This is a genomic window from Sphingobium sp. CFD-1 (assembly GCF_024611115.1).
GTDB classification, from domain to species: domain Bacteria; phylum Pseudomonadota; class Alphaproteobacteria; order Sphingomonadales; family Sphingomonadaceae; genus Sphingobium; species Sphingobium baderi_A.
This window is the reverse complement of record NZ_CP084398.1, coordinates 3,806,344-3,846,935: the sequence shown is the minus strand read 5'-3', so window position 1 is coordinate 3,846,935 and position 40,592 is coordinate 3,806,344. Positions and strand designations below refer to the sequence as shown.

Sequence of the window (40,592 nt, the reverse complement as noted above, 5' to 3'; positions counted from 1 at the left end):
CTAAAGGGATACGGATATTCATGACCAGCAAGCTCAACAAAGTGTCGGCCGAGTGATCTCGGTTCAAGGCTGCCTAGAACCGCTGTCGTCCAATTCTCAATCTGCCCGACGTACCGGTGCTTCAGCGAATGCGTGCCGGCAGACTGCACGCCGAATAAAAGATCTGGCAGTCCGTCGTCTCCTTGCTGCAAAGTGCCATGGCCCGCTGCCGGTTTTCAAGCTCGTCCGGGCCGCGGTAAGAAATGGCGCCCTTGTCGCCCCAGGCCAGAGCCACACATTGGTCGTGATAGCTTCCCTTTATCTTGCAACGCGCATTCGCTGTCGATTGCAGACAGCGGGCCATGGCGATCCGTTCGGCCTCCTTCTTGCTGCGGGCATTTTCAACCGCGCCGAAAGCACCACTTCCGGTGGCGATCGCGCCCCAGCGCGTCTCCCATTCCGGCGCGGAGGTGTCCGTACCTTCGCCCGGTTCACCGCCCATCGGAGCGCAGCCTTCCCAGCCAGCCCCACCTCCGCCGACGGGGAAGTATCCGGGAGGACATCTGCCCTCGGCCATTGATGGTGCCGGTGTGAAGAGGGCAATACCAAGGCAGAAAGATGCAATGATCGCACCAAAGAGATAGCGTTGCTTCATTACAGGTAGCCTCGAATGCGTTCAGAGAATCGACGAGATGGCGTCAATTGAAGATCCGTACCTCACTGTAAGCAAGGGAACCGGCGTACCGGTACGTGCAATCGTTGCCCTACCGCTGCCATCTGTTATCCGCCACCAGTTGCCAGCAGTCGTTCGTCGGCCAGAACAGCAATTGCCCGTCTGAATCCGGATGGGTTCCAGGCGGGAGCGGATTGCCGTCCGTGCCGATGATATTGCCCAGATCGTCACCGCCATCCGACTGGCCATCATAGTGGACGCGCGCCCAATCGACCGAGAATTGATCGCTCTGGCTCTGGTTGAACTCAATATCGATATATTCGTCCTCATCCCCCGCCTTCAGGGGTTTTGTGGGTTTGTAATAGAAGTCGACCTGAGTGATCGGAAAGTCTTCATAGGCGCTTGACGACACCTGACGCGTGGCCAGCGCCTTGTCTGGGCTCTCGCGCACGCTGACCTCGATCATGCGCGCACTGTATTTGCGCCGGACCACGGGCGAAATGGCGATCGCTGTGAACAGCGTTTTGAAATCGCGATTTTCACAGGCTCGCTTCGCCATGTCGAGCGCGTTCCGATCATGTTCGCTGAGTGGCGCTGGTGCAGGCGTGGAAAGCGATGGCTGGGTCGGAGTCGCCGATGGTCGCGGCCTCTTGGGGGCGTCGGCACCATTCGCCCCGTCGCAGGCAGTCAGCGCGACCAAAACCATAGTGCAAAGTGCAACCGCATTCGTAACAGACCTGGACCGCAAGATCGTGACTCCCATGAACTGGGGGATTTTACCCCGCGGATGCGCCAGGTGTGAGCGCCCCGGACGTACCGGTACGCCGGCGCATCTGCCTTGGAGGGAACGCTTGAGTAGATTGCGGCTTCCGCAACTCTGGAATGGGGACCATGACCGCAGACGACCACCTGAGCCGCTTGGAAAGATTAGCGCGATTGCGTGATACCGGTGCGCTCAGCGCGGAGGAGTTCGAACGCGAAAAGGCGGTGCTGTTCCAGCAGAGCGATGCCGGGGTGACACACGCCGAAGAGGCCGAAGAATCCCCCCCGGCTAACCCGAGCACTGAGACCGGAACCCGCGCCAGGCGGCGCTGGCCGCTCCTGGTGCTGGTCGGGCTGGCCCTTGCGGGTGGTGGTGGATGGGCCTTGGCCAATTGGACCGGGATCACAGCCTCTCCCCGCGCCACCGGAGCGAACCTCACCCACGACGAGAAACCGAACCCGTCGGCGTCAGCGCCGGCCGGGAAACCGTCTCCTTCCACCCTGCGTGCGCTGCCTGCCGAGAAACAGGTCGATCTTGCATTTGAAGCCGTGTTCGGGAGCGGCGCCCGCGAGATCAGCGTGCCCGAACAGGCCGTATATACCTACGGCAAAGGCAAGGTCGTCTGGGGAGATTTCGGACCGATCCTGATCGCCGAGGGAACCGGCGATGAACCCTATCCCGTCGCTCTGGGCACCCTGGGGATATTCTACTTGCGCGAAATAGCAGGGGCGAAGTTCGAGGAAGTTCGCCGCTGGCCTGACGCTGTGGTCGGGAGCATCATGGCCAGCCCGCCGCAATGGAAAGTCAGGCAGGATATCACCGACGGGACGGTGATCGAGTCTACCGCTGGCGGCGTCTGGCAGGGTTATGCCTGCGATTCCAAGACGCTGACGGAACTGACTCCCAGCGGCCCACGATCTCTCGTCACTTTCGCTTCCCACTACGACAGCTCCGGCGCCGTCGAGGAGGGCTATCAAACCTTCGACGGCACTATCGTCAATGTCGTGCGCAATCGCTCCTTCGATGTCCGTTTTTCCGGCACTCGAACCATCACCGAGCACTTTGTCCGCAAGGGTGCGGGCTATGTCCGCGTTCCGGGGGCCAACGAAGAAATGAATGAGGGCACAATCCCGACATGCTGATTGTGATGCTCATGGTCCAGGCGCTGGCTATTCCTGACGACACCTCCGGCCACCGGGCCATGCAAGCCGCGATATGCTCTGGCGACAGCCCTCGGGTGCAGGCACTGGCGCTTGATCTGGCCAAAGCCGGCGATCCCGAAGGGTTCAGCGGGCTCGGCTGGCTTGAAGAGACGGCAACGCCTTCGGCGCCAACGCGCGCCTATGCCTACTACCTGACTGCCGCCCAACATGGTTCCCTACGGGCGCAATGGAAGGTTGGCGTAATGCTGGACACAGGCCTCGGCGTGCCTGTGGACTCCAAAGCCGCCGCCCGCTGGCTGCGCAAGGCCGCCCGGCGAAAGTTGGGCGCCGCATGGGCAAGCCTGGCCTGCTGCGTCAATTCGGTCGTGGTGTGCCCAAAGACAAGGTCGGTGCGCGGCATGCCTATTTCAACGCGATCCGCCATGGCGAACCGCATGGCTTTGCCGGGATCGGATCGCTCTATTCCAGTCGATCCGATCGCCGGAAGGACTATCTGCGCGCGATCGCTTGGTATCGCGTTGCGGCGAGCCATGGAGATGGGATCGCGCAGGAAAAACTGGCCGCCCTTCCAGCGCTTCCTTTTGATGAGGAACGCACAGTCGCTGCACGCGCTGCGAAAATCCGGCGCAATCATCCGATGACTGCTGTTTGGGATTATGGCCCTTGCTAACCGAAACCGTTGTAGCCCCGTTCGATACCGCTCGGATCAAAGACCACTTGGGGCAATAGCCGGATGTTCGAAGCGAAGCTGCTCGGCGTGAACGTCAGCGTGGTGCACCTGATACCTGCCGTCGTGATCCTGTCGGTCATCACCACATATCTCGTCATCCGCACGACGCACCTGAAGGCCGTCGCAGTTTCCGGCATTTCAATCCTGAGCACGCAACTTCTGGCCGGAGCGCTGCTGCTAATGATCCGTTCCGAAACCGCTCAGCCGGTTCATGACGCACAAAGCTGGATCGCGCACCAGCTGGCCTGGTTCAACATCACCATGTTCTGGCTGCTGTGTCCGGTCTTTTCCGCGCCAGTATGCGTTCTTCAGGCATTGTGGCTGAAAAGGCAGCGATAGGCGTACCGGTACATCTGAGTTGTTGCTGTTCGATTGGCCGAACCGTACGGAAAAAATGGCCTTTTTTTGTGCAGGGTATTCGCATGACGCCCAGTTTGACACTTCCTTTTCCAGCATCGCGAGCATCAACGGATCGTACCGTCTCAGCGTCATACAGACTGTCAATCGGAATTTTTCTGGTTGCGCTCGCTTTTTTCTTTTGGCCGCAGGATGCACGGGCAGAGCACTTGTGTGCGGGACGATATAACGAATACACGGTCAGTGAAGTCTATGATCAAACGGGCAATATCGTAGAATATTGGTGCGAATGGGACAATGGCGGCAGCGATGGATCGCCTCAGATGCAGTATTTTTCCCCCGAGCAGTGGAAAGCGCTCGGCGATCATCTTGCCGAAGACGAGGCCAAGAGTTCGCAAGAACGGGTGTTGATGGGCCAGCGGATGCAGCAGCTCGAGGCAGGCATGTGGTTCCTGCCGGGTGAGGAGCCGTTTGCCGGGTGGGCGACCGGCCCGACCGGCTCTACCGGAGGCCAGACGAATATCGGGGGCGCAGGCTGTTCGGCAAGTTATTGGACTACGAATGGTGCAGTGATCATGACGACATTGAACGGGCGCGACGGTCCGGCGATTATCGTCTATCAGGGATATGGAATTCCCGCTCCCAGAAAACCGACGAGGATGAGAATTGTCCTCACCCAATCGGCTGAAACACAGACCGTCACAGCCCTGGTTTCCCTGGTGGGCAATCCGAAGCGGAAGATGGGTAGTATCACCTTTGCCGTTCCAAGCGGAAATGCGCTGGTCAATTCGATCGAGGATGCCCAGGATTACACTCTGGCCGATGATAAGGGAAAAGTGTATTTCTCAGGAAAATGGCATGACGGATTGAGGGCACGTGATGCTCTTGCCCGCTGCCTCGCGAAACGATAGCGAAGCGGGCTATTTCATCTATTCCTGAGAAAAACCGGAAATCCAGATCGTTGGCTTCATCCTGGGTCCTGTCCGTCATCCCCACATATCTCGTCGTCCGCATAACGCACCGGAAGGCCATCGCAGCTTCAATCCTGATCACACACTCCTTGCCGCGCTACTGCTACTCCTGATCCGTTCCGAAACCGCCCAGCCGGTTCATGACGCACAAGGCTGGATCGCGCCCCAATTAGCCTGGTTCTACATCAGCGTTTTCTGGTTGCTGTGTCCGGCTTTTTCGGCACCAGCGTCAGTTCTTCGGACTTTGTGGCTGAAACGAACGAAGTAGGAGTACTGGTACACTTCAACCGTATCGCGATGCGCCAACACGTGGCACCCAGCGTTGTGGCTTATCTTGCACGGAACTCTTCCATGATGTCCAATCGCGCTGTTGCCCCTGGATCGATGCCACAAAATTGGCGGCAAGGCGGCGGGCTGGCCATCCTTCTGGCGGCTGTAGCGAGCGCGGGTGCCGCCAGTCCGGCATGGGCCTGCTCCGACCTGCCCAACATATGCGCGCAGAATCAGGCGGTTTTTGATCAGAACGTGGACATGGCCCGCGACGCGGCGGCAAATTACGCCGAAGGGCGCGATGCGGAACGCAATGGAGGGCGCCCCTCGGGGCCACCGCCGCGCGATCCCATGGATATCAGGATGGACCTCGCAGCGGGTAACATATTTGCGCTGCACGCTATGGCCACTGACGAAATCGAGAAAATGAAGCGGGATCCTGAAATGGGTCCGATCATTCGCGGAAAGTGGGATTTCTTTCAGGATACCAACGACGCTGCTCCGGGCGAGTATTGCGCCGCCCTGTATATGAATATGGCGGGCCTGGTTCGTCTTTCCGGGCCGGGCGGCAATTATCGCGGCGCGTTGCTGACCTTCTGGGGGCCGAATATCCCGCAACCAAAGAAGGTGCGCTGGGTCAGTGTGACACTCAAGCAGGTCGTCAACAACGATCCAAACAATTCAAGCACGCAGACCGTGCGCGCCTACAATTATACCGAAACGCGCGTGAAAGGCGTAGGAGCCATCGCCCTTGCTGTTCAGTCTGCGGATGTGCTGCTCGACAACATGAGCGAGCTTCTGGACTTCAAGCTCGAAATCGATGGCAAGGAAGTGCAGGCCATAGGCGTTCACGGCGGTCTGTCCGCACGGGATAGCCTGAGGCAATGCATCGCCCGGCGGAAATCCTGACATTCCGGGCAGCTCGGCCAACCAACTGGCAAGCGTCGCAATGGCCGCACTTCCGAAGTGCTCATCGCAGGCGGCATACGAAAGCGAGAGAGCTGAAGCCTTACTCCATCGCTGCCTGTAACCGCCGCGCAAACGGGGCCGGCGAACCGAATAACAGCCTCGGTCCTGAGACGAATTGTGTGAGCGATGGCGGAGTAATGCCATGAAAACAGGCCAGCTTCTTCTAATTTATGGTGTGACGCTGGTCACAATCACCGTCCTCGCGCTTTTTCCGCTGTTGTCGGCGATAACCGCCGCGGTGCTTGCAGGTATAAATGGCTGCGCGCTCGATGAAGGCAGTCCGCATCCATGTCTCATTCTCGGTTCGGACTGGGGCAACACATTGTACAATATGTCGGTCGCATTCTGGATGATGTTGTTCACCTTGCCCGCAGGTGTACTGCTGTTCATTGTTTGGCTTGTGGTCCTCATTACCCATTTGTGGCGGCGCCGTAAGTAGGACCAGCAGAGCGCAATTGTTGGCGCCGCGCTTCAAACCATATGCGTGAGCGTTATCCTCCGTTGGCAGATGGCGAGAAGTCCCGGCCACAGCGTGGATCATCCTTGCTCACGAATTCGAGCCTCTGAAGGAAACGATATCCGACTATCGACGGCGGGAAGGCAATTTCCATACGACTGTTTTCTTCCAGGCCGAGTTCCACGCTCCAACTGTCATCCTCGCGGACACCCGCGGGCGCATAGGATGGGCCAACGCCGCGGCTCTTGTAATAGATGATCCGCGATTCATGCAGCAGACTCATCGGATGCTCATCAGGATTCTGCGGATCCCTCCGGCTCAACGGCTTCCTTGGGCCAGATATCTTGATCGTGATCCCGTCATGCGTGAGATAGGAGGTTCCAACTCCCTGCGGTCTCCATGGCCGGAGCAGGGTTTCGCCCGGTTCGACACGAAATCCGATGCCACCCTGGCAGTGATAGCCAGGACCCACGAACGGCTGGGGCGGATACGAGGCAATCGACTGCCCGTACCCGTAGCGTTCGAAGCCCGCGCGCCGGGCTGCGTCCACGTCCACATGCCCAGATTGATCGGAGGTGAATGACAAAGGCCGGACACAGCCTGCCGCACCGGCGCCAGCCAGCCTTAGGCGGGACAGAACCGCCCGATCGGAGTCGGTCCCGTTGAACGCGGATGAACCGACAATCACGCCGCCGCTCCTCGTGCCCCTCCGGTAAACCACATAGCGGACGCGTTCCGTGGCGAGCGCGGTCTCGCCCAAGCCGGAAGGCAAAACGCCGGCATAGGGATAGGCGACCAGCCCCCCTTCGAGAGGTAGGGGAATCCCTTGCCGCCCTCGCAGGACAGGATCCCGCGCCGGGATGGCGGTGATGGCAACGAGATAGTCGTCGTTCATGACGCGCAGAACAGGCCCGACCACATGAACCCCCTCGCCATCGCGTGCGATGATAGCCAAGCCCGCCACGCACAGACGCATTGGCCCACGCGCACCATACTCCGTAACTGGATCAGCGAGAATCCGGGGCGCCGCCTGGGGCGGGGGAGTCACGGCGGTGAGGTAGAGCAGGCTGAATGTCGCTGCGATCACAGTGCCGTCATCCTGTCGACATGTTCGGAGCGGATCATCCTGCGTCGTCCGTTCGCCTTCCGCCATGACGATGGCGCACCGGTACACCAGCAAGGATCAAATCCGTCCGGCAAACCGGCTAACCGTCGCCACCTATGGAAGGCTATCGCATCGCCGGCCTGTCGGCTCTCGCACTGTTCGCTGCGATATCTCCTGCGCTTGCTTCATCAAATCGCGTTGTAACGGACGAGATAAACGGCCTCACCATCGACACCTTGAGCGGCCTCGTGGTGGCCGGTTCCTGGGGTGAGCGGCGCGCCTATCTCCCGCTCGACCGGGACCAAATCATGCCTCGCTTCATCGGCACCTGGTCATCCACGCCGGAAGGATGCGCGGCGGACACAGAGACGCCGGATGCGATCTCGAGAACGCAGAACGGGGTCGTCGTCATCCGGAGTGATGGCATCGTCTCCAAGTCCGGCATCCTTCACATCAAGCGCGCCTATGTTCATTCCCCCGCGAGCATCACGTCCGAAAGGATCGCGAAGGGAAAGGCCATCGTCCTGAAAGCCAGGGCCAATCGGCAGGCAAGGGAGATGCTGATCCTCTTCGACGTGCCGGAGGGGCAAGGCAAGAGCATGGCCATGCAGATGCTGCTGTCGGATGACGGAACAACGCTGCGGATCGGCAAGGGCTTGCCGCGCAGGCCTTGGCTACGCTGCGACGTCGATTGATCGGTAGCCACCTCGCATCAATGCGGTCGTCGCCAGAACAAATGGAACCGGTACATCGCGGCGCTTCGCCCCTGGCGGCACCACTGCCACATTGCCGCTGAAGGAAAATCGCTGGCCGAGGGGTAATCTATGAAACGCCGCTCTCCCGGCACACAAGGATCGGCCAAAAGCCGCACCGCCGAAACGCTGTCCGCCGGGTCCTTAGCGCGATTGCCGGCACCCTATCGGCTACTCGGGATCGGTCTGTCCGCGCTCCTGCTGTGCGGCGGCGCTCCGCAATCGTCCGGCGCGCGGTTGAACGCCCAGGACGGCGTCGGCCAAATCGTGCAGCCCGCGACGGGCACGGACCGGGCGGTCTATGCCCCCCTCGACCGCCCGGTCATCCTGCCGCGCTTCCTGGGCAACTGGGCTACCCGCCCCGGCAAATGCATCGGCCAGTCCTACAGGAACCGCATGGGACTAAGATCGGATCTCGCCATAATCGCAGGGCAGGCGCTTGTCGTCCGCGAGGCCTATGTCGACGCCGGTCCACCGCGGGATCGGGCGGGCGACGACCCGCTCCGGGCTGCGGACTACGCCAATGCCCAAGACATGCTCATCCGCGTAATCCGCTCAGGCGAGGAGGACACGCGCGCGATCCATCTCCTGTTTTCAGGCCGAAGCGGCCGTCTGATCGTCGAGGAAGTCGGCAAGCCGCGGAGCGCCTATGTCCGCTGTTCGATGTGAGCCTTGCGCGCTTTTGCCGATGCGAAATCCGTTCGGCAGACGCGATGGCCCAGATCCGCGATGACCCGATACCGCCTCGGGCCTGTGTGGCTATCGCTCCTGCCGGGGCTGATCTTCCTGACCATGGCCCAGACCTCCTTCGGGAAGTCGGGCAAGAGGGACACGTCCGCCAACCCGGTCGGCGCCGCCCGAGAGGCCTGCCGAACCGGCGGATTCGCCCGGTTCTTCCGCCTCTATGTCCAGTCTCCGGTAGTCCGGCAACAATTCACGGCCGACCAGGTCTGGAGCATCCCGGCTGCCGGCAAGACAGATTTCGTTTCAAGATCCGAGTTCCTGGACCGTTTCCCCCTGGCGCTCCATGGATGGAACTATGCGATTACCGGGGCCGAGCCGGCGGGTGAGGCCAGACGCTATACCCTCATCCGCACAGGCCATCCCTCCCGCACAGTCTGGCACGTGGAATGGAGCGAGGCCAGATTCGACGCGACGTCCGACGACGGCAAATGGATCGGCGTACCCGTCGAACTGACGGGGGTGCCAGGGCGCTTCACTTTTGTCGCTACCGATGATGGCTGCTGGCACCTGACGGACGAGGTACGCGCGCCCAAGGACACACCTTTCCAGCCAGGCGTCCAGAACCTGCATTGCAACGTCCGCGCCGACGATTACCGGCGGGAGTTGCGGCGTATCGAAAGCAGACTGGACGATCATCCAGACGATATGGACATTGGCCGGGATCTGGCGGCCTGCGCCAAGCTGCAAGATATGATCGAAACGACTATCAGGGCGGATGCCGAGTTGACCGGTCTGCACCGAGCCATCAAGCGACGGCTGACGGCCCTCGGCACCCGGCAATCACCCGCTGCGCGTCAGGCTCTGGCGCTTGACGAGCAGAGGTTCCGCCGTAGCCTGATGCGCGATCAATATGTCCTGATGGACGGCTCGGCAGATAGCCGTGATCTGCGTGATGGCCTCGCTACCTGGCTTGGCTCGCGCGTGGAAATTCTCGCTCGCACCGAGCCACGCCGAAACAATTTTGCGGGTGTGTGGCGCAAAGTCGGCGGGCAGATCGATATCCGCCGCCTGGAAGACGGAAGCTTCGAAGTCGATGCCAATGTGGTCGATCCCGACTTTCTGGCATGGAGCTGCGAATTCAATGAGACGATGCCGAGACGTGGGAACATATTGTCCCTCACCTATCCGCGCGGCGATGCCCTTCGCTTGACCCTGCGGGACGGGATCCTGATCGTGGAACAGGATGATGCGGGCAGCGACTATTGCGGTGCTGGAGGCAGCCTCAAGGGCACCTATTTCCCTACACGCCCCGGACCGGAATTGCCGCCACAAAACCCGGTCTTCTGAAAGTTCCGAGGGCAGCGGTGCCCTATCAATGCGCAGGCCTGTTCGACAGCTAACCTCGGATGGCCGTCTGCAATTGCGCGAGGAAAGCTTCGAATTGCTCCCGGTCGTCAAAGAATCGCTGCGTGGCCTTTGTCGTTCCGGCGCCATGCCGGATATGCAGAATGCGCGAACGCTTGTCGGTCTGCAGCGACAGGCCAGTAATGTCGGCAAACGGAATGTGCGACGCTTCGCGGGAGAAGAGCGAGGCTGGGATCGCAATATGGTCCGACGCAAGGACAATGTATCGATCCGGCATGAGCGAGGCCCGTATCGCCATGATCGCCTGGCCGACCAGCCAGAACGAGCCAAGCCCCAGCAGAATGAAGAACAACTTCGAGCCGCCCGGGCCAAGGTTGATGAGGCTGCTGATAACCACTTCCCGGTCTTCATGGATGGTGGCGTAAATCCCCACCGCCGCGCAGGCGAGGAAGGCGCAGAGCGCGAGCAAGGCCAGATGGAACTTGGGCTTGTACGAATAGGAATGGATAACGGTCATGGCGCCAGGCCCTGCGCTCGAGGAAGATGAGATCATGACCTGTCCCTCATCAGGCCTGCGACCGGCAAGGGGCTGCGTTGTACCGGTACGGCGCGGCTGTTGACCCGGGCGACAGCCGCCATGAACTCTTGGACGTATGATGCGCGCCAGGTCTTATCCACCGCCCGTCTTCCAGCGGTTGAGAACCACACTGTTATCCGTCGGCCCGGCAATCGTGCTGATCGGCTGCCTGTCAGCCTGCCATCTGGACCCATCAAAGTCGCTGCGCCCAATCGATGTGAAAGCCAATCCGGCGGCGCATGGCGGCAAGACCATTGAACTGCGCTTTTCCGACCTGCCCGGCGCGATCCGACTGTCCGGCGCCGAGCTCCATTTCGAGATCGGAAACCGCGAATGCGTTCCCATGGACTATGGGCGTGCGCTGGGCGGCGTGCGCCTGCCACCGCGATACGCTTTTCCAGCGCCTGTCTGGCTCTCGCCCGATGGCGCGCTGATCGTGGCCGTGCCCGAGGATGTTCTGATCGACGAGGACTATTTCGGCCTCGGCAAATGCCACTGGGCACTTCAAAGCGTGTCGCTGGAATTCGGCTCCGAGCATGCCCGCTTCGTGGCCTCTGTCCCGGCTGCAAAGATGCGCGTCGGCAAAGACCTCGCCTTTCGCTATCTGGTCAGCGATTACGCGGCCGGCGCCGCCCACCTTCCGGCCATTTTCGGGGAGCGTCCGGGCTTCTATCCCGATGACAAGCCGCAGTTCTCCCTTACGGTCTCGGTCAGGAATGGCCCGGCTGAAAGGCGCTGACCGGCAGGGTGACGATGCGATCAGTGCGCCGTGACGATAGCCGCCACTGCTGCTGATACTTCATCGCCCGGGAGAATCCGGATGCCGGGATATGCGCGCAGCCATGCGCCTGAGGCCAGACAATATCGGTTGCGCGACCGGAACCGCGAATGCCTCGTCGCCTCCTCGAGCCATGCCCGCACCAAAGTAGGTTGACTGGCGACGAATGCAGCAAATCCGGCCTCTTCATGGTCCATGAGTTCCTGCGAGAAAAAGCGGTCGTCGAGGACATCCAGCGCACTGGCTCTGTTGGCTGAACCATCCTGCCTGTCCCGCTCATCCAGATTGGCATCGCACCAGTCCCGGCAGTCCTCCATCAGTTGCGCCAGGTCTGGCATGCCGATCAGCGCAGCGCCGCGGATCGCATGATCCAAGTCGGCTTGCAGCCGTGCCCCGGCATTCCCGACAAACTGGCTATGCCCGCCGTTACAGACTTGCCAGTAATAGAAATCCAGCGCGTAAAGGTCGAGGAAAGCTCCCGGCAGATCCTTAGTCTGCACACCGCCCCGGATCAGGTCGTTGACATAGCCGACGAACGCGCCCGTGATACCATAGACCTCGCCATGAACCTCGCCTTCGCGGAGGATGATCGGAAAGTCAGTCATGGCAGATGGCGTTCCTACGCGACCAGCTCAATCCGCATACGCCCTCCGCTAATTGAACGAGGAAGGGACGCTGCACGCCGCATAGTGGACCTGACAGTTTTTCACCAATTGCGAGCAGCTGCGCAGGGCCAGCGTGCTCGCCTTGCTGATACTGGCGGCGTATGCCACGCCGACTTGCCGGTCGTCGCCCGCAGCATAGGCGGCGCACTGGTTGCGATAGGTCAGGCGTACACGGCATTCACCGGCACCGCCGCTTTCTTCGCACTGGCGCAGTGCGCCCGAGGTGGCCGCGTCCTCGCTCATCCGTCCACGCGTCGCGCCAAAACCGTTTCCGCCGAGCGCGATTGCCCCCCAGCGTATTTCATCGACTTGGGAAGCGGCTGCACCCGACGTGACCTGGAGCGCCAGCAAGAACAAGGGAAGCCATTTCATGCTCGCATGCTGCTCGGAATTTCGGCCGGCGCCAACTGGCCCGGATGTACCGGTGCGCCTTGTTGATTGGCGCTTCAGTGCCGGACGCGACGCGCGCGCAAGATTGCCCGGATTGCAGGCAGTGCCAGCACGGCCGCCAGGTAGATCAGCATGATCCTGATGGCGCTCGACCTGCTTCGGCAGGTGAGAACGCTCATGCTCGCCGCGCCCGCTCCATCCTCGATGGTGGGAAGTTCGTGAGGGTCTATCGTCCCTGGCAGACAGTCCCCCACGAGAAAAGGCGCGCCACCCGCTCTCGTCGGTGTAACTCTGGCCGCCGGATCGGCCCAGTTGGCGGGCGTCCAGCCTCTAAGGTCGGGACGCGACCACAGAAATCCGGCGACAAGCACAAGTCCGCAGACCATCGTGGCGGCCCACTTCCTCATATGTCTATCTTGCCTGCTCTCACGCCGATGTACCGGTTCCGCATGTGCTGGTGACAAGGGCCTGCACAGGCGCGATCAGAAGTCATGTTGCCCATGCCGCTCCCTTCCGGGCTGACCGCGATCCGAAGACGCTCCATAGGTCCGCGCCGTCATTCTCGCGATAATTTCCTGACGGGTCGAGACGCCCATAAGGCGCATGATCTGCGATATATGGTTGCGGACGGTAAAGTGGGACAGGTTGAGCTTGCGGCCGATTTCCTTGTTCGAGAGGCCCGTCGCCAACAGCTCGAGAATGTCGTGCTGCCGGGCGGTCAATGCAGGAAGTTCGGCGAGCGGCTCCTGCCCGTTCCCCGGCCCTGCACCGGGGAACGGCGCCGCCTGTGGTCCTGGAATGATCCGCACGTTCAGGTGGCAGCCTTGCGGAAGATCCGCGCGCACTTGCCCAAGAGCCGAGCGAATGGCGTCGAGAAAAGTCGGGTCGCCCCCCTCGATGACAAGATTTATGACCGATCCCGGCGACTCCCCCACCAGCGGCCAGGAATGGGCTTTGAGCCTGCAATTTTGCGGATTGCTCCTCCAGCGTCGAAAGCGCTGACCATGGACATTTCGCAGCGCCCCACCGGCAGTCGACTTCTTCATACTCATAGGAAGGAGCTTAAATCTATCGCGGCTCTTCTCGTATTCATGAACTGGCAGATGGCGAACGAACGACTTCGAATGGCCAACCAATTCTGCCAATGGCTATTTTGGACGGGCGAATGGCGAGATGGCCAGACTCCGATCAAGGTGGAGCACGGTATGCCAGTCGAAAATGACGGACCAAGATATTACAGTTTGCGGATCGTCGCCGAACGAATGCAATCCCGTTCCACTGACGATCGCCAGTTCTTCTTCGGCCCTGTTACGCTCAACAATTCTCACACCTACTTTGGCCTATACTGGAAATTCGTATGACCGGGATGTCCGTACTCTTGGTCGATGACGAGCCGCTTGCGCGCCGTCGATTGACCCGGCTGCTCGCCAAGATGGATTGGATCGATCACGTTGCGGAGGCGGGCGATGTCGCGCAGGCATGCGAACGCGCCAACCAACATCGCCCGGACATTCTTCTACTCGATATCCAGATGCCGGGTGGAACTGGTTTCGAAGTGCTGGAACGCCTCACCGATGCGCCGCTTGCCGTCGTGTTCGTGACGGCGTTCGGACACCACGCTTTGCGCGCTTTTGAGGCGAACGCGGTCGATTATGTCACCAAGCCGATCGAACCTGGGCGGTTTGAGGTCGCAATGTTACGCGCGCGAGATGCCGCCAGTTCAAGTAGACGGAGCGACCGGATCGCCGAGCTTCAGGAAACGGTCGCGTCGCTCAAGAAGGCTTTGAATGTCGGCGATCAACGATCGAGCGACTTCTGGGTCAGGTCGCAGGGCGAGTATCTTCGAATCGCCGCGGATAGCATTTTGCGCTTTCAGGCCGAGCGGGACTATGTGCGCATTTACGTCGAAGGCGCGGATTATCTCTATCAGGAAACTCTCGCCTCGCTCGAAAACCGACTCGATGCCGCCGATTTCATTCGGATTCATCGCAGCTCAATTGTGCGGCGGGGTGCGATAACCCGAATTAAGCCGGCGCCCTTTGCCGCTCTGATAGCTGTCTTGTCCGACGGTACTGAAGTCCGGATTGGGCGAACCTATACGTCCGCGATTAGGGCACGACTGATTACCTGACCGGTTGAGAACCCCTTGTCGCACTATTGCCGGACCGGATCGGGCGTCCTTGTACCGGTGCGTCGTAATGCGTTGCTGCTTGTTGGAGGGCGCCGCAAGGTCTCGCGCTACAGGGTGCGTGAGGAGCCGGGATTCTGTCACCGCAGTTCGAGATCAGACACCTGCGCTATGTCGTGGCGGCAGCTGACCACGGTAGCTTTCGTCAGGCTGCTGGTGCGCTAGGGATCCAGGAGTCGGCTGTCAGCCGCCGGATTCGCGATCTTGAAGATCGGCTGGGCACGCCGTTGTTCATCCGGTCTCCCGGCGGCGTAAAACTCACCATCGCTGGTGAGAAATTCGTCCAGCGCGGCCGCAAGGCTCTTTCGGAAATCCGGATGGCGAGAACTGAAGCGTTCGCAATCGGACGTGGCTCAACCGGGCACTTGCAGATCGGGATCTTCTCGTCGCTAGCCTCGGGCTTCCTTTCGAACCTGATAGCGACTTTTGGCGGCGCGCACCCCGACATCAAACTCACTTTCGCCGACGGCAATCCAGCAGAGCACCTGGCTGCGATCCGCCAACATCAGCTCGATGTCGCCTTCCTTACCGGGACGTGCGCACAACCCGGCTGTGTCTGCCAGCAGCTCTGGTCGGAGCGCGTCTTCGCAGTTCTACCGTCGGATCATCCGCAAGCGGCCAAGCCGGTCGTTCGGTTCAGTGATCTACGTCACGAGACCTACATTGTCAGCGAGGTCGCGCCTGGGGAGGAAATACACGATTATCTGGTCCAGCGGCTCGCGGCCCTGGGCGGACATCCCGAGATTCACCAGCATGGTGTCGGACGCGACAACCTCATGCGGCTCGTCGCACTGGGCCGTGGTCTGACCGTCACGAGCGAAGCGACCACCGCCGCACAGTTTCCGGGCGTCGTCTTCTGTCCGATCGAAGGGGAAATCCTTCCCTTCAGCGCAGTCTGGTCCCCGAAAAATGGGAATCCCGCCCTGGCCGCTTTACTGGATCTTGCACAGTCCATGGCAGACTTGGCGGAGCAACCGGCCTTCAGTTTCCAGTTTCTCTCTCAAGGGAGCAGCGATGCGTGCGATTCTCTCGTTCAGAAGGCATAGGACCGGAAGCACCAAGCCGGAAAGTTCGCGCAAACTCTTGCGCAAAGGAGCGGTGGTTTGTCAGTCGCTGATTTCGCGTTGAACCTCACGCCTCGCCCTTGCAAAGCCTCGATCCGTCGCCATGAACCGAGTTAGCATAGGCACGATCAGACGTACCGGGTCGGTCGCGGATTGGCCGGTTTCATGTCCCAGGATGGTTGCATAGGCGACAAGGTCGCGGTGCAGGCTGGCGGGCAGTTCGAGTGCGATCTTGACCGGTTTGTCATCTCCAAGCGGTCCGAGTTTCAGCTTCGCCATATCAGCCTCCATAGGGTTCGAGGACGAGGTCGCGCGTCACCATCACCCGCACCGGAAATCCGGGCCTGATGGTCAAAGTGGGCGCGATGCCGAGCTGGCGGCTGACGATCTGCTGGCCGGTCTGGCTTATGCTGTTCGAGGCCCCTGAGCGCAGCGCCTGCACAAGGCTACTTTCGTTCTGGCTGGTTCCTGCCTCGGCACCGATCGAAAGCAGCGTCGACAGCGCCGCAGCCTTGAGCATCTCGCCCCAGTGGAAATCGACGCCATCTTCGAGGCCCGCATAGCCTTCGACACTAGCGCCGGGTTGCCGTTCAAGGACGATGGAGCGGCCATCAGGCATGATGAGGCGGTTCCAGACCAGCAAGACCCGGCGCTGACCGAAGCCGACGCCGCTGTCGTACTGGCCAATGATCCTGGTTCCCTGGGGCACCAGCAGAATGCGGCCTGTGGGGCTGTCGTAGACGTTTTGCGTGACCTGCGCCGTGATCTGGCCGGGTACGTCGGAGCGGATGCCCGTTATCAGCGCAGCGGGAATGACTGCGCCCGCCTGAAGGACGTTAGCGGAAGCCGGTGCCACAACCCGGTCAGGCGCGACCGTGCGCTTGTCGGGAGTTTGCCCCAGGAAAGCCAGTTGCCGGTCCTGTACCGTTGGCGTGGCCGGTTGCGGTCCGAGGCCAAGCCCTGCCAAGTCTGTCGCGGCCGCTGCTGGAACCGAAGACGACACATTGCCAGACACGGCCTGGGACGCAGAGAACAGGCGAGCCGTGCGCGCCGCCTCCAGTTCCTGATGGCGGCGCTGGACTTCCGGATCGGGACCAGCAGGCGCGGCAGCCTGCGGCGCCATACCCGGTACGGGAACGGACTGGCCGCCATTCTGGGCATTGAGTATCGGGCGCCCGAGATCACCGGGCAACGGCGGCCCAAGCCGCGGGACGGCGCCGTAGTCCTTGGGCAGTCCCGCGAGACCATCGGGAGCGCTGCGACCATCCGTCGTGTACAGTTCTTCGGTCGCCTTGCCGCCATGCTGAACCTGGAGTGCGTAGATCAGCGCGCCACCGATGCCGAGGCCCGTCACGATGCCAACCCCAGCCAGCACTTTGCGCGACAGGCGGGTCACGCGGGGCGGTTCGGGCCGCAGGCGCATGCGGGCAACCGGCTCGCCGACGAGCGGCAGCGCGCCATCGCCCTCGTCCGCATCCCGCCGGACATCGCTCGGCGGCGTCCCACCTTCTTCCCTTCCCGGGCCTTGCTCGTCGCTCACGATGCCGGCCTCCCGTCGGTCCGGGAGATCCGGACCCGCTGCTGGCGCTTGCCGGACCCGAAACGCAGTTCCGCGGCGGCGAACAACCGGTCGACGATCATGTAGTTGGCTCGGACCCGATAGTTCACCAGCTCGGACGTGCTGCCTTCAGGGCCGACCACGAAGATTGGCGGCATCTCGCCCTGGGCAACGCCGCGCGGGAACTCGATGAAGACTTGGCGACCGTCATCAAATGCCCGCAGTGGCTTCCACGGCGCACGATCGCCCGCAATCTCGTAGCGGAAATTGACGCGGGTGAGATCGATGCCCGTAGCCACGGGCTCGGCGGCCCTTGCCTCGGCATTCTGGCGACGCAGCGCGATTAGCTGGTCCTGCGGATATTGCCACGAGACCGACGCCATGTAGGTCTTCTCGGTGGATCGCAGCTCGATGTGGTAGGTACGCAAGTTGGTGTTGATGACGAGGTTCGTCATCAGCGCTGCCCGCGTCGGCTTGACGAGGATGTGGACCTGCCGCGATGCGCCGACACCGCTTTCGGTGTCGCCGATGATCCAGCGGACCGTATCGCCAGCCGCAACGGGGCCGGCGCCGACGAGCTGTTCGCCCGGTTGCAGGCTGATGTCGGCGATCTGTCCCGGCGCGGTATAGACCTGATAGAGCGCTCCATCGACGAACGGGTAAACCTGAATGGCATTGATGAAGCCGTTCCTCACCGGCTGCATGCGCGCGGCGGCATTGGCGGCGTTCACACGGGATGCTGGATCAGTCAGGTCGGGCGTTGACGGTCCGTCCTTGCCGACCGGTTTCAGCTGGCCCGGTAGCGGTAGTACCTGCGGCACTTCAACGACGCGGACGGGTGCCGGTTGTTCAACCGCTTGCACGGCCGCGGGCGCATCGTCGAAATTGATGACTGGCGGCTTCTGCACCGTGGCGCAGCCGCCCAGCATGGACGTGGCCAACAGGAACGGCAGCGCAGACCTGCGCACGGCGGGGACGGCTGCGAACAGGAAAGCCGGGAACCCCACGCTCGGGCTCATGGCTTCGCGCAAGGGGTATGTCATTGTCCAAGCTCCTTCGACCAGTTGATGGCGTTGATGTAGATGCCGAGCGGATTGGCTCGGAGTTTCTCGGGATCGCGGGGCGGTTGCACGGCAATGGTGAGAATGGCGGTCCAGCGTTCGGTCGCCGCGAGCGCGCCGTCCTGATAGGTGCGCTGAACCCAGGCGACGCGGAACGAGCTGGGCGAAGCCCGGATCACGCTGGAAACGTCGATCGCGACCTGCGTCTTGCCGACTTTGGCGAAGGGATCGTTGGCACGGGCATAGTCCCCCAGCGCCAGAGCCCCGGCCTGCGTCGTGAAGTCATAGGCGCGCAGCCAGTTCTGGCGCACGATGATGGGATCTGCCGGGATGCTGCGGACCTGCTCGATGAAGCGCGCGAGGTAGAAGGCAATCTGCGGATCGGTCGGCTGATAATCGGGGGTCGCGGGTGCGACGGCCTGGGCCTGTCCCAGATGGTCTACCTGCACCACCCAGGGCACGATCGAGCCGCTGGCGGTCTGCCAGACCAGCGCTGCGGACAGGCCTGCCGACAAGGTAAGTGAGCCAAAGGCCATGAGCCGCCAGTTGCGGGCCTGAACCCGGGCCGAACCGATGCGGTCGTCCCAGATCTGCGCTGCGCGCTGGTAGGGCGTCTCGGGCGCGGGCGATTTGCCGTAATGGGTCGATGGTCTCTTGAAGATGCTCATGGCTCAGTCGCTCTCTGAAAGGTTGATGGAAGCGCCGCCGCCGTGGCTGTCGCCCGATTTAACGGCGTGCGCGGCAACCTGAACGCCTTGGGAAAGCTGCTGATTGCGCTTCATCCGCTTGGCCCAATCAGGTTGGTTCACGGCAGCTCCGCTCGGTGCAGCGGCGGCGGCCGGTTCAGCATCGGATGTGGCGCCTGCGATTTCGGCAGCGGCATTGGCGCCGGACTGGTAGCTCGATTTCAGGCTGTCGGCGGCCTTCGATGCTGCGCGCTTGAAGGGAGAAGCCGCAGCCTTCGCGCCGGTACTGGCGACATTGCCGAGGCCGGAAGCCACACCTGCAACGCCAGATTGCGCGGCGGCGCCGAGGCTGTACGCGGTCGATGCACCGCCTGCGAGGGTAGCGCCTCCACGGGCGGCGGCAGCAGCACCGCCGGCAAGTGCGGCTCCGCCCGATGCGACAGCGCCGGCGGCGGCGGCCCCGGCGACGGCGATGCCGCCGGCGGCAAGGCCAGTTCCGATGGCGGCGCCTCAGCCTGATCGCCCGCCATGATCCCGGCCGCCACATAGTCAGCGAGCGTAAAGACCGCGACGGCGGGTTTGCGGATGGCGAAGGCGGGCGCTGCGACGACAGGTGGGAGCAGCCCCTCGAACCGCTCCCCCGTTTCGGGAAGCTCGGCGGATACGCGCGGCGCGTTGGCATGAACTTCGACGCCGACATGGTGCGCGACCAGGCGAACGATGCGTTCGCCGTCGGCGGGAGACAGATGCTCGCCGGTATCGGAGAGTCCTTCGGACAGGCGGTCGACCCAGAGCCGTCCGTCGGGATTGAGCATGACTTCGACGACTGAGGGGTCTTCGAGCAGGCGGGCGATGGCGGGACCGAGTGCTGTGCGCAGCATGCGCGCGCCGCGTGCCGATCTTAGCGAATTGTGATGTGAAGCCGCCATTGGGTCCCCGTTTCAGCGGGGAGAACAGGCGCTCCCCGGCTTGGGGATGATTAAGAGAGCCAGAAATTTGCCCGGTTCAACAGCTTTCGGTCGTAGTAGAAGCATGGCGTACAAATACAGGGAAACGGCGGAGTTCTAGGAATCCGGGAAGGTAGCCAAAGACCCGCATGGCTTCCCGACCGCCCAAATGGGGCAGTGACATGCGCTTTGCAGGCTCAATTCCGAGAGACCTGTCGATAATGCTAAAATGACCGCTATAACCAGCACAAATGGGCTTTCTGACTGCCCTCGCGGTCATTTCGTTGATTTTTCACATTCTGAATGATATTGACCGTTATCGCGGTCGAGAAATAGCCTTATGACCGCCATAACCGGCATTGAGGTTCATATGACCCAGCATCCCCGCACCTATTCGCGCGTGACGCGCGAAGCCCTGACCATGATGGGTGGGCTCATTCGTCTCGCGCGCAAACAACGCAAGATGTCGGAGGCTGACTTGTCGGCCCGGGTCGGTATCGCGCGCAGCACGCTGCAACTCATCGAGAAGGGAAATCCCAAGGTAGAAATTGGGCTGGTTTTCGAGGCTGCAACGCTGGTTGGTGTACCGCTCTTCGTTGACGAGCCTTCGCGGCTCGCTCCCGAGATTTCAAGGGTCAACGACAAGCTGGCGCTCCTGCCACAGTCAGTGCGGCGTCCGCGTTCGGAGGTGAAAGATGACTTCTGATCGCCCTCAACCCGCAGCCTCCGCTCGGGGTCCTGTCCCGCCAGCCACGGAAGCTTTCGTCTGGATATGGCTGCCAGGTGTGCTTGAGCCCGTGATTGCCGGGCGGATCGAGTTGGACGGTGGCGTTTATGCCTTCAACTATGGTCGCTCCTATCTCGAACGTACCGACGCCATTCCGATCTATGCACCGGAGCTGCCACTGCAGCGCGGCAGGATCGCGCCCAACGCGCCGCTCGACATGGCGGGGTGTCTGCGGGATGGCGCGCCGGATGCATGGGGCCGCCGGGTCATCATCAATCGTCTGACGGGCCTTCGCGGCGAGGCGGCAAACAGTATCGATTTCGACGAACTGACCTTCATGCTCAATTCGGGCTCCGACCGTATCGGTGCGCTCGATTTCCAGACGTCTGCCGACCGGTATCAGCCGCGTGAGCAGGACAATGCGACGCTCGAGGAACTGCTGGAAGCGGCCGAACGGGTCGAGCGGGGCGAACCTATTCCCCCGGCTCTCGACAAGGCGCTGTTCCACGGGAGTTCGATCGGCGGCGCACGTCCCAAAGCCTTGATCCAGGATGGCGAGGACAAGTTCATCGCCAAATTTTCGGCGACCAATGACACCATGGCCGTGGTGAAGGCCGAGTTTGTTGCCATGCGCCTGGCGGCAGAAGTAGGCCTCTACGTCGCGCCCGTTCAACTGACCAAGGCGAGCGGCAAGGATGTGCTCCTGGTGCGCCGCTTCGACCGCGAATGGAATGGCACCGGCTGGACTCGCCGGGCGATGGTCTCGGCCCTGACGATGTTTGGCCTCTCAGAAATGCAGGCCCGTTATGCGAGCTATGTCGATCTCGCCGAGATGGTGCGCGCTCGCTTCACCGATCCGCAGGCGACCTTGCGCGAACTGTTCGGACGGATGGTCTTCAACGTGCTGACCGGCAATACCGACGACCATGCTCGCAACCATGCCGCCTTCTGGGATGGCGCCAATCTCACGCTCACGCCAGCCTACGACATATGCCCGCAGCCGCGTAACGGCCGGGAAGCCAATCAGGCGTTGCTGGTGAATGGCGAAGACAAGCGCAGCCTGTTGGAAAGCTGCCGCACTTCGGCGTCGAATTTCCTGCTGAGCGACCGCGATGCCCGCGATCTGATCAACGGCCAGATCGAGACAATCAGCCGGCGGTGGGACGATATCTGCGACGAAGCCGGGCTGAGCGAGATCGACCGTAGCTACCTGTGGCGCCGTCAATTCCTCAACGACTATGCCTTCGAAGGCTACGCCGATGGAGCACCGCAGCTTTGATGCGAGCAGGTGACAGCGATAATCAGATGACCGGGGTTCGAAAAGCCGAGATCGACGGTTCTGCAACCCTATTGCTGGGTTTTCTCGAGAGAAACAGGCTCGAGCGGATCTTCGAATATCCCTTCGGGTATTCTTACCCGCAGAATTGCTGCGAGAGCGTGTCCCTCATCCTGACATATCTGCTCGAAGAGAAATATGGACTCGGCAATGTCAGCATCATCAAAGGTTCCAAGGCTTGCGGCTACGAGCATCATTTCTGGGTCATGGTAGGCGACTGGACCTATGATCTGACGGCTCACCAATTTGCCGGCCACACGCCCAAGATCGGCGTTCTCGCTGATCCGTTGTTCCACGCCTTTCCCGACTGGAACATCGAAAACGGGCGGGATTTCGTGGATCGGTCGGAGGTCGTTGCCGCATTCCGCAATGGGTTCATTCCGTTCTGAGCGGCTGAACACTGCCGGCTTCACCCATGCTGTCCTCCGGGATTTCCTGCCGCAGCCGGGGTCCTTTCGCGAGCCGTCGCCCGAGTGCCGTGACGAAGGCGTCGTAGCGCTCGCCTGCCTGGGCGCGTGCAGCTTGCGCCGCCGGTTCTGGCAAGGCAGGCGTGGTCGCCAGCCAGAAGCGGATGAAAACCGCCAAGGTCTCGATCCCGATACCCACATCGCGTTCCGTCCGCGCCAAGCGTCGATCGAGCTGATCGAGCCGTTTGGCAAAGGCGGCCTCGCGGCGATCGGCTGCATCCGGCGAAAGGAACGAAGCGATGGCCGCTTCAGCCACCAACGACTGTGACTGATTGCGGCGAGCGGCATAGTCGGACAGCATCGTCATGACGTCGGGATCGAGATAGACGGAAATCTGGGTCTTCTTCTTGCGGAGGGCCATGGTGATCAGATCTCCATCCCGTCGTCGAAGTCGAGCGATGCCTGCCGTGCCACGCCCTGCATGATCCCTGTCAGTCGTTGATTTCGTGCGGCCAGATCGTCCTCCTCATCAGTGCGATCGCCATCGAGATCAAACTCGTTCTGGACGGGCTGCCGGTTCTCGATAAGTTGGGTCAGGCTCAGCTCGGGCTGCTGCCGACGCTCGGAATCGGTCGTATCGTCATCGTCACCACTCGCGGCCGGCGCTGCCGGAGCGGACGCAGTCCGTGACGGCAGGGCCAAGCCCGTCCAGTCGTCTGCCTGCACCCTCTCCGGAGCGGCCAAAGCGGGCGGCGGCAAGATCCGTTCCTTGAAGCGCGCATCCTCGTAATAGCGGGCCTTTTTGGCTCTGATCGGCGGAATGCCGGCGACCATCACGATCTCATCGGCGGGTGGCAGTTGCATGATCTCGCCCGGCGTCAGCAACGGTCGCGCCGTCTCTGAGCGTGAGACCATCAGGTGAGGCCGCGCCGTGCGATGGATTCGGCCAGTTCCTCGAGCGACACGCCGGCCTTCACGCGCCGGACATTCGACTGGCTGAGGACCAGCTTGTTGAAGGGGATGTCGCGCGAGGACGACAGGGTGATCTTCTGGGCAGCAGTTGCCATGGTGTTTACTCCGCGACGGGCTGCCGAGAGCCTCTCTCTCGACGCCTCAACCCGTCACTAAGCGAAGCGCCGCCCTCTTCCTCTGAAGGGGCAGCGCAACGCAAGGAGACCGGCACTTGTCCGCGGAAATCAGTGGACCCGGTCGAGCAGTTTCTTGGCCTTGCCCTCCATGTCGAGGCGGGCATCCTGGTGGGACTTGTCGCGAGCCAGCGCGGTGATGCCCTGTACAAAATCGAAGATCGATTCGGGCGGGCGGCCTTCCTCGGCGAGGACGGTTTCGATGATCTTGCCCGTCTCGGCCTTGGAAAATCCGCGCTTACGCAGGAAGTCACTGCGATCCTCGTCGCTGCGGGCAACGATGCGCTCGCGGGCGGCCTTGATGCCGTTCACGAAGGGCAAGGGTGAGGAGTTGGCAAAGCCTTCGAGGGCCGGAGCTGCCTCATGGGCGAACCGGTTGGCGGCATATTTGCTGTGGCGGATGGTGATTTCCTCGAAATCCTCGACGCCCCAGAGGTTCCGGTTTTGGCAGACCGCGCGCAGGTAGAAACTCGCCATGCCCAGCGTCTTGGCGCCGACCTCGGAGTTCCAGCAGTAGAAGCCCCGGAAGTAGAGGTCCGGCGATCCATCGGGCAGCCGCCCGGCCTCGATCGGGTTGAGGTCGTCGACCAGGAACAGGAACACGTCACGGTCCGAGGCATAGAGGGTGGTCGTGTCGCGGGTAATGTCGACACGCGGATTGTAGATGCCGGTGGACCAGTCGAGCACGCCGGGGACCTTCCATCGGGTATCGCCCGTACCGTTGCCGGCGATCTTCTGGACAGCCTCGACGAGTTCATGGTCGTAGATTCGGCCATAATCAGGCCCCGTCACCGCGCGCAGTTCCACTCGGCCGTTGTCGGTCTCCAGCGTCTTGATCTGCTCGGCCCGATGCGACGTCAGCCCGTATTGCAGGTTGATTGCCGCGAGTGGTGCCGGAAGTTGGCGCAGGTAGGCAGCTGGTGCACCAACCTGACTCGCCAGTTGGCCGAAGCTCCAATGCGTCGGGGCGACGGGCGCGTCGGCGCCGGGGAGGACCAGCGACAGACGTTCGGGATCGTTGCGGTTCGCCTCGACATGGATGAGGGCCGTTTCCACAACACGGGTCCGGCTGCGCTCGGACCGGCCGCGCACCGAGCGGGCCAGATCACCCAGCGAGAGATAGCGTTCATCGTCAGGGCGCGAGAACCACTCCGACGATACGCGCCCCACGCGCTCTCCGCGCGAGACATCAACCTTGTAGCCGCCGTTTGCGTCGCGGCGGGCGTCGAGAACCTGCATGTTCATGGGAAAACCTCCATGACGGGCGCCGAGAGCCTCTCTCTCAGCCCTGCTCCGTCACGGAATTTCTGGCTCCTCTCTCACTCTGAACGGGGTGTTGCGGGGTGTCCCCGCAGAAGGGGTCGGCAGAGACCTTGGCTCGGCCGCAGGGGAAGACATTCCCCATCTCGAACCTTGCGGCAACGCCAGCGCCCAGCGTAGTGTCAGAGAATGAATGCAGTAGAGATCGAACAAGCCATTTCCGAATTAGCCGCGCAGCCATTTGACAGCGCGGAATTTCCGTTCGCCTTCCTTGAAGCCTTCGGAAACAAGGCCACCACGATCAAGAAGCTGCGTCAGGGTGCCTCCAATGCGTCCGACGTGCCTGGCGGCGTGCTTCAGCGCAGCAACATCCATATCGCGACCTGCGCTGCGGGCAGTGTCGACGACACCCTCAAGGCGCTGCGCGAGAGTCCGAAAACGGCGACGGCCAAGGCCAAGTTCATCCTCGCGACCGATGGCGACCAGTTCCTGGCCGAGGATCTCGCCAGCGGCGAGATCGTCTCGTGCGCCTACGCGGATTTCCCCGACCACTTCGGCGTGTTTCTTCCCCTTGCCGGCATCACCACCGTCAAGCAGATCCGTGAGAGCACGTTCGATATCCGGGCCACAAGCCGGCTCAACAAGCTCTATGTCGAGCTGCTGAAGGACAACCCGGAGTGGGCGAGCGCCGAGCGGCGGCCGGATATGAACCACTTCATGGCCCGGCTGATCTTCTGCTTTTTCGCCGAGGATACCGACATCTTTCACGGCGAGGGCCTGTTCACCAGAACGGTCGAACAGATCAGCGCGCGGGACTCGTCCGACACGCATCATGTTATCGGCGAAATATTCCGGGCGATGGATACCAAGTTGGCCGATCGCGCGAACGCCAACATCCCGCGCTATGCCAATGGCTTTCCCTATGTGAACGGCCAGCTGTTTTCCGGCAGCACCGAGACGCCGCGTTTCAGCCGGATCGCGCGGTCGTATCTGGTGCACATCGGCAATCTCAACTGGAAGAAGATCAACCCCGACATCTTCGGCAGCATGATCCAGGCGGTGGCCGACGACGAGGAGCGCGGCGCGCTCGGCATGCATTACACCAGCGTGCCGAACATCCTTAAGGTGCTGAACCCGCTGTTCCTCGACGATCTGCGCGAGAAGCTGGCGGAGGCTGGCGACAATTCCCGCAAGCTGCTGAACCTGCGGCAGCGTATGGCCAAAATCAGGGTGTTCGACCCGGCCTGCGGATCGGGCAATTTCCTCGTCATCGCCTACAAGCAGATGCGGGAGATCGAAGCCGATATCAACGAGCGGCGGGGCGAGCCTGATCGGCGCAGTGACATCCCACTCACGAATTTTCGCGGCATTGAACTGCGCGACTTTCCGGCCGAGATCGCCCGTCTGGCGCTGATCATCGCTGAATACCAGTGCGATGTCCTTTATCGTGGGCAGCAAGAGGCTCTCGCCGAATTCCTGCCGCTCGACAGCCAGAATTGGATCACATGCGGCAATGCCCTGCGGCTCGACTGGTTGAGCATATGCCCGCCGACCGGGACTGGCGTGAAGGTGCAGGCCGATGATCTTTTCCGCACTCCGCTCGATCAATCAGAGATCGATTTTGAAAATGAGGGCGGAGAGACATATATCTGCGGAAACCCGCCATACTTGGGAAGTAAGTGGCAATCTGACGAGCAGAAAGCCGATCTCAAGGCCATATTTGATGGTAAGCTTCGGAACTGGAAATCTCTCGATTACGTGGCCGGCTGGTTCATGAAGGCAGCCGACTATGGGACCAGAACCAAAGCAGTTGCGGCCTTAGTGTCTACCAACAGCATTTGCCAAGGGCAGCAGGTCCCTATTCTTTGGCCAACAATATTCAAAATGGGGCATCAGATTGCATTCGCTCATACCAGCTTCAAGTGGGCGAACTTGGCCAGTGCCAATGCTGGGGTGACCGTCGTGATCGTCGGCATCACCAACACGCCAACACGGATTCGCCAAATATTCTCCCCGACCGATGATGGCAGCGTTTCAGTTCGCCAAGCGGAAAACATCAACGCCTATCTGATTGACGGACCAAATTTGGAAATTCAGCCGCGATCAAAGCCCCTTTCGGACCGTTCTGTCATGCAGTTCGGGAATCACCCCTATTATGCTTCAGCCCTAATCATGTCATCAGATGACGCGAAGGAATTGATAAAGGTAGAGCCTGCGTCCGAACAATTTTTCAGACCGTTCTTTGGTTCAACTGAGTTTATATCGAACACACCTCGGACTTGCCTTTGGATTAGCGATGGCGATCTTCTTGAAGCGGTGAAGATCGCTCCCATCGCAGAACGGATAGATAAAGTGCGAGCCGCGCGATTGGCTGCGGTGAAAGATGCCTCAGCCAAGAAACTCGCTCTCACACCTCATCGGTTCCGCGAGCAAGTCAGTCCCAAGTCGCATAGCCTGATCGTTCCTCGGGTCAGTTCAGAAAACAGGCCGTACCTCCCCGTTGGCCTGCTCGAGGAGCGCTGCGTTATTCAGGAAAAGGCGTTTGCGCTGTACGATGCGCCACTCTGGAATATGGCGCTTATCGCATCGCGCCTTCACTGGGTCTGGATCGGCACCGTCTGCGTGCGCATGCGTACCGACTTCTCCTATTCCAACACCCTCGGCTGGAACACCTTTCCCGTGCCCAAGCTGACCGAGCAGAACAAGGCCGATCTCACCCGCTGCGCCGAGGACATTCTCCTCGCTCGCGAGGCGCATTTCCCGGCGACCATTGCAGACCTCTACGATCCCGAAAAGATGCCGGAGAACCTTCGCCACGCGCACGAGCGCAACGACGAGGTGCTGGAGCGCATCTACATCGGTCGCCGCTTCCGCAACGACACCGAGCGGCTGGAAAAGCTATTCGAGCTGTACACCCGGATGACCAGCGCCAAGGCAGCGTGACGATCAATGGTCGATCGGGTGCTCTTCCAGATGTGGGGGCCGTTTCGCGACGGCTTGATCGCCAGTCACCAGTTCTACGTGTCGGAGGCCAAAACTCGCCTGCTGTCTCAGTTCGGCACCATGAAAGAGGATGCAGACCGGTACGCGGAGGACTGGTTGACCCGTCGGGCACCGTACTTCAATCCTGACCGGGATGATCCTGCGGATGCCTATCAGCAGGCATGGGACGAGAGCGTCTCGTTCTACCTTCAGCTCGAAGACCTGCAGAAGGCGACGCGATTAAGCGTGATCGCTGGCATGTACCATGAATGGGAAAAGCAGCTGCGCGATTGGATCACGCGCGAACTGGGCCGGCTTATCCATGGCAGTCACACGCGGGCCGTGCTTTGGAAGGCGACCATCGACCAGCTTTTCGATTTCCTGGAATGCTGGGGCTGGCCTGTCCGGTCGCGCCCCTATTTTCAGCGCCTGCATCACTGCCACCTCGTCGTGAACGTCTACAAGCATGGTGAGGGCATATCCTTCGATAAGCTACGCAGGGATGCTCCGCAGTTCCTGAAGCGCGACGATTTTCCCGAGCCGCTGCTTCGTTTTCCGCCAGATTACACAGACCTCACCGTAACCGACGATGACCTTGACCGATTCTCCGATGCCATCGTCGCGTTCTGGCAGGACCTCCCGGAAAACACGTTTGCATCACAGATCGGCGATCTACCGAAGTGGCTGGAAAAGGCCATCGAGAAGGACCGGACAGAGGTGTGACCTGCGACGTCCTGGCCGCCCCAGTGCAAAGCGCGAATTTGACATAGCGGATTTCGTAAGTCAGAAAATGGGCCGAAATCTGAAATAAGGATTTTGTGTCAGCACGAATCTGACATATGGAAATTCCAATGGCAAATTGAGGGGCGCTTTCTCAAATATGGATCTTTCAGCCTATCAGGCGGGACGGCACGAGCCCCAGCTGGAATATCGCAGCTTCCTGCCAGAAGCGATCAACCATGGCTGGACGATATCCGATCCACAGGTGCTGCAACTGCTTGGCCAGGCAGACCGGGCGCTTGGCGAGCTCAATGCCTTTGCCCAGCTAATTCCCGATATTGAATTTTTCATCCGCATGTACGTGGCCAAGGAAGCCACGCAATCGAGCAGGATCGAAGGCACCCAGACCAACATCGAAGATGCGTTCAAGGATGCGGAAGATCTGCTGCCCGAAGTGCGCGATGATTGGAGTGAGGTACAGAACTACATTCGCGCCATCACCTTCGCCATCGAAAGCCTTGAACGCCTGCCGCTGTCGAACCGGCTTCTGCGCGATACCCACGCCATTCTGCTCGACGGAGTGCGCGGCGAGACCAAGCGGCCCGGCGAATTCCGTATCAGCCAGAACTGGATCGGGGTGAGCCTGAAGAACGCGGCCTTCGTTCCGCCGCACCACGACCATGTGCCCGAGCTGATGAGCGACCTCGAAAAGTTCCTGCACAATGCCGAGATCATGGTGCCGCCGCTGATCAAGATTGCGATCGCGCACTACCAGTTCGAGACGATCCACCCATTCCTTGACGGCAACGGGCGATTGGGGCGGCTGATGATCTCGCTCTACCTTGCGTCGGAACGGCTGTTGGTGAAGCCCGCGCTCTACCTTTCGGACTATTTCGAGCGGAACAAGACGGCCTATGTCGACCATATGATGGCCGTGCGCCAGGGCAACCACCTGCGCGAATGGCTGATCTTCTTCCTTCATGGCGTAGAGGAAACCGCTCGGGCCTCAGCCGGCGTGTTCCGGGCGATCCTGGCACTCAAAGAGCGGATCGAACGCGAAATTTTGCCGCGCTTCAGCCATCGCCGTCAGGAAAATGCCCAACAGCTGATGCGCAATCTCTATGCTCGCCCAGTCGTCGACGTGAAGGCCGTCACCGTGATGCTGTCCACTACCACCAATACGTCCGCCTCGCTAATCAGTGATATGGTGGAGCATGGCGTGCTTCTGGAGGTGACCGGCCAGAGGCGAAACCGGCTCTTCCTGTTCCACGACTATCTCGAACTGTTCCGAAAGTAATTGCCGCATGGCCGATGAAAAGATCATTCCGACCGTCTCCTTCAAGACCGCACACACTGGCGCATCTGCGAAGTCGGACGAGTTGGGCATGCGTCCGATGCAGGCGCGGGCCTATGAAAAGCGCGGCGAGCAGTACCTCCTGATCAAGTCGCCGCCCGCATCGGGTAAGAGTCGCGCGCTGATGTTCGTCGCGCTCGACAAGCTGATGAATCAGGGAGTACGGCAGGCGATTATCTGCGTGCCCGAACGCTCGATCGGCGCGAGCTTCGGCAGCGAGCCACTGAGCAAGTACGGCTTCTACGCCGACTGGCTGGTCGCCCCGCAATGGAATCTGTGCAACACGCCCGGCGCCGATGATCCCAAGGTCGCCAAGTCCAAGGTGAAGGCGGTCGGCGAATTCCTCGCCAGCGATGCCAAGGTGCTGGTCTGCACCCACGCAACCTTCCGCTTCGCCTTCGATGAACTGGGCGTCGAGGCGTTCGACAATCGCCTGGTCGCCATCGACGAGTTCCACCACGTTTCCGCCGATGCCGGCAACCGGCTCGGCGCCCAGCTCGCCCAGCTGATCGGACGTGACAAGGCCCACATCGTGGCGATGACCGGCAGCTATTTCCGGGGCGATGCGATTCCCGTGCTGGCGCCGGAGGACGAGACCAAGTTCGAGACCGTCACCTATACCTATTACGAGCAGCTCAACGGGTACGAACACCTGAAGGTGCTCGACATCGGCTACAGCTTCTACACCGGCCCCTATACCGAGAAGATTTCGGCCCTGCTCGACCCGACGGTGAAGACCATCGTCCACATTCCCTCGGTCAATTCGAAGGAAAGCCTCAAGGACAAGCACCGCGAGGCCGAAGACATCATGAACCACCTTGGTGACTGGCAGGGTGTCGATCCCGAGACGGGGTTCCACCTAATCCGCACGGCGGCGGGCCATGTCATCAAGGTGGCCGATTTGGTCGACGACGATGCCGCCAAGCGGGACCGGGTGGTCTCGGCGCTCAAGTCTCCCAAGGCGCGTGAAGATCGCGATTTTGTCGATGTGATCATCGCGCTGGGCATGGCGAAGGAAGGCTTCGACTGGATCTGGTGCGAACATGCCCTGACCGTTGGCTACCGCTCGAGCCTCACCGAGATCATCCAGATCATCGGCCGCGCCACTCGCGATGCACCGGGCAAGACCCGTGCCCGCTTCACAAACCTGATTGCGGAGCCGGCGGCGGACGACCCGCTCGTGGTCGATGCGATCAACGACTACCTGAAGGCGATCGCCGCCAGCCTGCTGATGGAGCAGGTGCTGGCGCCCAGGTTTGATTTCACGCCCAAGGACGCCGGTCCCAAGCCGGGGTTCGACTATGGCGAGGAGGGCTACAAGGAAGGCGAACTTAACGTCGGCGTCAACGCCCAGGGCCAGATGCATTTCGAGATCAAGGGCCTGAAGTTGCCGACCAGCATCGAGGCGACGCGCATCTGCCGCGAGGATCTGAACGAGGTGATCGCCAGCTTCGTGCAGGACAAGGCTGTGCTCGAGCGCGGAATGTTCGATCCAGAGGTCGTGCCGGAGGAACTGACTCAGCTCAAGATGGGCAAGATCATCCGCGAGAAGTACCCTGAACTCAGCGAAGAGGACCAGGAGGCAGTGCGCCAACATGCGGTGGCGGCCATGACGCTGACCCAGCAGGCCAAGGCCGCGATCACCGGCGCCAGTGTCGATGGCGACCTCAAGGCCAACACCGCGTTCATCGACGGCGTGCGCAAGTTCGCGCTCAGCGTGACCGACCTCGACATCGACCTGATCGACCGGGTCAATCCGTTCAGCGCGACCTATGCCGTGTTGGCCAAGGCAATGGACGAGAAGACGCTGTTGCAGGTCCAGGCGGTGATCAACGCCAAGAAGGACAAGCTGACCTACGAAGATGCACGTGCGCTGGCCGAACGCGCGCTGGAATTCAAGCGCGAGCGGGGCCGGCTGCCATCGCTGACCTCGCAAGATGCCTGGGAGCGCAAGATGGCGGAGGGCGTCGCTTTCCTCCAGCGCCATGCGACGAAGGCAGCCGCTGATGGCTGACCTCAGCGACCTTGAACTGCTGGCGGAGCTGGGCGTCGAGACGGCGGTGCAGCCTGCGCGCTCGCTGACCCCGCTGCAGGAGCGGATCATTGCCGGGTTTGAAGATATCCAGCGGTTTGTGATCGAACATGGCCGCTTGCCACAGCACGGCGAAGATCGCGACATCTTTGAGCGGCTCTATGCCGTGCGCCTCGATCGTCTGCGCGCGCAGCCCGAAGCGCGTGAGTTGCTGGCGGCGCTCGATACGGACGGCATTCTTGACGGCACCACAATCGTCAGCGCTGCACCGGTCAGTCTCGATGACACAGCGCTGCTCGCGGAACTGGGCATCGAGCCCGGTGCCGAGGACGACATTTCCCAACTTCGCCACGTCACCCCACGGGCCGAGAAACGGGCGGCCGAGGAAATCGCCAACCGCGAACGGTGCGAGGATTTCGACACTTTCAAGCCCTTGTTCGAGCGGGTCCAGGCCGATCTCGCATCGGGCAACCGCCAGGCCAAGGTGCTCGATCAGACCGAGGTGACACTGGCCGAGATCCAGCCCGGCAATTTCTTCATTGTCGGCGGCCAACTGGCCTATGTCGCCGCGTCGACCGACGAGTTTGTGACGCAGTACGAGCGCAAGGATCGCCGGGTCCGGGTGATCTACGACAACGCCACAGAAGCCAGCGTGCTGTCCCGTTCCTTCCAGAAGGCGCTTTATCGCGACGAAACCGCGCGCCGGATCACCGAACAGAACGCGGGACCGCTGTTTGGCGATACTGCGGAGCCCGATGACCTCGCCAGCGGAACCATCTACGTCCTACGCAGCAAGTCAGCCCATCCCTATGTCGACGAGCATCGTGAACTGATCCACAAGATCGGCGTGACCGGACAGCCTGTCGCGAGCCGGATTGCCAATGCTAAGAATGACCCGACATTCTTGCTCGCCGACGTCGAGGTCGTGGCCGAGTACCGGCTCTACAACATCAATCGGACCAAGCTGGAAAACCTGATCCATCGCGCGCTTGCGCCTGCCCGGCTTGACCTGTCCGCCGGCGATCGTTTCGGCAAGACCGTTCAGCCTCGCGAATGGTTTCTGGCACCGCTCAGCGCGATCAATGAGTTGGTGTCCAGGATCAGCGACGGGAGCATCACGGGTTACCAATATGACCCTGCCAAAGCCCGGTTCGCGCCGACGGTGTCACCGCGTAACTTGTAATTTGCGACCGTGATTTAGGCACTCCGGAACGGCAGGTTCCGAGCCGCGTCGGACAATTTGGCCGTTCATTCACTGATGCTGCGCTTGAACCTTGACCGTTTCGAAGCCACCGTCACAAAAATCATCGTTGTCAGCCAATGCTCGATAGAGCTTGGCGAGCCAGTAGTTCGGGCCTGACACTTCCTCGAAGTCCACTGCTCCCTCGATCAATTTCTCCGCGACGCGCTCCGCATCTTCACCCGAGCCATAAGCGCGACGAAGCGCGGGATACTGCCCACCCAAATGCTCGAGGCCCATCCGACGGTAGCGATCGGCGAGATCGAGCTCATTGAAGTGCGATCGCAGATGCCGGAATGTCCGAAGGGCCATCCCGGTCGGCCGCGTCAGCCTATAGGAAAGGATCAGTGCGTCTGCCTCCATGCGCGCACGCACCGTCAGAAACTCCATATCCGGAATCACGTCGTAACAAGGGTGCAGGAACATCCGCACATTCGTCCCTTCGTCCAGGATGCGGTCCCGCTTTCGCGTGTTGCAAACCGCGCAGCTCGGCACGAGATTCTTCGGGAACACCGAGAACTCTGGGTATTGTTCCTTCGGCAAATAGTGATCGAGCGTCGAGGACTCGCTTATCCCGCAGAATGGGCACCGCGCGACGCTGATACGCTTCAGCAGATCGCCGCGGAGCGCCGTCATCGACTCAGTCTCCACGGTGAACGCGTGTAGCATTGCCTCCTTTTGCGGATCAGTCAGCGGCGCTTTATCCAGTTCGCCGACCTCCGGCACGGAATCCTCGTAACCCTGATAGGAAGAAAGCACCTCAACGCGCGCCGCCTGCATCTGCCCACGCCGCGGTTGGCGCTTGGCTGCGGCGATCTCATCGAATACGTCCGTCGCATTGACGGCGAGCAGCGGGATCGAACGCATCCGCTAGTCCTCGACTTCATCGCGAACGCTCAAAACGTAAGAGCGCGCTGCGAAGCCTAGCTTCCGGCCGAATGCTTCCTCGATCTCTTCCAGCGTGTTTCGACGCGCCAGCGCGCGCAGCGTCTCATGCCAATCAGTAGAGCCGTCGCCGAGATTAAAGACCTCCTGCGTGATGACGCCGATACTTTCAGCGAACGTCTCCACGCTTGGCGCTACCACCCGGTTATGGTCGGCCGCTCGCCGCAGAACGTGAACGTATTTCGCTGGGGTCTCTTGCAGCACTACCGGCGAATGGGTGGCGATGATCGCATAGCCATCGAAGGCTTCAAGACACGCCCGCACACTTTTGAGAAACGCGGCAAGCAGTGGCGGATGAAGGTGTGTTTCCGGCTCGTCGATGAGAACCAAAGTCGGCTCTGACCCTGAGATGTGCGCCGTGAGCTCGGTTACGATCTTGAGGACCACCTTGTGACCACTGCTCAATCCGCGGAAAAGCTCGCCTAGCTCTTCATCGTCGCGATTGGCGTAGAGCTGGGTCAATCCGATCCGCTGGAACGATGGGTCGCGCAGCAGCGGTTTCAAGACTTCGAGAAGATTCTCCGAACGGCCGGCTTCGCGAACCCGTTTTAGCGCCGACAAGAATTCCGCCTCGATCTCGGCCGGCGTGCGCAGCCGATAGGCTTGCTCCCCGTTCGGCGCTTCGTCGTCCGATCGCTCGCGAAGACCACAATAGACGTATCCGAAAATTTCTCCGCTCTCCTGGAGCCTTTCCTTTTCCTCTTCGGTGCGCCCTGGAATAACGAAGGTATCAAACGCGCTATAAGACACCACGACCACCCTCTTGAACGGCGGCGCAGTGCCGACGAAGCGGCCCGCCGCGTCGTCCAACACGTCTTCTTTGCTGCCGTAGCCATATCCGCTCGCCACGATCGCGAGGTTCGAGAGCAGCCGGGTCTTGCCGGTGCCGTTGTATCCGATCAGGGCATTGATACGGTTCGGTAGCCGACCGCGCCGGCGAAAATCGAAGTCGATCGTAAAGGCGTTCGGCCGCCGCGCCACTTGCGTCTTGAACTTGACCCTGAACCCTGCGCTTCGACGTTTTGTCGGCAGGGTGGGCGCACGCAGTAACCGTGCGGCGTCAACGATCGTCCGCTCGGCACCACCAAAACGCAGCAACGAGACCCGGTAGGCCTCGGTGTCTTCGACGCTGGCCTTGATCTCGTCATCGAACGCGACATCCCGAAGACCTCTAAAGTATGGTTCGAAGACGTTGCGCCCGAGTTTATAGATCGTCTCATAATAATCGAGGTCGGCACCTAGCGAGGCATGGCCGGCGGGCAGTTCCTCAAAGGACCGCCTGGGCATTTCGGTGTAGCCACTGGTTCGCCCCGCCTCGATGATCTTGATGCTGCCGAGATCGTAACTTTCGTCGGCCGACATGTGCAGCGTGACGTGGAAGGTGGTCTTGTAGCCATAATCATCCCAGTTATCCTGGACGAGCACAGCATGCGGGTAACGATTGGTCGTGGGCGAGTCGCCTGACCTGAATTTGACGACGAACCTCATTCGAATCTCCCCGTCGCGGCGAGCGCCTTCTTCAATGCGACGTGCAAGCTCATCGCTCCAGCCTCACTCGCAGCCGTCTCGCCCTCTCGCGAAAAGCTGCCTCGCCACCTTCGAGGATGTCGCAGACGGACTTGCGAATGTCGGCGCTCTCCAAGCCGCCGGCCACATAGGTGATCGGCGGCAGGCCTCCGGAGGGGTGTGGGCCTGCAGACGCGACGATGATCTGATCTGCGTCGGTGTTAATGACGAGATTGGCGTTGTGAGTGACCATGATCACTTGGCGCTTGGCCTTCGCGGCGATGAACAACGCCACGAGCTCATCGAACACCGACTTGGGGTCGAGGTTCTCCTCTGGCTGGTCGATGATCAGCGGGCGGTCATCTGAATCGTCCAGCGCCAGATACAACAGCAGCAACACTATGCCCCGAGTGCCCGGCGATAGCTTCCGGATGTCGACGCCGTCATAGGAGATCTCGTAGCGGACGGTGATGTGGCCGGTGCCAAAGAGCCAGTGCGCGAACTGTTTTGACCAGGCCCTGAATTCGGCCTGCTGCGTCGGCGCGTAAGGCGCATGCGAAAGCAGGTCTTTCAGGTATTTCCCCATGAAGGCCGTCATGGCCGCCTGAACCTCGGTAGCCGAACCCGTCTCCCACGCTGGCTTGAGCGCTTCCGTCGCAGCCGCGATCAGGGAGCCCCGACCGTAAAAGGGTCCGGTCTTGCGCCGATCGAGGAGTTCTTCCTCTGCGACCGAGCCCCAAGCTTGAACGTCGGCGATCCTGCGAACCGAAAAGCTGAGCTTCTGGAGCGTACCCGACGATGCTGCAAGCCGCGCCATCAGCGGGGCGTAGAGCCCGGCCAGCGCGTTCTGCTCGTTGATGATTGCCTCGAACACCCGGCCGTAGGTGTCATCGCGTTCGGTTTGCAGATCCTTCCGGCGCGCCGCCGCGCCTTGTGCATCTGTGAGCCGGGTTTCGAAGGTCTGGATCGCGGAGTTCTCCTGCGCGATTCTGCCAGTTAACGCGGTGTATTGATCGCGGACCAGTTTGTCGGCGCTAAATAGCGCCTCAAGGCGCGCCATTTCGGCGGCGATCGGCGCGAGCGGAAGCGTGGAGAGATCGGCCGCGTCGGGGATCAGCGCGACATTCGGATCGCCGGGCGGCGGTGGAACGCCGTTGAGCTTGCGGACCTCGCCATCGGCCCACGCGATGTAGGCCGTGAGACTCTTGTCGACATCGCCCTTGTAGATCAGCAGGAACTCATCCCACTGTTTGGCGTCGAGGCCGCTGTTGCCGTGCCGCGCCTGAGCCTGGCGGAGCATTTCTGGCGCCCCGGTGGCGCGCATGCTGCGGACCTCATCCTGCAGAGCGACGAAGGTGCGGCGCTGGTTGCCGAAGGCCTGAATCCTGTTGCGGAGCGCCTGCGCTGCCTCGCTGAGCCGCGTGTGACGTGCAACTTGTGCCTCGGTTCCCTTCACGACGAGCTTGGCGCGATCAGCCGTGTAGTCGGCGATCAGCTTTTTCTTCTGTCCGACCTGGGTGGTCAGGGTAGCAACGAGGCTCTCTTTTTCAAACTCGGTGGCGATGCGGTCCGAGATGTCGCCGATCGCCTCGGCTTCGCGCTCACGCGCCTGCTGGAATCTGGCGGTCTGCTGCTCGCGCAACTCGGCGAAATCGAGCGCCCACTCACGATCGTCCTGCGAATGTGACTCGAAGATCACGCGCTCGATCTCGTCGACGAGACCGTCGGCGACACCTTTCGCAGAACAGAGCTCCTCGACGAACTGCTGGGACAGATAGCGGGCGCGTGGGAACGACATGTGGCCGTTCGCGTCTCTGCCATCGAGCGCGCGAGTGACCGTTGCACCAGCAGCCCAGGTCAGCGTCGTCGTTGCGTCGCCGACAAGCCTGCGTGCCCGCGCCAGGAACGATGGGCTGATGTTCTCGTCCGCATCCCAACCGGCCGGCGTGATCGCGTCGCAACCCGCCGCGATTACGTCCGCCAAGGCCGTCTTTCCCGATCCGCGCGCGCCGATGATGGCGACGAGGCCGGGGTTGAGAGGAATGTCGGGCGTGGTAGCCCAATCCGCGTCGTCGATCCGAACGTGCGAAATCACCTGCGACGGCATGGCCGAGTGCGGCGGCTGTTCACCGACATAGGCGCGCCCGTCGGGATCGATGCACGCCTGCCGAAGCGCATCGAATTCCAACCCACCCTTGATCCATGAGAAGCGATTGCCGAACGGCGAGGCCACGTCATCTAGCTTGTGCGCGTCGCTCCCATGGAGGCAGGGCTTCAGGCCGCCATACCTGGCGCAGATATCATCAGGTCCGAGATCCTTCTGACCCAACCAGAACTCGCGCTGCGCCGGACTGCCGGCGAAGATCACATGGGCGAAACCCTCGATCTCGCGCCGGATCGTCTGATCGGCGGCTTCCCGCACGCCGGACGTCCCGTCGGTCGCGCCGCCGGCAACTGCGATCAGGATGTTCTTCTTCGCCCATCCGCTTTCGGAGAACACTTCGCGAAGCTGCTGGAAGTTGACCTTGAATTGGTTGGCCCCATAGGTCAGCGCGGCTCGCTCATCGATGATCGTGGAATCGGCCTTTTTGCCGAGCCGGATGAGATCAGCCCGAGTGCAATCGAAACGATCTTGCATGACATTGAACTGCAGACGGGACAGTAGACGCCGCAGCTCTTCGAGATGCTGCGGATCCTCCGGGCTGACGAACAGATGGAGATTGACGAAGCCCCCTTTTGCCGTCGCGACGTCGAGCCGCAGCTCCACGTTCGGAAAGACCAGCTTGGTATTGGGCAGGCGGCCGGCGGCCTTGTGCCGCAACACCTCTTCGTAAGTATCGGTCACGTAGTAGTCCGTGACCGCGACAGCCTCGATGACCGGCGTGGCTCGCTCAAGCGCAGTCAGATAGTCGCCCCAAGCGTTCGGGCCGCTGAACTGATTGTTCATGACCGTGCCTGGCGCGTGAATGTGCGGTTCCCACCTCCGCCATTCCGACCCCCTATTTAACATGAGCTTTCCCTTTGTATTACTAAATATCCGCGTCGAATTTGACTTCGATTTAGGTATCTCAAAGTCGCATTCCTTAACAAGATCACGGTGTGGCTAAGAGTAGATGGTAAACCAAAGAGCGACCGGTAGTTCTTGACGAAGCCATAATAATCCGTGAATCGCAGCAATGAAGACGGAAGATGGCGGGGGCTTGTCACCTCCGGGGCTTGGACAGCTTCTCGAGAATTGAGCGCAGCGCCGTCGGACTATCGCATTTTTCACGCCAAGAACTGATAAAGAGGCGGGCACGTGTCTCGTCAGGATAGGCTTTCCTGGCAGCTTCCTCGAGTTGGCGTTGATAGGTCTGGACGGCATCAGATGCTGCCAACCGAGCGTTCCTTTCTCGAATGGCCGCACGAAGGAAAGAGAATGCCTGAGCCAGGTTGCCATCGGTTTCACTCGCCCATTCTATGATCGGTTTGGGGGCGCCCGCCACGTTTTGGTTGAGCCAAGTTTGAGTTTCTAGCCCAAGGCCTTCGCGCGCATAGCTCTCAAGATCATTTCTGCGGGCCAAAGCGGCCGCCGCTTTCTCTTTCGCCAGTTTTGCGTTTTGCTCTTCGATTGCCGACAAGCGCTTCTGACGCATCGGCTCAAGTGGAAGTCCGCAAAGGTCATCAACTACAACTGGGTTGTAGGATGAGTCCGCCATTCGCACGAGTGCTTCTACCCTGGATAGAAGCGAATCGTATGAGGCCCCTCCGTTGGTGGCAACTTCAGCAGGCGATACGCCATCGACATTGTATTTGCGCAACCACCGCACCTTGACTTCGTCGGGGTCGGGAGCTCCAGCAGCTTCGAGCACCCGGCGAATTTTCCAGCCCAATTCATGAAGTCTGTACACGCGACTGTGCAATTCCGACGTAACGAAGAAGGCCTCTTCGTCACGGTCCCACACGACGACTTCCTGTGTGGCGGCAAGGTGAGACAAGTAGTGAAATACCGCATGATCCGCGTTGCCGAAGCTGGATGTCGAGTAGCCTGCTTCCTCCAGCCTCATCCAATGATAGGAGTTCAGATCTGTGCGGATCATCCAGTCGGGTAGACGGTTGGTATAGCCTTGGTAGTCCGGCCAGTCGCCACGGACTTTGATCCTCGATCCCGGCGTAGTGATCTGCGCCGGTGCAACAATGCATGTGGCCAGCACAGCTGCCTGCCAAACCGGTGGGCCGACGCAGAACCAATGCTGGCAATCCACTGGTATACCGATCTTGTCGAGCAGACCGGCTTCCTCGAGCGCTGCCAGCGACTCCCGATGGTAATCGTAGTCGACATTGCCGCGCGGCTTGCGCTCGATATGAAACTTGAGGCGCCGGCCGCGTTCCGCCTTCTTGGCAGCGACGCGGCTTTCCAGGCGGGCTTGTCCATTACTGCGTTCGGGATGATGGATCCATTTGCGATCAGCGCCATGAAGGATGGCCTCGTCTAATTCCTCCATGCTGATCTGCCGGAACCTCAGGGAATTGAGGTCAATTTCGATCATGGGAATATCGACGGCAGCGACCTTCTCCTGTTTCGCGTCGTCAACGGCGTGTGCAACTTTGAACTCGACCGCAAATTCAGTGCCCGACAAGGCAACGATTGCGTCTGGCCGAAATCCTGGTCGGTCCACCTCGATGATGACATGATCAAGCTTGAACCGGCCTCCTTCGAACACGATTTCCTCGATGCCTTCCTGCCGCAATACCAGCGGTGTGAAAGTGAGTTCTCGTTCTCGCTCAAGCAACTCCTTGGCATAAA

Annotated in this window: 41 protein-coding genes and 1 pseudogene (1 of these 42 running past the window's edge); 20 read left to right on the top strand and 22 right to left on the bottom strand. The window is 61.0% G+C overall.

Annotation, left to right across the window (positions count from 1 at the left end; genetic code table 11):
- Positions 1-121 precede the first annotated feature (121 nt).
- Positions 122-634, bottom strand: a complete 513-nt coding sequence (locus LDB26_RS19285) for a DUF4189 domain-containing protein (protein WP_257539578.1) — start codon at positions 632-634, stop codon at positions 122-124.
- Positions 635-743: 109 nt separating this feature from the next.
- Entirely contained in the window at positions 744-1,211 is a 468-nt protein-coding gene (locus tag LDB26_RS19280; protein ID WP_257539575.1) for a hypothetical protein, read from the bottom strand.
- A gap of 332 nt (positions 1,212-1,543) precedes the next feature.
- On the opposite strand from LDB26_RS19280, the gene LDB26_RS19275 reads away from it, so the two are divergent.
- From LDB26_RS19275 to LDB26_RS19250, 6 genes are all read left to right on the top strand, one after another.
- Entirely contained in the window at positions 1,544-2,557 is a 1,014-nt protein-coding gene (locus LDB26_RS19275; protein WP_257539573.1) for an SHOCT domain-containing protein, read from the top strand.
- Positions 2,551-3,219, top strand: coding sequence for a tetratricopeptide repeat protein (locus LDB26_RS19270; protein ID WP_257539572.1), 669 nt, complete (start codon positions 2,551-2,553; stop codon positions 3,217-3,219). Before LDB26_RS19275 ends, LDB26_RS19270 begins: the two co-directional genes overlap by 7 nt.
- A gap of 92 nt (positions 3,220-3,311) precedes the next feature.
- Positions 3,312-3,647, top strand: a complete 336-nt coding sequence (locus LDB26_RS19265; protein ID WP_257539571.1) for a hypothetical protein — start codon at positions 3,312-3,314, stop codon at positions 3,645-3,647.
- Positions 3,648-3,730: 83 nt separating this feature from the next.
- Positions 3,731-4,576 carry a hypothetical protein gene (locus tag LDB26_RS19260; RefSeq protein ID WP_257539570.1) on the top strand — a complete coding sequence of 282 codons (846 nt, stop codon included), beginning with the start codon at positions 3,731-3,733 and terminating at the stop codon, positions 4,574-4,576.
- 264 nt (positions 4,577-4,840) lie between these two features.
- Entirely contained in the window at positions 4,841-5,815 is a 975-nt protein-coding gene (locus LDB26_RS19255) for a hypothetical protein (protein WP_257539569.1), read from the top strand.
- Positions 5,816-6,017: 202 nt separating this feature from the next.
- Positions 6,018-6,314 carry a hypothetical protein gene (locus LDB26_RS19250; protein WP_257539568.1) on the top strand — a complete coding sequence of 99 codons (297 nt, stop codon included), beginning with the start codon at positions 6,018-6,020 and terminating at the stop codon, positions 6,312-6,314.
- A 52-nt stretch (positions 6,315-6,366) separates the two neighbouring features.
- On the opposite strand, the gene LDB26_RS19245 is transcribed toward LDB26_RS19250, so the two are convergent.
- Positions 6,367-7,227 (bottom strand): hypothetical protein, encoded by an 861-nt coding sequence (locus LDB26_RS19245; RefSeq protein WP_257539567.1) that lies wholly within the window; start codon positions 7,225-7,227, stop codon positions 6,367-6,369.
- Between the two features lie 326 nt (positions 7,228-7,553).
- Between LDB26_RS19245 and LDB26_RS19240 the strand changes: the two genes are divergently transcribed.
- The 3 genes from LDB26_RS19240 to LDB26_RS19230 all read left to right on the top strand — a co-directional run bounded on the left by LDB26_RS19240 (position 7,554) and on the right by LDB26_RS19230 (position 10,220).
- The gene (locus tag LDB26_RS19240; protein WP_257539566.1) at positions 7,554-8,132 is read left to right on the top strand and encodes a hypothetical protein; all 579 of its coding nucleotides are present in this window, start codon (positions 7,554-7,556) and stop codon (positions 8,130-8,132) included.
- A gap of 129 nt (positions 8,133-8,261) precedes the next feature.
- Positions 8,262-8,858 carry a hypothetical protein gene (locus LDB26_RS19235; protein ID WP_257539565.1) on the top strand — a complete coding sequence of 199 codons (597 nt, stop codon included), beginning with the start codon at positions 8,262-8,264 and terminating at the stop codon, positions 8,856-8,858.
- Positions 8,859-8,918: 60 nt separating this feature from the next.
- Complete coding sequence (locus LDB26_RS19230; protein ID WP_257539564.1) at positions 8,919-10,220, top strand: hypothetical protein; 1,302 nt, start codon at positions 8,919-8,921, stop codon at positions 10,218-10,220.
- Between the two features lie 49 nt (positions 10,221-10,269).
- Here LDB26_RS19230 and LDB26_RS19225 read toward each other — a convergent pair whose 3' ends face one another.
- Positions 10,270-10,755 carry a hypothetical protein gene (locus LDB26_RS19225; RefSeq protein ID WP_257539563.1) on the bottom strand — a complete coding sequence of 162 codons (486 nt, stop codon included), beginning with the start codon at positions 10,753-10,755 and terminating at the stop codon, positions 10,270-10,272.
- Positions 10,756-10,891: 136 nt separating this feature from the next.
- Here LDB26_RS19225 and LDB26_RS19220 point away from each other — a divergent pair, with 136 nt between their 5' ends.
- Entirely contained in the window at positions 10,892-11,554 is a 663-nt protein-coding gene (locus LDB26_RS19220; RefSeq protein ID WP_257539562.1) for a hypothetical protein, read from the top strand.
- Positions 11,555-11,574: 20 nt separating this feature from the next.
- On the opposite strand, the gene LDB26_RS19215 is transcribed toward LDB26_RS19220, so the two are convergent.
- From LDB26_RS19215 to LDB26_RS19200, 4 genes are all read right to left on the bottom strand, one after another.
- On the bottom strand, positions 11,575-12,198 hold the full coding sequence (locus LDB26_RS19215; RefSeq protein WP_257539561.1) for a DMP19 family protein: 624 nt from the start codon (positions 12,196-12,198) through the stop codon (positions 11,575-11,577).
- A gap of 48 nt (positions 12,199-12,246) precedes the next feature.
- Complete coding sequence (locus LDB26_RS19210; protein ID WP_257539560.1) at positions 12,247-12,630, bottom strand: DUF4189 domain-containing protein; 384 nt, start codon at positions 12,628-12,630, stop codon at positions 12,247-12,249.
- Between the two features lie 74 nt (positions 12,631-12,704).
- The gene (locus LDB26_RS19205; protein ID WP_257539558.1) at positions 12,705-13,055 is read right to left on the bottom strand and encodes a hypothetical protein; all 351 of its coding nucleotides are present in this window, start codon (positions 13,053-13,055) and stop codon (positions 12,705-12,707) included.
- Positions 13,056-13,130: 75 nt separating this feature from the next.
- Complete coding sequence (locus LDB26_RS19200; protein ID WP_257539556.1) at positions 13,131-13,793, bottom strand: response regulator transcription factor; 663 nt, start codon at positions 13,791-13,793, stop codon at positions 13,131-13,133.
- A 212-nt stretch (positions 13,794-14,005) separates the two neighbouring features.
- Between LDB26_RS19200 and LDB26_RS19195 the strand changes: the two genes are divergently transcribed.
- Entirely contained in the window at positions 14,006-14,779 is a 774-nt protein-coding gene (locus tag LDB26_RS19195; RefSeq protein WP_257539554.1) for a LytTR family DNA-binding domain-containing protein, read from the top strand.
- 131 nt (positions 14,780-14,910) lie between these two features.
- Complete coding sequence (locus LDB26_RS19190; RefSeq protein WP_257542207.1) at positions 14,911-15,882, top strand: LysR family transcriptional regulator; 972 nt, start codon at positions 14,911-14,913, stop codon at positions 15,880-15,882.
- Between the two features lie 60 nt (positions 15,883-15,942).
- Here LDB26_RS19190 and LDB26_RS19185 read toward each other — a convergent pair whose 3' ends face one another.
- The 6 genes and pseudogenes from LDB26_RS19185 to LDB26_RS19160 form a co-directional block, all read right to left on the bottom strand.
- Positions 15,943-16,179 carry a DUF2274 domain-containing protein gene (locus LDB26_RS19185; RefSeq protein ID WP_257539552.1) on the bottom strand — a complete coding sequence of 79 codons (237 nt, stop codon included), beginning with the start codon at positions 16,177-16,179 and terminating at the stop codon, positions 15,943-15,945.
- 1 nt (position 16,180) lies between these two features.
- The gene (locus LDB26_RS19180) at positions 16,181-17,323 is read right to left on the bottom strand and encodes a TrbI/VirB10 family protein (RefSeq protein ID WP_257542205.1); all 1,143 of its coding nucleotides are present in this window, start codon (positions 17,321-17,323) and stop codon (positions 16,181-16,183) included.
- A gap of 113 nt (positions 17,324-17,436) precedes the next feature.
- On the bottom strand, positions 17,437-18,501 hold the full coding sequence (trbG, locus tag LDB26_RS19175; protein WP_257539550.1) for a P-type conjugative transfer protein TrbG: 1,065 nt from the start codon (positions 18,499-18,501) through the stop codon (positions 17,437-17,439).
- Complete coding sequence (trbF, locus tag LDB26_RS19170; protein WP_257539548.1) at positions 18,498-19,187, bottom strand: conjugal transfer protein TrbF; 690 nt, start codon at positions 19,185-19,187, stop codon at positions 18,498-18,500. Before trbF ends, trbG begins: the two co-directional genes overlap by 4 nt.
- Before the next feature lie 3 nt (positions 19,188-19,190).
- Complete coding sequence (locus LDB26_RS19165) at positions 19,191-19,328, bottom strand: hypothetical protein (protein WP_257539547.1); 138 nt, start codon at positions 19,326-19,328, stop codon at positions 19,191-19,193.
- 267 nt (positions 19,329-19,595) lie between these two features.
- A pseudogene (locus LDB26_RS19160) lies at positions 19,596-20,134 on the bottom strand (P-type conjugative transfer ATPase TrbB); the annotation flags it as partial.
- A 358-nt stretch (positions 20,135-20,492) separates the two neighbouring features.
- Between LDB26_RS19160 and LDB26_RS19155 the strand changes: the two are divergent.
- The 3 genes from LDB26_RS19155 (at position 20,493) to LDB26_RS19145 (ending at position 22,604) form a co-directional block, all read left to right on the top strand.
- Complete coding sequence (locus LDB26_RS19155) at positions 20,493-20,858, top strand: helix-turn-helix transcriptional regulator (protein ID WP_257539546.1); 366 nt, start codon at positions 20,493-20,495, stop codon at positions 20,856-20,858.
- Between the two features lie 79 nt (positions 20,859-20,937).
- Entirely contained in the window at positions 20,938-22,158 is a 1,221-nt protein-coding gene (locus tag LDB26_RS19150; protein ID WP_257539545.1) for a type II toxin-antitoxin system HipA family toxin, read from the top strand.
- Between the two features lie 158 nt (positions 22,159-22,316).
- Positions 22,317-22,604, top strand: coding sequence for a hypothetical protein (locus LDB26_RS19145; protein WP_257539544.1), 288 nt, complete (start codon positions 22,317-22,319; stop codon positions 22,602-22,604).
- On the opposite strand, the gene LDB26_RS19140 is transcribed toward LDB26_RS19145, so the two are convergent.
- The 4 genes from LDB26_RS19140 to LDB26_RS19125 form a co-directional block, all read right to left on the bottom strand.
- A complete protein-coding gene (locus LDB26_RS19140; protein WP_257539543.1) occupies positions 22,591-23,043 on the bottom strand; it encodes a CopG family transcriptional regulator in 453 nt (150 codons plus the stop codon). The two genes, LDB26_RS19145 and LDB26_RS19140, sit on opposite strands and share 14 nt — an antisense overlap.
- Before the next feature lie 5 nt (positions 23,044-23,048).
- Positions 23,049-23,537 (bottom strand): type IV secretory system conjugative DNA transfer family protein, encoded by a 489-nt coding sequence (locus LDB26_RS19135; protein WP_373886140.1) that lies wholly within the window; start codon positions 23,535-23,537, stop codon positions 23,049-23,051.
- Positions 23,537-23,689 carry a hypothetical protein gene (locus tag LDB26_RS19130; RefSeq protein ID WP_257539540.1) on the bottom strand — a complete coding sequence of 51 codons (153 nt, stop codon included), beginning with the start codon at positions 23,687-23,689 and terminating at the stop codon, positions 23,537-23,539. Before LDB26_RS19130 ends, LDB26_RS19135 begins: the two co-directional genes overlap by 1 nt.
- Positions 23,690-23,818: 129 nt before the next feature.
- On the bottom strand, positions 23,819-25,012 hold the full coding sequence (locus LDB26_RS19125; protein WP_257539538.1) for a DUF932 domain-containing protein: 1,194 nt from the start codon (positions 25,010-25,012) through the stop codon (positions 23,819-23,821).
- A 204-nt stretch (positions 25,013-25,216) separates the two neighbouring features.
- Between LDB26_RS19125 and LDB26_RS19120 the strand changes: the two genes are divergently transcribed.
- From LDB26_RS19120 to LDB26_RS19100, 5 genes are all read left to right on the top strand, one after another.
- Entirely contained in the window at positions 25,217-27,970 is a 2,754-nt protein-coding gene (locus LDB26_RS19120; protein WP_257539536.1) for a DNA methyltransferase, read from the top strand.
- 6 nt (positions 27,971-27,976) lie between these two features.
- Positions 27,977-28,732 (top strand): hypothetical protein, encoded by a 756-nt coding sequence (locus LDB26_RS19115; protein ID WP_257539535.1) that lies wholly within the window; start codon positions 27,977-27,979, stop codon positions 28,730-28,732.
- A gap of 157 nt (positions 28,733-28,889) precedes the next feature.
- Complete coding sequence (locus LDB26_RS19110) at positions 28,890-30,026, top strand: Fic family protein (protein WP_257539534.1); 1,137 nt, start codon at positions 28,890-28,892, stop codon at positions 30,024-30,026.
- A 7-nt stretch (positions 30,027-30,033) separates the two neighbouring features.
- The gene (locus LDB26_RS19105) at positions 30,034-32,097 is read left to right on the top strand and encodes a DEAD/DEAH box helicase (RefSeq protein WP_257539533.1); all 2,064 of its coding nucleotides are present in this window, start codon (positions 30,034-30,036) and stop codon (positions 32,095-32,097) included.
- A complete protein-coding gene (locus LDB26_RS19100) occupies positions 32,090-33,298 on the top strand; it encodes a GIY-YIG nuclease family protein (RefSeq protein WP_257539532.1) in 1,209 nt (402 codons plus the stop codon). Before LDB26_RS19105 ends, LDB26_RS19100 begins: the two co-directional genes overlap by 8 nt.
- A gap of 69 nt (positions 33,299-33,367) precedes the next feature.
- On the opposite strand, the gene LDB26_RS19095 is transcribed toward LDB26_RS19100, so the two are convergent.
- From LDB26_RS19095 to LDB26_RS19080, 4 genes are all read right to left on the bottom strand, one after another.
- Positions 33,368-34,222, bottom strand: coding sequence for an HNH endonuclease (locus tag LDB26_RS19095; protein ID WP_257539531.1), 855 nt, complete (start codon positions 34,220-34,222; stop codon positions 33,368-33,370).
- Positions 34,223-34,225: 3 nt separating this feature from the next.
- Entirely contained in the window at positions 34,226-35,788 is a 1,563-nt protein-coding gene (locus LDB26_RS19090; protein ID WP_257539530.1) for an AAA family ATPase, read from the bottom strand.
- Positions 35,789-35,837: 49 nt separating this feature from the next.
- Positions 35,838-38,816 (bottom strand): TrlF family AAA-like ATPase, encoded by a 2,979-nt coding sequence (locus LDB26_RS19085; RefSeq protein ID WP_373886139.1) that lies wholly within the window; start codon positions 38,814-38,816, stop codon positions 35,838-35,840.
- Between the two features lie 193 nt (positions 38,817-39,009).
- A protein-coding gene (locus tag LDB26_RS19080; protein ID WP_257539528.1) for a hypothetical protein crosses the window boundary here: on the bottom strand, positions 39,010-40,592 show its 3' portion. It continues 7 nt past the right edge of the window; 1,583 of the gene's 1,590 nt are visible here — the last part of the coding sequence; its start codon lies beyond the right edge, outside the window; the stop codon is at positions 39,010-39,012.

Bases quoted from the DNA above. Each gene is read 5' to 3' on its own strand.
- LDB26_RS19285 (WP_257539578.1), bottom strand. From the start codon at position 634: ATGAAGCAACGCTATCTCTTTGGTGCGATCATTGCATCTTTCTGCCTT.
- LDB26_RS19195 (WP_257539554.1), top strand. From the start codon at position 14,006: ATGACCGGGATGTCCGTACTCTTGGTCGATGACGAGCCGCTTGCGCGC.
- LDB26_RS19115 (WP_257539535.1), top strand. From the start codon at position 27,977: ATGGTCGATCGGGTGCTCTTCCAGATGTGGGGGCCGTTTCGCGACGGC.
- LDB26_RS19185 (WP_257539552.1), bottom strand. From the start codon at position 16,179: ATGGCGAAGCTGAAACTCGGACCGCTTGGAGATGACAAACCGGTCAAG.
- LDB26_RS19250 (WP_257539568.1), top strand. From the start codon at position 6,018: ATGAAAACAGGCCAGCTTCTTCTAATTTATGGTGTGACGCTGGTCACA.
- LDB26_RS19265 (WP_257539571.1), top strand. From the start codon at position 3,312: ATGTTCGAAGCGAAGCTGCTCGGCGTGAACGTCAGCGTGGTGCACCTG.
- LDB26_RS19155 (WP_257539546.1), top strand. From the start codon at position 20,493: ATGACCGCCATAACCGGCATTGAGGTTCATATGACCCAGCATCCCCGC.
- LDB26_RS19095 (WP_257539531.1), bottom strand. From the start codon at position 34,222: ATGCGTTCGATCCCGCTGCTCGCCGTCAATGCGACGGACGTATTCGAT.
- LDB26_RS19090 (WP_257539530.1), bottom strand. From the start codon at position 35,788: ATGAGGTTCGTCGTCAAATTCAGGTCAGGCGACTCGCCCACGACCAAT.
- LDB26_RS19100 (WP_257539532.1), top strand. From the start codon at position 32,090: ATGGCTGACCTCAGCGACCTTGAACTGCTGGCGGAGCTGGGCGTCGAG.
- LDB26_RS19215 (WP_257539561.1), bottom strand. From the start codon at position 12,198: ATGACTGACTTTCCGATCATCCTCCGCGAAGGCGAGGTTCATGGCGAG.
- LDB26_RS19085 (WP_373886139.1), bottom strand. From the start codon at position 38,816: ATGTTAAATAGGGGGTCGGAATGGCGGAGGTGGGAACCGCACATTCAC.
- LDB26_RS19130 (WP_257539540.1), bottom strand. From the start codon at position 23,689: ATGGCAACTGCTGCCCAGAAGATCACCCTGTCGTCCTCGCGCGACATC.
- LDB26_RS19230 (WP_257539564.1), top strand. From the start codon at position 8,919: ATGACCCGATACCGCCTCGGGCCTGTGTGGCTATCGCTCCTGCCGGGG.
- LDB26_RS19260 (WP_257539570.1), top strand. From the start codon at position 3,731: ATGACGCCCAGTTTGACACTTCCTTTTCCAGCATCGCGAGCATCAACG.
- trbF (WP_257539548.1), bottom strand. From the start codon at position 19,187: ATGAGCATCTTCAAGAGACCATCGACCCATTACGGCAAATCGCCCGCG.
- LDB26_RS19225 (WP_257539563.1), bottom strand. From the start codon at position 10,755: ATGACCGTTATCCATTCCTATTCGTACAAGCCCAAGTTCCATCTGGCC.
- trbG (WP_257539550.1), bottom strand. From the start codon at position 18,501: ATGACATACCCCTTGCGCGAAGCCATGAGCCCGAGCGTGGGGTTCCCG.
- LDB26_RS19135 (WP_373886140.1), bottom strand. From the start codon at position 23,537: ATGGTCTCACGCTCAGAGACGGCGCGACCGTTGCTGACGCCGGGCGAG.
- LDB26_RS19280 (WP_257539575.1), bottom strand. From the start codon at position 1,211: ATGGCGAAGCGAGCCTGTGAAAATCGCGATTTCAAAACGCTGTTCACA.
- LDB26_RS19235 (WP_257539565.1), top strand. From the start codon at position 8,262: ATGAAACGCCGCTCTCCCGGCACACAAGGATCGGCCAAAAGCCGCACC.
- LDB26_RS19270 (WP_257539572.1), top strand. From the start codon at position 2,551: ATGCTGATTGTGATGCTCATGGTCCAGGCGCTGGCTATTCCTGACGAC.
- LDB26_RS19105 (WP_257539533.1), top strand. From the start codon at position 30,034: ATGGCCGATGAAAAGATCATTCCGACCGTCTCCTTCAAGACCGCACAC.
- LDB26_RS19180 (WP_257542205.1), bottom strand. From the start codon at position 17,323: ATGCGCCTGCGGCCCGAACCGCCCCGCGTGACCCGCCTGTCGCGCAAA.
- LDB26_RS19240 (WP_257539566.1), top strand. From the start codon at position 7,554: ATGGAAGGCTATCGCATCGCCGGCCTGTCGGCTCTCGCACTGTTCGCT.
- LDB26_RS19205 (WP_257539558.1), bottom strand. From the start codon at position 13,055: ATGAGGAAGTGGGCCGCCACGATGGTCTGCGGACTTGTGCTTGTCGCC.
- LDB26_RS19110 (WP_257539534.1), top strand. From the start codon at position 28,890: ATGGATCTTTCAGCCTATCAGGCGGGACGGCACGAGCCCCAGCTGGAA.
- LDB26_RS19220 (WP_257539562.1), top strand. From the start codon at position 10,892: ATGATGCGCGCCAGGTCTTATCCACCGCCCGTCTTCCAGCGGTTGAGA.
- LDB26_RS19125 (WP_257539538.1), bottom strand. From the start codon at position 25,012: ATGAACATGCAGGTTCTCGACGCCCGCCGCGACGCAAACGGCGGCTAC.
- LDB26_RS19245 (WP_257539567.1), bottom strand. From the start codon at position 7,227: ATGAACGACGACTATCTCGTTGCCATCACCGCCATCCCGGCGCGGGAT.
- LDB26_RS19120 (WP_257539536.1), top strand. From the start codon at position 25,217: ATGAATGCAGTAGAGATCGAACAAGCCATTTCCGAATTAGCCGCGCAG.
- LDB26_RS19275 (WP_257539573.1), top strand. From the start codon at position 1,544: ATGACCGCAGACGACCACCTGAGCCGCTTGGAAAGATTAGCGCGATTG.
- LDB26_RS19210 (WP_257539560.1), bottom strand. From the start codon at position 12,630: ATGAAATGGCTTCCCTTGTTCTTGCTGGCGCTCCAGGTCACGTCGGGT.
- LDB26_RS19140 (WP_257539543.1), bottom strand. From the start codon at position 23,043: ATGGCCCTCCGCAAGAAGAAGACCCAGATTTCCGTCTATCTCGATCCC.